The 55,381-nt window shown below is 51.5% G+C and carries 63 protein-coding genes and 2 pseudogenes (1 of these 65 cut by a window edge); 8 read left to right on the top strand and 57 right to left on the bottom strand.

All coding sequences use genetic code 11. The features are described from left to right. The 28 genes from traD to traM all read right to left on the bottom strand — a co-directional run. Positions 1-2,030, bottom strand: partial view of a type IV conjugative transfer system coupling protein TraD gene (gene traD / locus P349_RS01220; protein ID WP_032648786.1) — the 5' portion only. It extends 229 nt beyond the left edge of the window; 2,030 of the gene's 2,259 nt are visible here — the first part of the coding sequence; the start codon lies at positions 2,028-2,030; its stop codon lies beyond the left edge, outside the window. A 118-nt stretch (positions 2,031-2,148) separates the two neighbouring features. Then, on the bottom strand, positions 2,149-2,889 hold the full coding sequence (locus tag P349_RS26495; RefSeq protein ID WP_071995339.1) for a hypothetical protein: 741 nt from the start codon (positions 2,887-2,889) through the stop codon (positions 2,149-2,151). Positions 2,890-2,927: 38 nt separating this feature from the next. Further along, on the bottom strand, positions 2,928-3,401 hold the full coding sequence (locus P349_RS25835) for a surface exclusion protein (RefSeq protein ID WP_071995338.1): 474 nt from the start codon (positions 3,399-3,401) through the stop codon (positions 2,928-2,930). A gap of 21 nt (positions 3,402-3,422) precedes the next feature. Beyond that, positions 3,423-6,245: a conjugal transfer mating-pair stabilization protein TraG gene (gene traG / locus P349_RS01225; RefSeq protein ID WP_032648788.1), complete on the bottom strand. Its 2,823-nt coding sequence runs from the start codon at positions 6,243-6,245 to the stop codon at positions 3,423-3,425. Beyond that, positions 6,245-7,615 carry a conjugal transfer pilus assembly protein TraH gene (traH, locus tag P349_RS01230; RefSeq protein ID WP_032648790.1) on the bottom strand — a complete coding sequence of 457 codons (1,371 nt, stop codon included), beginning with the start codon at positions 7,613-7,615 and terminating at the stop codon, positions 6,245-6,247. Before traH ends, traG begins: the two co-directional genes overlap by 1 nt. Continuing rightward, complete coding sequence (locus P349_RS01235; protein ID WP_032648793.1) at positions 7,602-7,922, bottom strand: hypothetical protein; 321 nt, start codon at positions 7,920-7,922, stop codon at positions 7,602-7,604. Before P349_RS01235 ends, traH begins: the two co-directional genes overlap by 14 nt. Beyond that, complete coding sequence (gene trbB, locus P349_RS01240) at positions 7,922-8,461, bottom strand: type-F conjugative transfer system pilin assembly thiol-disulfide isomerase TrbB (RefSeq protein WP_032648795.1); 540 nt, start codon at positions 8,459-8,461, stop codon at positions 7,922-7,924. The genes P349_RS01235 and trbB overlap by 1 nt, the downstream gene beginning before the upstream one ends. Next, the gene (gene traQ / locus P349_RS0124715) at positions 8,451-8,717 is read right to left on the bottom strand and encodes a type-F conjugative transfer system pilin chaperone TraQ (RefSeq protein ID WP_050597527.1); all 267 of its coding nucleotides are present in this window, start codon (positions 8,715-8,717) and stop codon (positions 8,451-8,453) included. The genes trbB and traQ overlap by 11 nt, the downstream gene beginning before the upstream one ends. Before the next feature lie 17 nt (positions 8,718-8,734). After that, positions 8,735-9,499: a type-F conjugative transfer system pilin assembly protein TraF gene (traF, locus tag P349_RS01245; protein ID WP_032648797.1), complete on the bottom strand. Its 765-nt coding sequence runs from the start codon at positions 9,497-9,499 to the stop codon at positions 8,735-8,737. A gap of 8 nt (positions 9,500-9,507) precedes the next feature. Next, entirely contained in the window at positions 9,508-11,382 is a 1,875-nt protein-coding gene (gene traN, locus P349_RS01250) for a type-F conjugative transfer system mating-pair stabilization protein TraN (protein WP_032648799.1), read from the bottom strand. Continuing rightward, positions 11,379-12,005, bottom strand: a complete 627-nt coding sequence (trbC, locus tag P349_RS01255; RefSeq protein ID WP_032648801.1) for a type-F conjugative transfer system pilin assembly protein TrbC — start codon at positions 12,003-12,005, stop codon at positions 11,379-11,381. The genes traN and trbC overlap by 4 nt, the downstream gene beginning before the upstream one ends. 15 nt (positions 12,006-12,020) lie before the next feature. Next, entirely contained in the window at positions 12,021-13,001 is a 981-nt protein-coding gene (gene traU / locus P349_RS01260) for a conjugal transfer pilus assembly protein TraU (RefSeq protein WP_274518292.1), read from the bottom strand. Positions 13,002-13,012: 11 nt separating this feature from the next. Then, complete coding sequence (gene traW / locus P349_RS01265; protein ID WP_032648805.1) at positions 13,013-13,663, bottom strand: type-F conjugative transfer system protein TraW; 651 nt, start codon at positions 13,661-13,663, stop codon at positions 13,013-13,015. Then, a complete protein-coding gene (gene trbI / locus P349_RS01270) occupies positions 13,660-14,007 on the bottom strand; it encodes a type-F conjugative transfer system protein TrbI (protein ID WP_032648806.1) in 348 nt (115 codons plus the stop codon). The genes traW and trbI overlap by 4 nt, the downstream gene beginning before the upstream one ends. After that, positions 14,004-16,634, bottom strand: a complete 2,631-nt coding sequence (gene traC / locus P349_RS01275) for a type IV secretion system protein TraC (protein ID WP_032648808.1) — start codon at positions 16,632-16,634, stop codon at positions 14,004-14,006. The genes trbI and traC overlap by 4 nt, the downstream gene beginning before the upstream one ends. Beyond that, positions 16,627-17,190: a conjugal transfer protein TraP gene (locus P349_RS01280; RefSeq protein ID WP_032648810.1), complete on the bottom strand. Its 564-nt coding sequence runs from the start codon at positions 17,188-17,190 to the stop codon at positions 16,627-16,629. Before P349_RS01280 ends, traC begins: the two co-directional genes overlap by 8 nt. Beyond that, positions 17,180-17,584, bottom strand: coding sequence for a hypothetical protein (locus P349_RS01285; protein ID WP_032648812.1), 405 nt, complete (start codon positions 17,582-17,584; stop codon positions 17,180-17,182). Before P349_RS01285 ends, P349_RS01280 begins: the two co-directional genes overlap by 11 nt. After that, a complete protein-coding gene (locus P349_RS01290; RefSeq protein WP_032648813.1) occupies positions 17,568-17,750 on the bottom strand; it encodes an FtsK/SpoIIIE domain-containing protein in 183 nt (60 codons plus the stop codon). The genes P349_RS01285 and P349_RS01290 overlap by 17 nt, the downstream gene beginning before the upstream one ends. Positions 17,751-17,753: 3 nt before the next feature. Then, positions 17,754-17,978 (bottom strand): TraR/DksA C4-type zinc finger protein, encoded by a 225-nt coding sequence (locus P349_RS01295; RefSeq protein ID WP_032648815.1) that lies wholly within the window; start codon positions 17,976-17,978, stop codon positions 17,754-17,756. Positions 17,979-18,097: 119 nt separating this feature from the next. Continuing rightward, complete coding sequence (traV, locus tag P349_RS01300; protein ID WP_032648817.1) at positions 18,098-18,646, bottom strand: type IV conjugative transfer system lipoprotein TraV; 549 nt, start codon at positions 18,644-18,646, stop codon at positions 18,098-18,100. Positions 18,647-18,667: 21 nt separating this feature from the next. Beyond that, complete coding sequence (traB, locus tag P349_RS01305) at positions 18,668-20,068, bottom strand: F-type conjugal transfer pilus assembly protein TraB (protein ID WP_032648819.1); 1,401 nt, start codon at positions 20,066-20,068, stop codon at positions 18,668-18,670. Further along, entirely contained in the window at positions 20,055-20,798 is a 744-nt protein-coding gene (traK, locus tag P349_RS01310) for a type-F conjugative transfer system secretin TraK (RefSeq protein ID WP_032648821.1), read from the bottom strand. Before traK ends, traB begins: the two co-directional genes overlap by 14 nt. Beyond that, positions 20,785-21,351 (bottom strand): type IV conjugative transfer system protein TraE, encoded by a 567-nt coding sequence (traE, locus tag P349_RS01315; protein ID WP_032648823.1) that lies wholly within the window; start codon positions 21,349-21,351, stop codon positions 20,785-20,787. Before traE ends, traK begins: the two co-directional genes overlap by 14 nt. Positions 21,352-21,365: 14 nt before the next feature. Beyond that, positions 21,366-21,671: a type IV conjugative transfer system protein TraL gene (gene traL, locus P349_RS01320; RefSeq protein ID WP_032648824.1), complete on the bottom strand. Its 306-nt coding sequence runs from the start codon at positions 21,669-21,671 to the stop codon at positions 21,366-21,368. A gap of 137 nt (positions 21,672-21,808) precedes the next feature. After that, entirely contained in the window at positions 21,809-22,159 is a 351-nt protein-coding gene (traA, locus tag P349_RS01325; protein ID WP_032648826.1) for a type IV conjugative transfer system pilin TraA, read from the bottom strand. A 57-nt stretch (positions 22,160-22,216) separates the two neighbouring features. Further along, positions 22,217-22,441 carry a TraY domain-containing protein gene (locus tag P349_RS25830; RefSeq protein WP_071995337.1) on the bottom strand — a complete coding sequence of 75 codons (225 nt, stop codon included), beginning with the start codon at positions 22,439-22,441 and terminating at the stop codon, positions 22,217-22,219. Positions 22,442-22,518: 77 nt separating this feature from the next. Further along, on the bottom strand, positions 22,519-23,217 hold the full coding sequence (locus tag P349_RS01330) for a hypothetical protein (RefSeq protein ID WP_032648828.1): 699 nt from the start codon (positions 23,215-23,217) through the stop codon (positions 22,519-22,521). Between the two features lie 187 nt (positions 23,218-23,404). Continuing rightward, entirely contained in the window at positions 23,405-23,800 is a 396-nt protein-coding gene (traM, locus tag P349_RS01335) for a conjugal transfer relaxosome DNA-binding protein TraM (RefSeq protein ID WP_032648830.1), read from the bottom strand. Positions 23,801-24,230: 430 nt separating this feature from the next. Here traM and P349_RS01340 point away from each other — a divergent pair, with 430 nt between their 5' ends. Continuing rightward, positions 24,231-24,707, top strand: coding sequence for a transglycosylase SLT domain-containing protein (locus P349_RS01340; RefSeq protein WP_032648832.1), 477 nt, complete (start codon positions 24,231-24,233; stop codon positions 24,705-24,707). A 46-nt stretch (positions 24,708-24,753) separates the two neighbouring features. Here P349_RS01340 and P349_RS01345 read toward each other — a convergent pair whose 3' ends face one another. The 18 genes from P349_RS01345 to P349_RS01425 form a co-directional block, all read right to left on the bottom strand. Beyond that, on the bottom strand, positions 24,754-25,284 hold the full coding sequence (locus P349_RS01345; RefSeq protein WP_032648834.1) for an antirestriction protein: 531 nt from the start codon (positions 25,282-25,284) through the stop codon (positions 24,754-24,756). A gap of 626 nt (positions 25,285-25,910) precedes the next feature. Beyond that, positions 25,911-26,741 (bottom strand): N-6 DNA methylase, encoded by an 831-nt coding sequence (locus tag P349_RS01350; RefSeq protein ID WP_032648837.1) that lies wholly within the window; start codon positions 26,739-26,741, stop codon positions 25,911-25,913. 42 nt (positions 26,742-26,783) lie between these two features. Next, the gene (locus P349_RS0124710; RefSeq protein WP_032648903.1) at positions 26,784-26,996 is read right to left on the bottom strand and encodes a hypothetical protein; all 213 of its coding nucleotides are present in this window, start codon (positions 26,994-26,996) and stop codon (positions 26,784-26,786) included. A 138-nt stretch (positions 26,997-27,134) separates the two neighbouring features. Beyond that, positions 27,135-27,479, bottom strand: a complete 345-nt coding sequence (locus P349_RS01355; protein WP_032648839.1) for a hypothetical protein — start codon at positions 27,477-27,479, stop codon at positions 27,135-27,137. A gap of 46 nt (positions 27,480-27,525) precedes the next feature. Continuing rightward, entirely contained in the window at positions 27,526-27,813 is a 288-nt protein-coding gene (locus tag P349_RS01360; RefSeq protein ID WP_032648841.1) for a hypothetical protein, read from the bottom strand. 50 nt (positions 27,814-27,863) lie between these two features. Further along, positions 27,864-28,271 carry a hypothetical protein gene (locus tag P349_RS01365; protein WP_032648843.1) on the bottom strand — a complete coding sequence of 136 codons (408 nt, stop codon included), beginning with the start codon at positions 28,269-28,271 and terminating at the stop codon, positions 27,864-27,866. Positions 28,272-28,693: 422 nt separating this feature from the next. Continuing rightward, positions 28,694-28,906 carry a hypothetical protein gene (locus P349_RS01370; protein WP_032648844.1) on the bottom strand — a complete coding sequence of 71 codons (213 nt, stop codon included), beginning with the start codon at positions 28,904-28,906 and terminating at the stop codon, positions 28,694-28,696. Next, positions 28,899-29,396, bottom strand: a complete 498-nt coding sequence (locus P349_RS01375) for a MucR family transcriptional regulator (RefSeq protein WP_032648846.1) — start codon at positions 29,394-29,396, stop codon at positions 28,899-28,901. Before P349_RS01375 ends, P349_RS01370 begins: the two co-directional genes overlap by 8 nt. Then, on the bottom strand, positions 29,396-29,635 hold the full coding sequence (locus P349_RS01380; protein WP_032648847.1) for a hypothetical protein: 240 nt from the start codon (positions 29,633-29,635) through the stop codon (positions 29,396-29,398). Before P349_RS01380 ends, P349_RS01375 begins: the two co-directional genes overlap by 1 nt. Further along, positions 29,632-30,360, bottom strand: a complete 729-nt coding sequence (locus tag P349_RS01385; RefSeq protein ID WP_032648849.1) for a plasmid SOS inhibition protein A — start codon at positions 30,358-30,360, stop codon at positions 29,632-29,634. The genes P349_RS01380 and P349_RS01385 overlap by 4 nt, the downstream gene beginning before the upstream one ends. Next, on the bottom strand, positions 30,357-30,788 hold the full coding sequence (gene psiB / locus P349_RS01390) for a conjugation system SOS inhibitor PsiB (RefSeq protein WP_032648851.1): 432 nt from the start codon (positions 30,786-30,788) through the stop codon (positions 30,357-30,359). The genes P349_RS01385 and psiB overlap by 4 nt, the downstream gene beginning before the upstream one ends. 42 nt (positions 30,789-30,830) lie before the next feature. After that, positions 30,831-32,840 (bottom strand): ParB/RepB/Spo0J family partition protein, encoded by a 2,010-nt coding sequence (locus P349_RS01395; protein ID WP_032648853.1) that lies wholly within the window; start codon positions 32,838-32,840, stop codon positions 30,831-30,833. A gap of 62 nt (positions 32,841-32,902) precedes the next feature. Then, on the bottom strand, positions 32,903-33,133 hold the full coding sequence (locus tag P349_RS01400; RefSeq protein ID WP_032648855.1) for a DUF905 domain-containing protein: 231 nt from the start codon (positions 33,131-33,133) through the stop codon (positions 32,903-32,905). An 807-nt stretch (positions 33,134-33,940) separates the two neighbouring features. Further along, the gene (locus tag P349_RS01405; protein WP_032648858.1) at positions 33,941-34,447 is read right to left on the bottom strand and encodes an antirestriction protein ArdA; all 507 of its coding nucleotides are present in this window, start codon (positions 34,445-34,447) and stop codon (positions 33,941-33,943) included. Between the two features lie 404 nt (positions 34,448-34,851). Further along, positions 34,852-35,631: a hypothetical protein gene (locus P349_RS01410; RefSeq protein ID WP_003830760.1), complete on the bottom strand. Its 780-nt coding sequence runs from the start codon at positions 35,629-35,631 to the stop codon at positions 34,852-34,854. A 53-nt stretch (positions 35,632-35,684) separates the two neighbouring features. Continuing rightward, complete coding sequence (locus P349_RS01415; protein WP_032648861.1) at positions 35,685-36,104, bottom strand: DUF1380 family protein; 420 nt, start codon at positions 36,102-36,104, stop codon at positions 35,685-35,687. A 10-nt stretch (positions 36,105-36,114) separates the two neighbouring features. Continuing rightward, entirely contained in the window at positions 36,115-36,336 is a 222-nt protein-coding gene (locus P349_RS01420; protein WP_001525567.1) for a hypothetical protein, read from the bottom strand. After that, positions 36,336-37,013, bottom strand: coding sequence for a DNA methylase (locus P349_RS01425; RefSeq protein WP_020833579.1), 678 nt, complete (start codon positions 37,011-37,013; stop codon positions 36,336-36,338). The genes P349_RS01420 and P349_RS01425 overlap by 1 nt, the downstream gene beginning before the upstream one ends. Positions 37,014-37,364: 351 nt before the next feature. Between P349_RS01425 and P349_RS01430 the strand changes: the two genes are divergently transcribed. From P349_RS01430 to P349_RS01440, 3 genes are all read left to right on the top strand, one after another. Next, positions 37,365-38,036, top strand: a complete 672-nt coding sequence (locus P349_RS01430; RefSeq protein ID WP_032648863.1) for an SOS response-associated peptidase family protein — start codon at positions 37,365-37,367, stop codon at positions 38,034-38,036. 179 nt (positions 38,037-38,215) lie between these two features. Next, positions 38,216-38,638, top strand: coding sequence for a translesion error-prone DNA polymerase V autoproteolytic subunit (umuD, locus tag P349_RS01435; protein WP_000600201.1), 423 nt, complete (start codon positions 38,216-38,218; stop codon positions 38,636-38,638). Next, on the top strand, positions 38,638-39,909 hold the full coding sequence (locus tag P349_RS01440; RefSeq protein ID WP_032648866.1) for a Y-family DNA polymerase: 1,272 nt from the start codon (positions 38,638-38,640) through the stop codon (positions 39,907-39,909). Before umuD ends, P349_RS01440 begins: the two co-directional genes overlap by 1 nt. 146 nt (positions 39,910-40,055) lie before the next feature. On the opposite strand, the gene P349_RS01445 is transcribed toward P349_RS01440, so the two are convergent. Both P349_RS01445 and P349_RS01450 read right to left on the bottom strand, forming a co-directional pair. Continuing rightward, the gene (locus P349_RS01445) at positions 40,056-41,027 is read right to left on the bottom strand and encodes a ParB family protein (RefSeq protein WP_032648869.1); all 972 of its coding nucleotides are present in this window, start codon (positions 41,025-41,027) and stop codon (positions 40,056-40,058) included. Then, positions 41,024-42,229 (bottom strand): AAA family ATPase, encoded by a 1,206-nt coding sequence (locus P349_RS01450; RefSeq protein ID WP_032648871.1) that lies wholly within the window; start codon positions 42,227-42,229, stop codon positions 41,024-41,026. The genes P349_RS01445 and P349_RS01450 overlap by 4 nt, the downstream gene beginning before the upstream one ends. Before the next feature lie 321 nt (positions 42,230-42,550). Between P349_RS01450 and P349_RS01455 the strand changes: the two genes are divergently transcribed. The 3 genes from P349_RS01455 to P349_RS01465 all read left to right on the top strand — a co-directional run bounded on the left by P349_RS01455 (position 42,551) and on the right by P349_RS01465 (position 44,517). Then, the gene (locus P349_RS01455; RefSeq protein WP_032648872.1) at positions 42,551-43,207 is read left to right on the top strand and encodes a recombinase family protein; all 657 of its coding nucleotides are present in this window, start codon (positions 42,551-42,553) and stop codon (positions 43,205-43,207) included. After that, positions 43,197-43,451, top strand: a complete 255-nt coding sequence (locus P349_RS01460) for a hypothetical protein (RefSeq protein ID WP_032648874.1) — start codon at positions 43,197-43,199, stop codon at positions 43,449-43,451. Before P349_RS01455 ends, P349_RS01460 begins: the two co-directional genes overlap by 11 nt. Positions 43,452-43,587: 136 nt before the next feature. Next, positions 43,588-44,517: an Rpn family recombination-promoting nuclease/putative transposase gene (locus tag P349_RS01465; protein WP_032648876.1), complete on the top strand. Its 930-nt coding sequence runs from the start codon at positions 43,588-43,590 to the stop codon at positions 44,515-44,517. A gap of 188 nt (positions 44,518-44,705) precedes the next feature. Here P349_RS01465 and P349_RS25030 read toward each other — a convergent pair whose 3' ends face one another. The 4 genes from P349_RS25030 to P349_RS01480 form a co-directional block, all read right to left on the bottom strand. Beyond that, positions 44,706-45,368, bottom strand: coding sequence for a hypothetical protein (locus P349_RS25030; protein ID WP_050597526.1), 663 nt, complete (start codon positions 45,366-45,368; stop codon positions 44,706-44,708). A gap of 101 nt (positions 45,369-45,469) precedes the next feature. Beyond that, complete coding sequence (locus P349_RS01470; RefSeq protein ID WP_032648878.1) at positions 45,470-46,555, bottom strand: AcrVA2 family anti-CRISPR protein; 1,086 nt, start codon at positions 46,553-46,555, stop codon at positions 45,470-45,472. A 44-nt stretch (positions 46,556-46,599) separates the two neighbouring features. Next, positions 46,600-47,220, bottom strand: coding sequence for a DUF2913 family protein (locus P349_RS01475; RefSeq protein ID WP_032648879.1), 621 nt, complete (start codon positions 47,218-47,220; stop codon positions 46,600-46,602). A gap of 276 nt (positions 47,221-47,496) precedes the next feature. Continuing rightward, the gene (locus tag P349_RS01480; RefSeq protein WP_032648881.1) at positions 47,497-48,459 is read right to left on the bottom strand and encodes a carotenoid biosynthesis protein; all 963 of its coding nucleotides are present in this window, start codon (positions 48,457-48,459) and stop codon (positions 47,497-47,499) included. A gap of 220 nt (positions 48,460-48,679) precedes the next feature. Between P349_RS01480 and P349_RS26895 the strand changes: the two are divergent. Further along, positions 48,680-49,450: pseudogene (locus P349_RS26895) on the top strand (AAA family ATPase); the annotation flags it as partial. A 216-nt stretch (positions 49,451-49,666) separates the two neighbouring features. Here P349_RS26895 and tnpA read toward each other — a convergent pair. The 5 genes and pseudogenes from tnpA to P349_RS01505 form a co-directional block, all read right to left on the bottom strand. Continuing rightward, the gene (gene tnpA / locus P349_RS25825; protein ID WP_238550744.1) at positions 49,667-49,918 is read right to left on the bottom strand and encodes an IS66-like element accessory protein TnpA; all 252 of its coding nucleotides are present in this window, start codon (positions 49,916-49,918) and stop codon (positions 49,667-49,669) included. Between the two features lie 92 nt (positions 49,919-50,010). Further along, positions 50,011-50,325 (bottom strand): annotated as a pseudogene (locus tag P349_RS01490) (Y-family DNA polymerase); the annotation flags it as partial. A gap of 134 nt (positions 50,326-50,459) precedes the next feature. Next, complete coding sequence (locus P349_RS01495; RefSeq protein ID WP_032648885.1) at positions 50,460-51,833, bottom strand: carboxyl transferase domain-containing protein; 1,374 nt, start codon at positions 51,831-51,833, stop codon at positions 50,460-50,462. A gap of 37 nt (positions 51,834-51,870) precedes the next feature. Continuing rightward, the gene (locus tag P349_RS01500; protein ID WP_032648886.1) at positions 51,871-53,223 is read right to left on the bottom strand and encodes an amidase family protein; all 1,353 of its coding nucleotides are present in this window, start codon (positions 53,221-53,223) and stop codon (positions 51,871-51,873) included. A 20-nt stretch (positions 53,224-53,243) separates the two neighbouring features. Then, positions 53,244-54,932 carry an NAD(P)/FAD-dependent oxidoreductase gene (locus P349_RS01505; protein ID WP_032648888.1) on the bottom strand — a complete coding sequence of 563 codons (1,689 nt, stop codon included), beginning with the start codon at positions 54,930-54,932 and terminating at the stop codon, positions 53,244-53,246. Positions 54,933-55,381: the final 449 nt, after the last annotated feature.

Below are 55,381 nucleotides of genomic sequence, written 5' to 3'. Positions count from 1 at the left end.
GCGGTTGCTGAGGTAGATGCGGATGCCGGGGCAGAGACAGCTTTTTTGACGGAGGGAGTAGGCTGCTGTGGCTGCTGCTGCTGTGGCTGCTGTGGCTGCTGTGGCTGCTGTGGCTGCTGTGGCTGCTGTGGCTGCTGTGGCTGCTGTGGCTGCTGTGGCTGCTGTGGCTGTTCAGCCTCAGGCTCAACGTCTGCTGGCACAATCACCTCTGCATCAGGCTCAAACAACATAGCAATGTTGCGGGATTCATTCTCGCGGGCAGCCAGCGAAGCATTCAGACGTTCTTCGGCTTTCCCGTCCATCGTGCGCTGGATGAATTCCAGAGCGACCTTCGGACGTGGCTGATATTTCAGCGCCATCTTCACTGCAGGGTATGGCCCAGGAAGCGTGACGTAGCAGGATAGATCCGGCAGCGTCTGGATGTCAGAGTAACTCACCAGCGTAACGCGCTCCATGTCTTTCCCGACCGACGTACCGTCACGGACTGGGTCCACACCGTAGGAATATTGCTCTGAAGCCTTAAGGATTTCTTTCTCACCGATTTCACCAGCGGCAAACTCGGCGATGTTGCGCGACGGCGAGCGGAAAAAAGCACGGGTGTTCAGCACGTCGAACAGCGTTTCCGCAGGCTTCTGCCCGTAGATATCTTCCAGCTGGGCGTAAGACTGGATGCCAATGACATAGCAGCCGCCGAACTTACGCGCTTCCGGCAGGATCTCAACCAGGTCAGGCAGCTTGTGCAGGGTCGGTAGCTCATCGGCGAAGATCCACACACGCCGGTTACGGTTCTCACCCATCGCCAGCAGGCCACGAATGGCGATGGACAGCCACATGGAGATAACCGGCTTCAGGGACGCATGGGTATCAGCATTAGAAGAGATAAACAGCCAGCCATTCTTCCCGTCCTCACGCACACCACGCATCCAGTCACGGATAGTGAATGATTCGCCGTTGTTCTCGATGCCCTGCAGGTAGCGGATGGCTTTAACATAGTTGGTCAGCACGGCCCGGATGGAGATAGCCGTTTTTTCGATCTTCTCTTCCACCAGGTTCGCCGCCGGTGAGTTTTTCAGGTACGAACGCAGCTTCTCAATTTTAATGGAGAGCAACGTGTCGACCAGTTTGCTGTAACTGCGGTCCTTGTCGTTGCGCATCAGATATGCCGCTTCGGCAAAGATGGTGCGACCGGAGCCCTGCCAGAATGGATCTTCTTTCGTTCCCATCGGGATAAGCGTATTGGAAACGTTATCGAAATCAGGCTGTGTGAGGCACTCACGCCATAAATCCCAGGCGGCACAGCGTGCATCCAGTGGGTTAAGAATTTTATCGACTGACGGATCGTAGTAACTTTTGACAAACTCACAGGAACGGTCATACACGATGACCATGTCGCCTCGCTGACGGGCATAGTTCATCAGGCGACGGATAACCTCGGACTTCCCGGCACCAACTGTGCCATGCAGGCAGAAGTTCTGGATTTCCGAGTCCTTAATAAGCGGCAGTTCACCGATTTTGATATCGGACGCCAGACCGTCACGTTTGAGCATTCTGGCCACTTCCTTCGGGTCATCAGTCAGCTGGCGCCCACCGGTGATTTCATCTTCACTCTGCTGTTTTCCCTGATGCCCAAGAATCCAGGTTGTAACGAAGAAGGCGATGATACACACGACAGCCGCAATCACAGCTGCAAGTATAAATGCCGTCCATACCTGATCTGCACACCAGATGATGTATTTATCCTGTAATACCTGTTGCGCATTATATTTAAGTTCATGACCGTAATAGCGGATGGTATATACGGGTTGAGACTTGAATATGTCCCGCATCGGTGCCAGTGTCCGACACCAGTAGTACACCATGCCATTAACAAACGTCTGCCAGGTCAGTTTAATCGACAGAGTTATAGCAATAATTACGCCGAAGAGAATAACGAGACAGTAAACGATAATATTGGCAATTTGACTGAACATACGGATGCGCATGCTCGCGATCTGACCCCCTTGGGTCATATCCTTAGCATTAAAACTCATATTATCCTCATTGAGGTTTAGAATACTTAGACCAGATATTCAGGATGAATATTCAGAAGAGCAAGCATAAGAAACAGCCCGAACATGCGGGCTTGGTTATTAAAGACGTGTAATTAACTCAATTGCAATGACGCCACCCTTTAGGGCTTGACCAGATTATGTTATTCACATTGGTTATATCGTTAACTACAAACCCATCACCACCGTGCCAAACCAACCGTAACTGTAGTTTATTTTTTTCTTTTTTTTCCACGTATGCTTTGTAGTATGCAACCCCAGGGTATTGATAAGGTTTCGCCTCGTAATCCTCTCTACATATCAAATCACCAACTTTAGTATCAACCTCCATATTTCTTTCTCTCATTACCCGTTCTTTTTCTTCCATGTCGCTACGCTGACGCTCAGCTGACTTTAGTTGTTGATCTCGCTTACTTTCATATCCCCAATGGTGGCTGGATTGAATCCACTTATCTGCAGACTGAGATGGTCCCCTTTCAAGGGTAGTGAATCCATCAACCTTAAAAATAGGGATATTATCTACTGAGCACCAACCATCTAAAAAAACACCTGATTTACTTTGACAATATAGAGACATTGACTCTCGAAATGAGGTTTTAGTGCAATGAAGACCAGCATTGCTGGATGAATAATTTAAACCATAATCATTCACAAATATTTCCCCAGAGCTAAAAAGCAAATCGTCTATTTTCCCTATACATCCTGACCGTTTAACCACATCAGAAGCATAATCTGCAGCACGATGATATTTACTCGGGTCGGTATTTTCTACGTTATGCATGCCGCACCCTGAAAGAACGACTGAAGATGTGACCAGTGCTAATAGCATCCTTTTATCCATAACCCTCACTCCTGTTTACTCAGCAATTAAATAATTATCTAGTTATGCCTTGATGAGCCATAGGGATTACCTGATATATCAACCCCTCCTATCATGGGTAAACCAGTAGCCGGGTTATATCTATCAAACTCAACAGACTTAAATTCCAACTCTACCTCTTCATCATCCTCTGATGAATTTAAGACAATTTGTGACTTAATCCAATCCTTATAACTCTTACACCCACTAACTCTTCGCAATTCATATAAAGACCCAACTACAATTGCCAGCAAGGTAAGTAGTGGCGGGAATAATGTCGCAATAGGTATAATTGCATACCAAACAATTTTATTACACTCATATCCAGAAAGACCATTTCTATCTTGTATTCTGGAGAATAAATATAAAAACAACCCTTGCCATATAAAAACAAAAAAGATAGAAAATAGCATTTCCGGCAACGGCCACCCTGACAGATAACATGCTACGAATTGTATAACCATCACTAAGCACATTTGAAAAACATTCTTCATCGTACTCTCCCATGTGTATCCTTACTGCTTATGTTTATCTTGATACTCTTTCGCCTTCTTCATCAACTCTTCAGGACTATCCGCCCCCGGCACTCGTTCTTGAGATTCTTTTTCCATATTATACGTATTCGCCTGCGAAGATTGCTCTGAATTATGATGTTTTTGCAGATCAGAATACTGTTGATTTATGCCCCCCTCTTCATCTCGTATACCTTCTCGAGTATCAGCTATATTTTCTCTCGATGTTGTGAGCATATTATCAACTTGGCCTTTTACATTATCCTGAATTCCACTATCCTGAGTACGTTGTTCAATAGTAGCCTGATGAGACTGATGATCGGCAATAACATCGCTATTCCCACCCCCCCCAGAAACGGCTCCCATCCCCTGACCTATATTACCTTTAGCTTCTGAGTATGATGCATCAACGCTTGGTTGTACCTGTTCCTGAACAAATCCCCACGCCAGTTCCCGACGTTTTCCTGCAATTTCTGATGAACTGGTATTAGTTAGCAATGTATCCGCATCTTGAGGCGCATGTTTACGGACATACTGGGCAAATTGCTGGTTTAGATCTTCGCTCATTTGACCACTCATACTTTCTGTGCGGGACGCCATTTCAGCATACTCATGGCTACGTGCCTGACTTGTGGTGTACTGGTCATAGCTCTGCTTTGCTGAATTCAACGATGCCGAAAGTTGATCTGCTCGGGAAGCGGCATTATTGTCCGTATGACTCCCAGATTCACTAACCTTACGACTAGTGAAGTAATCACTGGCCTCCTTAAAGTCCCGGGTTGCTTTTGCATCCATATCATGGCGGGCATCGTGGCTACCTCGAGTACTACTGGTTGCCTGGTGAGTATCATCATCACTCCAGTCGACTCCTGCTTTTCCCCCAGCCTGAAAACCTACACCACCACCGTTACCAAGAAGTTTAAATCCAGCACTTCCTTTGGCGTGAACATCACCATAAAGCCCAGCGGATGCTCGAGAACTCCGCGCTGACAGCTCTTGTGTGGCCTGTTCATTACTAATGTTATGCCCCTTCGCATAGCTTTCTACTGCGCTGCGCATTCTGCTGGCCATCATAGAATCCTGGGCACTCATAGTGCTGTCTGCACCACTAGTCATTGAATCACTGCTACCACGGTTTGATCCAAACTGACTGAGCGTATTCCATGCGCTACTTAAACTACTGTTATATCCATGCAATGCACTCTCGGACTGGGTCTGTGCCTCGCGGGCCATTGCCTGCTGTGCGGTTGCAATCTGACGAGTCATGTTGATACTCATAGGAATGCGTGACGTAGCACCGCTGGAGTCCGTAACCACGCTACCATCACGCATCTGCGTCGAACTGGCTCCGTTCGCTAACTGCTGACTCATCTGTCCAAATACTGTTGAGCTATTGGTATTCCAGTTAAAACCACTAACATTTTCTGTCTGCATGTTGGCATAAGAATAGTTGCCATCGACAGCACCAGAGGCGGCCGTTGCTGCCGGGCTGATGGCCGAAGACGCCAGGTGACTATAAAGGTTGGAAAAACCAGCCCCAAGGCCTTTAAGCATCCCCCAAGCCAGCGGAGGAATAAGCATCGACAAATAACCCGCCGTAGTAGCCAGGTCAGAGTATTTAACCTGTACCTGCGATAACTCTGACAGCACTACCGGTGTTCCATTAGCTTTAGCATAAAAGGTCATACAACTATTCAGAATGGCGTAGAGCAGCGGCCAGGTCTGCACCCACATAATGGCCAGAACATACCCTTTGAGCACATTCAGCGTAACGGCGTTAAACATTCCCCCCAGAACCATCAGAGGGAATAATCCAATCGTCAGTCCAACAATCAACGTCTGAGACATCGGTAGTGAACGTAATGCCACCTGCCCGACTGTTGCATGTGCAAGACGTTGTTTTTCCATCGATGAGGTAGTGGCTATATTCAGCAGGCTGGAAGTATCACCGTTACGGGCTGCATAGCTCATAATGCCGTTTCGGAGTGCATTCATAGTAACGTTCTGACGGACGATTTGAGCTGCGCTTTGCCCGGCGCCATAAAAGTAGTTGTAGCTGTCACCAACCATCTGACTGAATAAAATGTCTGGGTTTGGACGCCCTCCAAATACCTGGCGTACATAATAACTCCAGGTTTTTCCTCCTGTCTGAGTATCGAGCGCCAGTTTAGGTTTTATTACCGCAGCAGCCTCTTCGCAGGTCAAAAATTGATTGTTATCGTTAAACAATCCTCTTAAAGGACTTGGTTTAGAAAATATCAGCGTATACGGATCAGTGCTATTCATCAGCTCTTCCATGCTGTATTTCCCGTTAAGAAAAATATCGCCCATCACACAGTTCTGAACATAGTCAGTAAACATGGTGGTAATTTCCGGGTTCTGTGACAAAAAGTCTGTGCTGCGCGAGACCAGGTTGGCGCCAAATATCATACCGGTCTTACTATAGGTCACACTGTCTGGCAAAGAGAACACCATTTCATAGCCCTGTACCAGGGCATAACCTATTTTAGTAGTTAACGACGCGGGTAAGGCCAGTCCCACAGGGACATTATCAACCTGGTAGACCTTAGTCAGGTCGCTGTTATCGATAATTTGCACCGGTGTGCGAATACCAACCAGCAAGGAAATTAGTACAATAACGCCTACCCATCCCAGCAAATCCATAACGTTATGCCGACGTATCCAGGTAATTGCTACGGCCAGAACAGAAAACGCTGTGACAATGCGTTTAATAATAGTCCAGTTATCTGAGCTCATGAATGTTACGATGGCATTCATAGATTCTCTCAGCCAGTCACCACCTGCAATGACATAAATTTCCTGCATCAGCGAGCCCCCCCAAAATGGTAGTTATTTTGATAACGTTGCAGCATGCGGGCTGAGACTTGCTGACGCATATAGCTCATCTGGCGATCAACAACCAGCAACGCATCTTGCTGGACCTGAACCTGCGCCTGAAAAGAAGCGATCTGTCGAGTAGCTTCATTAAGATTGTTATTGATACTATCGATCACAGCCTGGTCGTAATTCCCTGTGGCGACCATCGCTCTGGCCTGCTGAACCAGTTCCTGAATATACTGCAGCAGGATGTCGTAGCCGATATAGTCCGTTAGTTGGTAAACCAGGCTATTAGAAACACCCAACATCTGTGGGTCCATCAGATATTTAAATACAGGTATTGTCGTGCTGGTAATAAAGCCCTTTTCTTTTTCTGTCAGTTTCTGATCTGTAACCGCTTTATTCTGAATACTGGAGAGAATGTCTTTGATCTGATTTTTTAGGGCATTGTTCGCACTAATAGTAACCGTTGCGTCTGCAACCACCTTCAGACATTTATCGCTGTCATTACAGTGATATACCTTTGCAGTTCCACCCTCCATCATGGCCCGGATCAGATCACGATCAGTGGTCCTCGCAGGGAGTGGTGTTATATTGCCTTTCTCATCAAAGACCATCGTCCCGGTCAGAGTCATGATGAACTCCTTGAGCTCTTTATTACCATCAAACATCCGGTTCTTACCCAGCGCATTCCAGATGATGTTGATATTTTTAGTGATACGTTCTTTATCCTTGTCACTGGCTTTATCACGCACGCTGTCCATGCTGCCCCCGACCGTGCAACCCTGTCGGGAAGCAGCCCAGTCCGCAAAAAGATTGCTTTCACCGGCGATATCCTGACAAACCTTTTGCTGCGAAACCTGAGTGCGCGGAAATAGTCCACCTACAATGCCCTGAGCGGCCTGGCAGGAGCTGAGATTTGTGCTGTTTATGTCGCTGGCCATCTTCTGCAGAAAGTCTTTCGCCGTCTTGATCTCCGGTACCGTCGTCTGCAGCGCCAGGTCAAAGAAGTAGCCCGCCGCGTTGGACATGATTTGTTTGGCAAACCGCTGTAGCTGCTCGCTATTGATATAACTGAAAGAACCCAGGTAGGCATCTATGCCCCCGCAGCCGGCGTTAATATCGGGAAGCGTCATTGAAACCAACTGAATAGTTTTCACCTGGGTGCGGGCATAAAGTGAACCACCAGAGGCGTATCCTGCTGCCTGCCCCTGCCAGACCTGTGGCTGACTGGTATTGGAATCAAAACCGAGCTTATTAAAGAAGCTGTTCATATCACTGTTCACATCCGCACAGACCACTCCAGACCAGACAAGCAGAGCGCCGCAAAGCGGGGAGAGAGGTTTACGGTTGAACATCGTGATGACCTCCTGGCCTGCCGCAGTTTCTGGCAGGTTGCCATGTATCAATCACCAGCCCGATACACCCAATGATCCCCACGGCAATAAAGCCCGCAGCCAGACTCCCGAACGACAACGGGATGATGTACATCAGCAGGTTCCAGAGCGTTTTTAGCTGCTGCATCTCCACCGACAGAGAGCCAGTAAATGCGGCAGCGAAAAACGTCATCGTCAACACACGGGACAATATTGCCGCGATAAAAAAGGCCAGACCAGTACCCAGAAACAACCATGTCAGCCGCATATTCCCTGTAGATTTACTCATTATTTTTCTCCCTTGCGCATCTGTAATACGGTATCAACACGGGCCATAAACCCTTGTTCATCGGTCGCCCCCTGCAGCAAGGGCAAGGCTTCCAGCGTGTTAACGTTCACCAGGTATGTTGTAGGAGTAGCCACTGGCAGGTTTGGGAAAAAGGTTCTCATCACATCCGCTGGTGCCGGCAATGCTTCCGGGTAGGCGGCATCCCCCTGCCCGTCAAGGGTATAAGCCATAACGCCAAAACCTACCCGCTCAGACAGCGACTTCAGTACCGGATCGAATTGATGGCAGTATGGGCAGTGGCCCTGCATAAACAGTACAACCTTCCACTCTGCCAGATTGACCTGTTGTCCGTTGCTCAGACGAAACCAGACCGGTTTATGCACAGGTGCCGGAGCTGTGGTTTCAGTCGTACCTCCGGGTTCAGTCACCTGTAGCCCCTGGGGATTCCACAACTGCCGGACCTGATCCATCGTTGATGCCTGAACGGCAATGCTGCTAATGAGCAGGCTAATAATCAGTAAGGAGGGATTAATCTTCATGGTGGCTTACCTCTGCATCCTGGTGGTATTTCTCTTCATCGCGCCTCTCCGCCTCACGGGCTAGCCGGAGCCAGTGATTAACAATCCGGTACCCTCCCCAGAGCGCCATTGATACACCAATGATTTGTGCAAGCAGAATGGCCATTGAAGGGTTAGGTCTGATAAGACGAGAAACAATGTGAAACCAAATCCCAAGGGTCAATACCCATAATCCGGCTGTGTCAAACTCGGGCAGGCGAAAACGATATTTACGCATGCGTCACTCTCCCTGTATTAAAAGTTGGGTGCAAAATCGGTAGAAACATTGAGGAACTGCTTAGCCAGGTCATCGCCGCTGATAAAGCCGTAGGAAACGGGTTTAACGCTCCCGCTTTTCGGATCGGCCAGCATCAGAGCCGGGAAATAGCGAATGCCCAACCGGGCTGCCTGGCCTCCATCAATACGACTGTCAGGCAGCAGCGGATTAATGATGCCGTCGACCGACACGGGGATAACGCTCAGGTGATATGTCTCGCGAAAGTTTTTAATGACCTGTGCCAGCTGACTGTCAATCGGGTCCTGGCCCCGGTAGAAAAACATCACGCCATAGTGCTGTGCGAGTGCTTCAATGGCTTTACGCTGATCGGCAAAGTCCGCCGCCAGCTGATTACGAACGGTTCCGTTGTAGTGGCTGTGCTGCAGGTTGTAATCCAGCTCTGGATGCTCGAGCATCGCTCTTTTGGCACTCATCGAAAACAACCCGGCCTGCTGCGTCCAGTAGTTCTGCAACCGGAAATATCGGGTGAAGTTGTCCACGCCCGGATAAAGGATAGCTTCATACATGGCGCGTTTTGTCGCCTGCTGTAGTGCAGCCAGTTTGTCCATGATGTCCATCTGAGCAGGCGATGATGACGGTGCCGCCTCCATAGTTCGATCATCAGGCAGGCGGTTATGGGTTTCGTTGTACCATTGCCACCCGGCATCTTTGGCCCGCAGCGGCAGGCAGACTGACATCAACAACAACCCCAGGGTGACAATAAACATGAGGCGCTTATCCATTGGCCCTCCTATTTTTTCTGCAGCTGAGACGCAATCTGCTCGCGGATACGTTCAGTCAGCGCATTGTTGTCAGGGATATTTTTGTTGTTTTGCAGATCTTCGTAGAAGTTGCTGAAGTCGAGCTTGTCGAACTGTATTTGCTGCAGCTCAGTCTGAGTGATACCCCGGCAGTCCGGACTACTGGCTCCGCCAAAGCCGATATGAAGCTGCCCGTTACGTCCCTGCTGCTGAACAATCTGAGCTAGTTTCGAGTCAAACTGGCAGTAGCCCCGCTTTTTCTCAAGGCACACACCCAGTACCTTTTTTGAGCAAAATTCACCAACACTGACGGTGAGTTTCTTCTCTTTGGCTTTACCTAACGCTTTCTCTTCAGTACTGCAATTAGCCAGGCCGATATCCTGTCCCCAACCTGAGTCTTTGCAGCAGTTACTGAATCCGGCAGCAAATTTTTTGCAGAATTTCGCACTACCGGTAAATGCCCGAACGTCCACGCCATTAAGCTCTGACACATCTTTCCCGGCCGCTGCCAGTGCGGCCAGCGCGGAAACAACAGGGCCGAAATCGTTGTTTTTCCCTTGCTGAGCAAGCTCACACTCGCCATCAAGGCAAAAAGTGTCACCACCGCAGATCATTACCTGGCCAGAGGTTCGGGTTTCACAGGAGTAAGTGGCATATTCGTGAAGACATCCACTGCCATCTTCAGCGCTGAAGGCACACTGACGAGAAGCAAGCGTACAGGCGGGATTATCCATATACGTCTTACAGGAACCGGCATCCTCTGCCTGCGTCATATAAGTATCTTTATATGCCCAGCACGCCTGAGTGACCGGATAAGACTGGCCATCGACCACGACAGTCTTTGTGCTGCCCGCTTCGATACATTCTGTTTTCTTCAGCGTGCCTTCACTTTTACTGAACGGGCAGCTTTCATTCCAGACAACGTCCGGTACCCATTTTTTATCGGTGACCTGCATGGTCAAAGTGACCGACATCCAGGCCCCAGACCCACTGTTAAGCCAGTCCAGTGTCTTACGGGCGTATTCCCGACAGCGATCCTGTTTTCCACTAAGGCAGTTTTTGTTCAGTATCACCCCCTGCGGTGACGCCCCCCCCTCCGTCAGAGTCGCACCTGCCGCGCCCGGTATTACCCATGATTTATCAGGTTGAACCGATACGGATTCATTAATCCCCCACCAGGTCATCTGGTAGTACATATTTCGATCATTGAAATGAATCGTGGCTGAAGCACTAATAACCGTTCCTGTTGCTGGCGCCCGGAACGAAAAATAAACACTTTTGTCGCCATCATAGCTATAGGTGAACGCACTATTCGGTACGGTATAATTTTTGGTGACCGTTGTGTTTTCGTAATGCCCGGTAATTGAGGCAGTTCGGGTACAGTATTGTTCCACCAACAGATCACGTTCACAGGTGTAATTGGTAAATTCACTGTGCGTAATATTCTGAGCCTCACACTGTGTCTGCCCGGTATTACCAATTATCGTGTCCGCTCTTGACTGAACATCCTGGCTTGACTGGATGAACGGCGCATCCGGGGAGATGGGTTCTTTGGGATTATTAATGAAAGAATCGGTGACTGCCTGAGTGGCTTCATTCGTGGTCCATTGCTGCGTCCCGTCAGCTTTCATAGATCCATCACCGGTAGCGGTAACGCCCCCATAGTATTTTTTCTCCCCAGGGGAGTCGGTATAATTGGGAATATTGTCTGATGGGTTAAAGTTTTTCAGACTGTTTTCGCCCTGTCCTTTTATCTGGTGTGCAAAGTCTGAGCCGGCTTTATATTCAGAATCAGCATCAGCCATCACGTTCAGGCTGGTCAAACAGGCAGAGAAAACCAGCACTATTAATCCTGCTTTACTCATTTTGAGCCTCCCTGATTCAGCAGTTCCCGGGCTTCTTCTTTGCATTCCCCTTTATCCACGACCTTCTCCAGCGCCTGTTTCAGGTGCAGGTTGCCGCGAATGACGTCATGACCCGACTCACAGAAAACCACCAGAGACGGCACGCTGGTGATACTGAACTTACGGTACTGTGTTGGATCTATCTGCACGCCAGAAGTGGCGCCATCCTTTACCAGCGCCTGCACAGCTTCTGCCGTGGTTTTCATATCATTTTTCACCATCCCTCTCAGAGTGGCTGGAATGCTGTATTGGCGCGCTTCTGCCAGCATCCGCTTCAGGCCTGTTGGTGGGACAGAAAATGAAACAAAGTACAACGCACCACGGGCGGGTTGTTCCTGTTGAGACTCCCGCTGACTTTGTTTCAGCTCGCCGATAAAACGTGAATCGTTTTCGGATAGCGGGTTCTGGCGAATCTGCTGTTCCAGCATTTCACGTAAGGGGGCGTTATCCTGCTTTCTCAACGTCTGGCTGAAAGACTCCTGCTGCCGGATAAATTCACGGTTCTCATCGGTTGCAGAAGTCTGCGCGGCACAACAGTGTACTGACAGCAGCAACACTGCAGTCAGCGCGGTCACAGTTTTCATTGAAGATTCCTTTTTTCAGAGGTAGACGCAGTTACGTTTACGCCACAGCAAATAGCCGAAGTTCTTCCGCGTGCTGGGAGGATTCCGACCGGTCTCCCAGCGCATGACCGTTCGGCCTAGTGGGTGACACTGCGCCGCATCCGGGAACATGTTCACCATCTGATAACGCCAGCGCTCTTTGGGGATAATGGGGGACGGGTACTCATAGCACACAGCCACATCAGCACCCACGCTCTCCAGAATTTGCCCCTGCCGGTGCAGTTTGAATGCCATACGTTCACTGACCAGCAGTGAGGACTGAAGTGGGCTGGATTCATTACTGACCCAGCCATTAAAGGGATACATTGAGCCCTGAGAACCCGCGCACCAGAACAAAGGATCAAGCGGTTTGCCTACAGCACTGGCTATCGCATCGGCAGCGCATGCTCCCTGAGCTATAGGATTGGCAAAAATAACGGCTTCGGGATTCAGGATGGAGGTCAGCGCACTGTCCCCCCAGGTGGGGTCAATCTCGGACAGATAACCGATATCCATATCACCGCCCTGCAGACACCCGAGCGAGGTGATGATGTTCAGCCAGTATGTCAGCGGATATTTGTACCAGTGCACGTGGTAGAACGCGCCATTGACCTGCTTATCGTCTTTCTTCGCCGTCCCCATCCCCATTTTGCCCAGATTGATGGAAAAGCCGCCCAGATTGACCATACAGCCTGGCGAGCGAGTCACATCCGTCATGGCCATGGGTTCCCAGTACCCGATAGCCAGACCGATACGCTGAAATATCGGTGGCGGCATCGGGCATATCTGGATTGGGCTTCCCGGATTGGATGTATCGGGTAGATCGCCACCGGTGACCTGTGCGCTCCCCAACGATAACGGAAACATACAACGCCAGCAGATGTCGGTAATGGGATTGACAAAGCGTCCCTCACAGGCCACATCGGCAGCCATTGTGGATTGAGATATCCCCCATAAAAACAGAGCGCTACAGGCCAGAAATAGCTTCCTCACCTTGCACCTCCGCTATCATATTGCGTCATTAATGGCGGAATAACTTCCACCTGCAGACGTAACCCGCTGGGTGCGGCGGTGACCCGGGCAGGAACGTCACTTATCCCGAATCGGGTAGTGAGCGCGCCGTTCTGATCAAAGTAAATCCGGCTGTCCAGCTTCTCTGATGTTTCCGGAATATTGCCGCGCACCAGGATAATGCGCGATATCAGCGTGTCGGGTTTCTGCCGCTTCACCCAGGCAACCTGCTCAGGGTCATCACCGTTGATGAACAGCAGCGTTTCATTAAAGGGAGTCACCTCCAGTGGGTTAAATACCTGCCCGGCCCGGGCAAATATGTTGCCGTGGTGGTCAGAAAGGTCTTTGTCCACCCGTACGCTCGGGTCGAACCAGCGGCGTTCGTAACGAATTGCGCGCTTAATACCTTCAACCGGTGGCGGCCGCTGGCTGTTTCGTACCACTCGCTCCTTAAATTCGGTCATCTTTCTGTCCATTTCGCCAGATTGCTGCAGCGACTGCAGGCGGTTTTCGATAACAGTCAGCATGTCCGGCTCCTCCACTGGCCAGAGATCACCCCAGGTTCCCAGGTCAGTGGCTACTGCGCTGTAACTCAGCAGTATCAGGCTCAGGGTGAGAGGGGCTCTCATGGCTCCGCCTTCATCCGGCGGGAGACGTCTTTCTGAATCTCCCGGGTGATGTCTGGCGCGCCCTGCACCACGGCGGGTGCCACCAGGATGAGGCCGCGATGACGGACCTGCCAGTCCTGCAGGCTGGCTTCCAAAGCCGTGTTAAAGCGCCCGGAAAGCGCCTTCGCCTGTGTCTCATCCAGCGATTTACGGCTGACGCTGTCAAAGAAGGCATCCACCGTTGACTTCATGTCAAAAGCCGCCACCACAGGAACACTTAGACGACAGGTAAGCCAGCTGACACCCGCACTGGCGAGCAGCGTGCCGGCAATCAGCGAGGCGGTGATTAGCGTGTTTTTTTTCATCGTGTCTTTTTCCCTTCATGCTCTTCAAGCCAGCGCTCCAGCGAGGCCATTTCCGGCCCGGACTTTTTCCACGCCAGCTCCCAGACAGCTTCGTGAATACTCAGGCCTTCCCGGCGTCGCTGCTGCAGAAACTCAAAGTCCGGGCCGTCCGAGGAGTACATTGCCCGGCTGAGCGGATCGACGAACAGGCGGTGCCAGGACGTCAGGTGCTCAACCGAAAGCATAAAGCTGCTGAACCAGTTATCCTTCGCGCTACCAAAACCCTTAATCATGTCGCGCTGCAGCTGCGAATACTGGTCCGGGTACAGCTGGTTGTACTTGGCGAACTCTTTGGCGGACTGTTTGAGGATAATTTTGTAAGACGAGTTACCCCATGCCGCGCGGGCGGCGCTGGAGGCCGTTTCCGAGTCAAAATCGACGATGTTCTGCGTAATGGTGATGTACGAACCGGTATGGCGACGGGCGGTACGGTAGCCCTTCTCGATAAACGCCCCGACCTTGTTGTTCTTGAAGTCCAGCAGGCGCCAGCCTTCGTCTATCACGTTGAGCTTCTTCAGGCTGCGTGGCGTGCGGTACATGCGATTCTCAATGTAGAGAATGAGCGAGAACATCACCGCCACCAGGAGGGACGGTCTGTCCTCCAGCCCGCCCAGCTCGAGGACCACCATCCGGGCCTCGTCCTTCAGGGACGGTTCGTCGGAGTTGAAGTAGCTGCCGTACACTCCGTTGCGGGTGTACTGTGTCAGCAGCACCACCATCTCATCGAGGCGGCTGCGGATGGTCGGCGATCCGCTGTACTCTTCGCTGTCGCGGGCCATCATCAGGTAGTCAACCACGTCGTCAATGCGCGCCTGATTTTTCTTCGTAAGCCAGGTGGCCTTCACCGCCTTGAGCAGCAGACCTTCGTGCACCTCGTCCAGGTTGCCGTTGGGGCTGGCCATCACGGACAGCTGGTCCCGCAGGCGTTCGGCCATCTCATCGATGGTATCGTCGGTGACGTTGGCGAACGGGTTAAACTTAAGCGTCTCTCCGTCGAGGTATACCCCGCCCATGTTCTCGCACAGGGACTTGTAGCCGTCGCCCATGTCGAACACCACGGCGAACCCGCCGGAGTCGATAACGCTGCGTATCAGGGGCTGGATAAGCCCGGTTTTCCCCGCGCCGGAGGTGCCGCACACTGCCATATTGAAGTTGGTGTTCCCCATGCCGCGGCTGAACAGGTCGATAAACGCCAGCTGGTTGCGGTAGGTCGGCGCCAGCAGGCCGGAAGTAGCAAGCGGACTGTCCGCCACCACCGGCAGCAGATTGGCGACATTAAAACTTTCAGCGCGCTGCACCACGCCGGACTCGCGCAGTTGTTTAAAGAGACCACCGCACGCCATAAACGGCAGGTTCACGAGAAAATTGCGCATATGGTTAAAGCGCGGGGAAATTAGCTCGAAGCCATTTTTACGGAAGCTGTTCAGCACGTCCTGCTCAACCTTCAGCGCGGTTTCCTGGTCATCGCGGCAGAAGAGGGTCACGTTCAGGAAATAGCTCACCAGCGAGGACTGCCCGGACGACAGGCGCTGGCGCAGATCGCCCCACTCTTTTGCCTCCTGCTCCACGCCCGGAAAGAACTTGGCGTAGCTGGTCTTGGACTTCTTCTCAAGATCCATGAACTTCAGGTTGGCCTCATTCTGCGCCTTCACCTGGTCTTCCACGCTGAGGACGAGCGTCAGGATAAACGGACACGAAACGGACAGTTCCGGATTGAGAAGGTTGCTGTAGTTGTCGGCCATATTCCAGAGGAAGGCCAGCTCCGGATTTTTGGTCAACTGAAAATTCATGATGCGCGCAGTGCTGTTGCGACCGTTCCCGCGCAGCCCCAGCGTCATGTAGTCGGCCTTCACCTTCAGGTCGAAGGAGTCATCCACGCACTGGTAATTCAGATCCTTGAGCGGGTCCAGCTCGCGAACGGTGGGATACAGCGCATCCGGGTTGTGGTTTATCATTTCGCCCGCAATGCGGATAAAGGCATCCGCGTCCACGCTGCGGGTGGCTATCTGCGCCCCCTGCAGCGAGGCGCGGATGATTTTGACCTGGTTTTCCATCTCCATCACACTGGCCTTGCTCCCGCGTTTGCGGGGGACGCAGCAGGAGATGTACACCCGATAGTTACGCAGGGTCAGCGGCAGGTTGAGGTGATCGGGCAGCGGGAACCCTTCTTCTGCGGCCCTGAGATAGTAGGCGCGGGTGATGGCGTTGAACGTATCAGCCTTTTCTCCCGTCCAGGAGAGCTCACGCAGGCCATACTCGATATCCTGCCCCACCAGGTGGCTGGACACCAGGTGAATGGCCACTGGCACCTCGCGGGTGAGCTTGGTACGCATCAGGTTTTCCAGCGACGAAACGATAGTTTCGTTGGCGCCGTTGATGGGCTGCGCCTCCAGCATAAAGCCCATCGTCTTTTCGTTCATGAAGAGGCCGGTTTCCGCATCGTAGTCGCGGTACGGCAGCACGCGGCTGAACTGAGGGAAACTCATCTGACCAAGAACATCATTCGCTTTGGCGGACTCATCCGGCATTTTCAGTGCCGTGACCAGAGCATTAACGGTGCGGGTAACGGTATCCAGCGGATTACTCATGCCCCCCCTCCTTTTTATTGTCGGCGGTTTTTACCACTTCCGTAGCAGGTACCGGGGGGCTGGCGGGGATACCGTAGTGAAAACGCGCTGAGCGTATCTGACCGTACAGGCAGAAATACGGACGACATCCCATAAGCAGCGCAGCCCCTGAAAACACAATAGCCATCACAATCCACAGCAACTTAAGCGGACTCAGCTCACTGTCAACATGAGCGGCATATCCTTTAGCATCGGTGATGTCGCTGCCTCTGTCCTGGCAAACGGCAGAAGGGCCACCTGCAAAAATCTGCACAGGCTTGTCCGGCGGGGTAGCCGGTATAACGGGTTGTAAAGGTTCATCAAGGCAGGCGGCAATACGGAACTCGCCACTGCTGACGCTGTGCGTGACGGACATAATCTCCTGCGCCATCGCCTCTCCGGGCGTGGTGTTCTCCATCCACAAAAGCATGGCAACCAGCAGCATCAGCGTGGCGGCAGGCCAGACAATCAGATAGTGAAAAGCCCAGGCAAGCCATCGAAGGCAATACAGCAGAACGGACAGAAGCTTAAGCATCATTCCCGTTACCTCCGGGATTCAGCGGAAACCAGACGCTGCAGTTGTCTCTGATAGCCGCCGCCAGCCTTTCCCCGTCCTCACCGCTATACAGTGCTTTAATCTGGCTGACGTCAGACTTCGCCAGGAAAATCTGGGTCATCTGCTGTTTTGTTACGCTCATACCTGAGCCTGCTTTACCCAGGAACAGACAGTGCCCACGCTGCCGTTGCATTATGTGTTGAGAAATCCCAGCCTTCCCGTCGAGGGCGGGAGCGCTCTGCTGAGACGCTGAAAGCCAGAAGTCGCGCTCTGCGGCATTAACACAGATGACACGCATCCCCAGTGCCTCGCAGCTGGCCGCGATATCGTTAAGGTGACGAGTTTTCCCCGGACCACCGTTATCCCTGGTTGTCATGGTTTTCTCCTGAATCATTGTCATTTTTCTGAATGCCTTCGCGCCCGCTGTCAGAACGCCGTCCTGACAGAAGCGCCTGCACCATCTGAGCGCAGAAAACCGTCTTACCGCTTCCCGTGCTGCCACAAACCATAAAATTGCCCTGCTCAGTGATTGTTTTGCTCATCGGTCACCTCAGATACTGTTTTTGTCGGATTTCCATAACCCGCTGGCATTCCGTACAGGTGCGCACGCCCGGGATGGCCTGTTGCCGCCTGAGGGGTATGCGATTGCCACAGCATTCGCACCGGTTACGACTTTTGCCCTGCAGGCAGGACTGCTGCCTCGCGGCCTGTATATGAAGCTGGTTCAGCAATTCATCCTGCTCCTGCAGGAGATCAAGTTCGTCTGCCATCAACGCTCTCTGCTCATACTGTCAGGACACGCTACCGCCCATCCCTTTTCACGTTTCAGGGCACGCGTGATAACGACAGATTGTTAAAATAGGTGCCACACGCGGTGGCGGTTCAGGATTCAGTTAACGCGTGGGGTTCCCCACGCTGACGGTTTCACGACAAAAAACACCCGCGTTGGCTGGTGATATACATCCAGGGTATCGATGTACGGCGCTATCCACAGACCAGCCGTCTTCTCCCCTACCCTCAGCGGACGTGGATCAACAACCATCTCGCGGGTGGAAACAGGCACGGGCAGAGGCTGATAGCTGACGGCTCGGGTTACTGGTACAGAAACCTTCGCAGGCGAATTTTGAGTAAATGGTGACTTCACCTGCTGTGTGTTGCGCAACGCAGGAGCCGTCGTCGTTGCGGGAACAAGTGGTGCCGTCAAAGGCTGAGCTGAGACGGTGCGAAAATTACCCTCAGCCAGTCGTGGCAGTGCGGCCACATCCGGCTTTACCGTATTGCTTTCCTCCAGACGTTTGGCTTTGTCATTGGCCTGTTCAATGGTCATGCAGGTATCTGACGTGGTGGCGTTACATTCAAAGTCACTCGCTGTGCCGGCACATCCTGACAGGAGAAGAAGGCTTCCCAGAGTCATGACGAGTGGTGCTAACTTATTCATAAGCTGTTCCTTTCCGTGGTGTTAGGGTGTATTTGCCGCTGGCATAAACTGACGCTGGTCGAGTTTTCCGAGTTTTTGCAGCATTTGATCGGTGTTAAACCCATTCATGCCACCCTCGGGAACTGAAGGCGCGGGAACCGGGCTTTTCCCTTCTCCTTCTGCAGACTGGCGGGAAGAGGCCTGAGCCAGCTCTTCAATGGTTTTCAGCTGGAAACCATCCTGGAAAACCACCGTCACTTCATTACCGGCCCCAATCGGGATCACCGGGTGATATTGCTCAGCGCGCTTGATGTAGTAATCGCTGAGTGTCTGAGCGGCTTTGGAAGCACCGCCACCAATCCCCATTTTCATGACATCACCGGCGCCCAGACTCGCAGTCGCCCCCAGGCCTACTGTCGGTTGAGAAGCGCTCTGCACTCCCTGACCAATACCGTCAACAAATCCAGCCCCCCACGCCCAGCCAAGGATCTTGCCGTTACGCATCACAACCTCACCTTTAATGCCGTTCTTGCCCATAAAGCTCACGTGTCCGGCAATAGGTTGATCGATGGTGACGCCGTGTTTCAGGCAGCTGATATTGCGGGTGCGTACAATGGCGCGTTCGCTGGAAACATCCCCCCAGGCTTCAAGCCCCACAAAACATCCGGTCAGGTCGTACGTCTTGCTGTTAGGCATTTCCACTTTCCCGGTCAGTCGCAGCTGCATTGGCACAGTGGACTCATTACCGGTGACAGACGCATTGGCGTCAGCCCCCTCAATCAGCATCGATTTGGCAAAACTTCCGGAAGGGATATACGGCAGAGAGGGGCCGTTCTTCTCCGTGCCATAGTTGAAGGTCTGCCGCCGAATTTGATTGGGTACAGGAATAGACTGGTAGTGCACCTGTGCTGGAGGTGTGACGCCGTTGCCCGGATAAAAGGATGTAGGCGGTGGTACTGAGCTGCCCGGAGTCTGTGGCGGGAATCCCGTTGGTTGCGGTTCACCCTCCGGACCGGGTGGTGGTGATGGCGGCTGCGGTGCAGGTTCTCCCGATGTGGTGGCAGGTTTCAGACCCAGAGCACTGACCTGTGCAGACAGGGCAGCATTATCCTTGTTAAGCTGGTCTATCTGGTGCTGGTACCCCGCCTGCCCTTTACTGAGCAACTCAAGCTCACGACGCATCTCGTCGTATTGCTTTTGCATTCCTGCAGCCGTAGCCTGCATTTCAGTCGTCGCATGCTGCTGCACCTTCTGGTCAAAGGTACTGTCCACCACGCCCGTCATATCTGGTGCAGGTTCGTTTGCGGTTGACGCGTTGCTACTTCCTTCATAACGCGCATCGGCCAGATACCAGCCGCCGCCGCCAACGACGCCGATGGTGGTCAGCACAATTCCCAGCCAGATAAACTGTTTACGCTTCACAACGGAATTAATACTGGCCATCTGATGCCCCCCCGCTGCTGATGATGAACACCTGCAGCGATCCACCGGCAAGTAACTGACGGGCTGGCTCAGCGAACAACACGCCACGGATACCGCTCTGCCAGAAGTCGCTTTCTGTCAGATTGCGAACAAACCCGGAAGCATTAGTCACACGGTAGCGAACCACCTTCAGATGATTGCCTGTCCATACCCGCTCGGCGCTTGCAGATAATCCAGCTGGAGCGGTAAGCGTTTCGGTTGTTACCGGTATAGCCTGCCAGCCTGCTGGCAGCTTACCGCCCAGCAGATGTTGGCTGAGGGAAACGAGCGTAGTCTCATACGGAGAGGATTCTTCCCAGGTTCGGGCCTCCTCTCCGGTACCAGAGAGTTCGCTAACCAGACGAACGGTACGGCCCACACCCGCGCGGGGGACTGCCTGTACAGAGAAGTTCAGCCCACGCTCGGTCTCGAGAATAAAGGTGAAAGGCTTTTTGTTCAGGGTGCTGACAATGACACCGCCACTGGCCGTTTGCTCCTGCCGGGTCAGCTCACCATCCAGACTGGTCAGGGCCGTCACGCGATCTCCGGCTACCGTGAACAGGTTCGGGTCAGTGTTACTGATTGCGATACTGGCCTGTCCACCATTCGTCAACGGCACGATAGTTGCTGAAAGTGCCGCTGGGGCAGCAAGACATCGTCCCGAAGCCAGCATCAGCAGCGCGAATACCGTCAGGCGGCTATTTTTTCTCATCGCTAATTTCTCCGAAGTGGCTGAGCCAGCTGATCCCGTCCTGGCGTTCAAACTTCAGGACGTACTGTTTCAGCTCCGGGTAGGGTTTTGAATCGCCAATCCAGGTTTTCAGCTGACCACGTACATCCACGCGATTACTGGCCGGATACACCTTCACGCTGGTCATGTAAAAAGCAGAATTAACGTTATTGTCTTTAATACGTTTGGCATCTTCGGCGAGTTTGATTTTCAGCGCGTTCTGGGAAGCCGGGCGGACGTACGTCAACAATTGTTCATGGGAGGCGTCTACGGTTTCTGGTGTCACATTGACGCGTAGTGCAATAAGAGAGAGGGCCTGCTGCTGCAGATAAGAAGCATCAGCCTGGTTTTGTGACACCGCAAACGGTGCATTAAAAAGCATCGGTGTCACAATGGTTTTTTGTTCGTTCTGAAGGCGATAGTTATTTATGCCCTGAATAACGTTGGTGCTCAGACTCAGCAGCAATAACGTGCCCATCGAGATAAACCCGATGCCAATAACCCGCTGGGTACTGAGGCGTGCTCCATGTTCCATCTGAATATCCCGGTTTATTTAATCCATTGCCGATAGCAGGAATCGGGTACATGGTGAAAAATGCCTCTCAGGAGTGAGGTCGGCATATACCAGTACACCAGGTCCCGCAACCACGAGCTGCCCCGCCCTTTCTTCAGTTTTTTTATTCCCAGGTACGCCAGTACGGCAGCGATAATTCCCGGGATATAATGTTGGGTCCAGAATCCCCACCCGAGGCAAACGAGCGCAGGAATTAGCTCGTCAACAGGCAGGCCAAACCAGCGGCTCTGATTGGTGAGGGTTTCGGGGAAGCGATATTTTTTAAGAGACTCATCTGCCATTTTGTTTTGTCTCGAAGTACAGCTGGCAGCACAGAAATATCTGCCAGCTGGATTACAGGTAAAGCACTCCCCTGAACGCCCAAAGGGCATTCATAAAACACGAAATATGTCGTATGTCGGGAGTGGCTTAGAGGGTATTAATACCCCGCAACGGACATCCCAACGGTAACGAATACTGAAAGAATGGCGAAGCCGGCAAGGAACTTCAGGTTTTTGGTGGTCATATACATCACCGCCCCCACAAGTACCTCGGCCAGAATTACCCATTTAACGACACTGGAATCCTTGCCGAACGTCCCTTTAACGGTGTCATCACCGCTGGACATCAGGTCCTTGCCCGCACCAGCTGCCAGTACGGTTTCCGGGAAAAAGGCGGCCAGAGTGGCAACCGGCAGCGCGTACTTCAGCGCTTTCAGGAATGCAACCTTACCGAATTTCTTCTTGGATTTAGCAGATGGTACTGTTTCGATAATTGATACATCAGTCATTTCATTAATCCTTTAATTACACCAGATAGATTTGTTGAAAGTAAAAATCCTAAAAAACTAGTTTTGTGACTTGGGTTCAATATTGTTTGGAATCACCTCCGCCATTTCAGAGTTGTAGAAATCAGGATACTTTTCTAAGTGATCACGCAGCCGCAAAAGTGCCTCAGCTGATTTTGAACGACCACTTCTGTCTTTCGCCTTCAATATAAGAAGATCTGTTTGTGGATCTAAGTAAATTGACATGGTGACAGTTGGACCACGAAGCCTGTGACGTCGAATCATGTTTTCCCTCTCAAAATTCTCCTGCGCACGAATAGTGACACGTAAAATCCAATTTATTCAATACGCGATAAAATCCACTACTTTTTTAACATAAAATTAACATTCATTATTTTAAGAACAACTAATCTCGCCTTTTCGTAAGCGTCCATTTTCAAGCAATAAAGTCTGAAATCATCATAGTCAGCAAAATGCTTAGCAATCTCATTCTTAACACTAGAAAGCCTGCTTGAAATAGCTTTCTCAGAAACACCAAGATATTGTGAAGTTGTATGAAGATGAAAGCCAAGAATAGAAAAACACAAAGTAATCATTTTTTTAGTTGTCAAACCAGAGAGAAACAAATCAAAATCAAACCCATCCGTTTTGTTCTTATTTGATGTATGAAATAACGCCTGATAATCAGGAAAGAAATTTATAAACCAGAGAGCAAATATTTCATTTTCAACGGAACGAATCTCAACACGCAACTGATAATACTCACCATTGAAACTAAACGTCCGACAAATAGCAGTACCAGCCCCCATGACAAATGCCTCTAACTCTATTGTCGATAAATCCAGTTCGACTTCATCAGCGTCAAAACTAACACTAGAGAAGGATTTAGATAAGGGGTGGAAAAAATCCGAGCATGCGTCATTTTTATAAATTGTATTTCTGAATTGATCACGAATGCAGAAAGGCAAAGGAGAGTCTTTATAAAGTACATTGAAATGCTTTATGACATCATCTAGTGATTGACTTGATTGGGAGAGATCTTTAGGATCGCGCGGGTGCATTGAAGCCTCCTAGAAAGGTTTCTGTGTATAGTCGGTACATCGGGTCTCTACCCCGGTGTACCGGCGAATCGACAAACAGGTTGTCGACAATCAAATTTTAGTTAAGGCTGTATAAAATATAACAACTTCAGCTTACATTGTCACCCAAAAATGGTAGATCGATAATCTATTTATCTTACTTTTTCAGTTAATTATCTTGAGAATCATCATCCTCTTTAGGGAAGAACTGAGACACAATCTCTTCAACATCTTCCCGAATAGATGTCACCATTTCCTTAAATGCAAATTTCTCGTTACCTTCCAGGTGTGGACTAAGAGAAGTCATACCTAACAGCTTACTGGTAGTGAGTTGTGTTTTAAGAATGTTCTCCAGAATGGTTTTATTAAAAAGCGCCTGGTTAAACCCTGACGTTTTTCTTTCCATTTGTGCCTCATAGACGCGCAACCCAAGCTCAAGCAGCATAGATGCAATACTGGAATAGCTAATATCTTTCTCTTTAGCACCTTCGGCACGCCGCTGAACGGCAATCGCATTGATTTTTTCTGCGACATTGTCATTAACATAAACCTGGATCTTAGCCATAAGCCCTCTTATTTAAATATCCATACAAGCCAAATATTACCGACTCTAAAAACACGTATTTTTGTGCGATTCACCATTAGAATCACCACGATAAAATGACGACTCCAGTCACGAATCATCACCCATTTAATGATGAATCTAATATAGATTCACGACACTGGCAAATAAATGTTTTTAAATAAAATAGTCGCCACTGAATCGCGTGCAATTCAATAACGACTCGCTTTAGATTTGCATGCGAATCGCTTTCACACATTAAAATAATTTATTTCACATTACTTTTTCTCTAACTGCATGTTTTTGAATGCCAATCAGCAAAATTTTAATTTTGCGTGGGGTGTGGTGCTTTTGGTGGTGAGGAGTGCATATTAGTTGAGTCTGGGCATGGGATGGGTTAACGTATTTCCGGCATGGTGCCCGGAGGGAAAAAATGAAACGGATCGCTCTTACGTTTTTAACGTTGGCTTTTTCTGGAATGTTGAACGCTGCTGATTGTTTTGATCTGGCAGGAAGGGATTATCATATAGATCCAGATTTGCTTCGGGCAATCTCCTGGAATGAATCGAACTTCCGCACAAACGTTAAAGGCTACAACCCTGTTTCGGGCTTTGGCTCCGGACTTATGCAGGTGGACTCCCAGCACTTTAACGAACTGGCTCGTTATGGAATAAAACCGGAGCATCTTATTTCCGATCCGTGTATGAATATCTACACCGGGGCTTACTATCTTGCAATTGCATTCAAAAAGTGGGGAGTCAGCTGGCAGGCCGTGGGCGCTTATAATGCAGGTTTCAGGAAAACAGAAGAACAGGCGCAGAGAAGATATGTCTATGCCAGAAAAATTGAGGTAACATATCGGGCGATAAAGAACAATAAAAATGCAGCGCAGACTTTTGCAAAACATTAAAAAGACCTCAACAGGAGGTCTTTTTATTCATCCAGTATTTATGCCGTCAATCAATAGCCCGGTAAATTAAATGTGCTTCAGGGTGTTTTATGATACTGATATAGTCTTTCAGTGCATCCTGACGAGCGACGAGGTGCTTACAGACTTTCGAATATTCAGGCCCCATATCTGCAACCTGCCAGGACAACCAGTTCATTATCATCAGCGTGGCAATAATTCCTGCTGCATCAGCACTGACCTCTGCTTCAAAATAATTACCAGGAATAACCATGTTATAGCGCTGTTCACCTTCCGGTGCGATATATCCTGTTTGCGCGGTGGTGAATCTGACACAGTTCGGAGCCACGTTTCCGCCAGTGCCCTGCGGAATAATCCAGTAACTCCAGAATCCGCCATCATAATCTGAATGCTGACGTAACCAGCTGGCAATCATGTTATCAGCAGAAGGCGTAAAAAAGAGCGCAGGAATAAAATCAAGACGTTCATCGCCATCTGTAACAGAGTACCGCTGGCGTTCATCGATTTTAAATTGTTCGGCTGATTCACGAGTGGCGGTTTTGACGTTTAATGTGTGCATTCTGGTTTTCTCCTCATTGGGTTATTACATCGTTCGACTTCATCACTGAGCGGCGAAGGGCAATGAGCAGCTGACAGAAAAGAAATAAAGGGGCGCGCAGCGTTTATATACCCCTTTATTTCTTTTCTGGCTGATGCTAAAAGCAGCCCTCCGCGAACTGATGAAATCGGGCGATAGTCACACCAGGAGAATGCACACATCCCGTAACGGAAAATCGGCGTAAGACGAATTACCGTTACGGGCTTCAGAGTGGAGGTAATTTATTACCGCCACGGTGAAAGCGGTGCATCCATTCTGGATGCAGCAAGCGTGAATTTGAATTTGCGTCAGGATGGACGCCCGAAGGGCGGAGACGGTTTACCGGCTCCGTTCACGACAGCCGTGTCCCTTCTGGGACGACGCCCGGAAAAGAAACGCTTATATCCATATCAGCGGCAGAATAATAAAGACCATCGCCAGCAGGAGAATGAAGAATAGTAATCAGCTAACCAAAAGACAGGAACTTCAGACAACCTCGCGCCGGAATAACGCAGGCAGCGCGTCAGCGCAGCCTGCTTATTCTGCGCCGCAGGCGCGCGGCCTTAGATGCCACGAAAGGCAGGATACTCCCCTGCCCTTCTGGATGGTTATGCAGCTTCATTCATACCGCGCAAAAATTCGCGCATGGCACTGATACGGCGCTGATCGTCCAGCCGCTTTCCAAAGTTGTTGATGTAGTACACCGGCGTATACCGCACCCTGTTTAACTGCATCGTCAGCGTATTGCCCGTGACCACCTCGGCAGGAATACCCAACAGGGAAAGCTGTATAAACGCCATATCGGCTGCAATCGGATCGATATCAATGCAGCTTCCGAACATATGTTCAGACGGATTGTAGCCCGCCTCAAGTAGCACCTCGGCATACGCGACAATCATTCCCGCTGCGCCGCTTGCCGGATCGCTGACGGTCACAAACCCTTCGCGGCGTATCGTCTCGTCGACGTCCGGCATCAGCAGCCTCGCCAGCAGTGACTGGACGTGATACGGCGTGAAATACTGCCCGTTCCGGTCGTCGCCCAGCTCAAGCTCCATGAAGATCGCGCCCAGAAAGTCGTGGAATTTGGCCTCCAGTGCGCAGACCATCAGGCAGAAAAGCGTATGCAGGTTGCTGATATCGCTCTCGCTGTACTTCGCGCAGATTTTGCGGCTTTGCTCAATATTCTCCGGCGTTCTTATCCGCGCCATATCCAGCTCGCTGGCGGCCAGCGTGATAAAGTCGCTGAACACCTCCCAGCGGCGCAGGCTGCGGGCGGTATCCCTGAACACGCTGATAAACTGGCGGCGTGCCTGGTCGATTGTCATCATCCGGTGCGGTATCGGCTGCGCATTCACGGTGGGCAATACGGGTTTAGCGGGTGTTAAGGGTGCGGCTTCTCTAGCCTGGTCAAAGAAGCTGGCAAAACTGAGTTGAGACATCGTTCCTCCTTAAATGCCGCCCCGTAAGGAGCGGCTCAGTTATCAGTTAAATGCCCGCTTCAGTTCGAGCGTGCGTAACACCTGCCCCCACTCGCTCACTCGCATGGCAGGAATACGAACGGAGCGCCCCTTCTTCCGGCAGTGCGCAATGTGACGGCCCAGCGCCCGCATTTCGGCGCTGATTTCGTCACGGTCGATATCACTGCGTTTAATACGCACCTGTTTTTTTACGGGTGCGTTTTCCGCCTCAAGCATCTGGACATACAGGGCGGTCGGTGTAACAATCGACGCTCTACTGAAATGATTCATACATGTTTCCTTTTAGTTGAGGCCGGATTCGTAGTTTCGACGCTGAGAATCCGGCGGGATATGGCAGACGAAAGTCTGCCTTTTTCATTTCTGGCGCTGCTCAACCTCCTTAACGCGTGCCAGAATCTCCGCGTGGTCAAGGTTGCTGTAGTCACGCATCCGGTAATAACGGATACCGACTCGCGCGTAGATTTCGGTCACATTGCCGCAGACCATTTCCGCCAGCATGAAGGTTTCACACTCGCCGTCCTGACTGCTGCGCCAGTTCTTCGGGTACATCAGGCCCAGCGCATCATGGAAGGCGTGAACGTCGATTTCGACGGGCGCGGTCAGATATGACTTTTCGCGGCTCAGCCAGTACGCGCGTTCGGCCTCACTGGTCGCATAAATACCCGCTTCGGCGCAGGATTCGGTCAGATTTAAGTGCATGGTTTATCTCCTTCTGGTTAATGGCGTTGATATTTCGCCGTGGTGGTTATTCGTCGAACGTGATGCCGGAAAAATGCGCCATCAGATGCAGCATGTCGGCAATGTCATCGACTTTCTGCTGAATGGCTGGCGTGGCTTTCAGGATGCGCGTTACAGCGGTTCTGAGTTCGCCCATATAGCGGTTTGCAGACTCGCCCAGCGCCGTTTTGTCTGTATTGCTCTGGTACTTCATCAGGGCTTTACTGACGTGGTTTTGCAGGGTATCAAGCTCGCTGAGCGCGCTTTTCTCCCATGCGTCGAAGCTGAATGTGCTGTTCGTGTTGCTGATGCTCATGATGTTTCCCCGTTGTCGCTGGCGGCATCCCCTGCCGCCGTGGGTTATGCTTATGGACGGGCTTCCAGGCGCAACATGGCCTGAGCAAAATTTATGTTGTTACAAAGGTCTTTACGCGCGATGTCCCACGCCTCACGCCCGATAACGCCGTATAGGCGGATGGCATGATCTTTAGCCTGCAACCACGGCTGCACGACATGAAACGACACAAGCGGGTATGAACGTTCCCAGCACAGCACGCCTTCCCTGTGAACGTTGTCGCTCATCAGGCTGAGAAGACGCAGGATTTCCTCAGCCTCATCTTTCTGGCTCAGCTGGAGATTCCACACGCCGCAAAGCTCGATCAGGTATGACTTTTGCTCTGCGATAACACAGGCCAGACGCGCTTTTGGGTCTGAACCCCATCTTTCGGAAGATTCTTTGGTGGCGGTTTTGACGTTGACGTTCTGTGTGTTCATCCTGCTTTTCCTCCTGTCTGGTGGTTAATCCATCTCTCGGTGAGTTCCCTGGCGGCAAAGGGCAAAGGAGCGACGGCGGGGCGGCAGGAGAAGGGCGGAGACAAAAGTTTTTGCGGTCCTTCGCAAAAAGTTTTGGCGGAGTTCATTTCACCCTTCGGATGACGACACGACGGTGCTACGACAAGCCCTCCGCCCGGGGACTTAACGGGAGAGGGCTCGCCAGAGGTAAGGAAAGAGGATGAACACACCCGACACGGCGGAACGGCGTGGCGTCAGCGGACTGTCGGCAGTTTTACCGCCGACAGGGTGAAGCGGCGCGTCCGTTTACGGACGCAGCAAGCGCAGGGGTTGACGTTGCGTCAGGATGGACGCCCGGAGGGCAGAGACAGCTTGCTGGCTCTGTTCACGACAGCCGTGTCCCGTCAGGGGCGACGCCCGCGTGTTGCCGTTTCGGTGAAAACAGCCAGTTCATTAGCCAGACCCGCCAGCGTAGACCGTTTTTTATCCGGCACATTAGCCCGCAGCAGCAGGCTGTTAACCAGAAAAGTGTCCAGCACCGGCATTCTGCGCAGACATTTAATGATGTTATCCGAAAAGCATGTGTGCAAAAAAAATCCCGACAGGCCGTCAGCCATCTTCAGCCTGCCAGCGATACAGACAGCTCAGGGACAGGTTCAGTTCATCGGCAATACTCCGCACCTTTTCACCCGTTTCGTTGCGGGTCTTCATTCTGCGCACGGCCTCCCGCCGGATCTCTGCGCTGACCCTTTTCACGGCAGGAGAGGTTTCCCATATCCGGTTTATGGTCGCCGTTCTGGAGGACGACTTTTGCTGTAGTGCTGAGGGGCTGCTTCGGTCTTTTATCCTGGCGTACCCTTCCGCCATCATCCTGACCTGCAGGTCAGGGTCCAGCTCACCGCTCCGGATACGTCTGATAACGTTGTCCCGGCATCTGGCTGAGTGTTCGGCACTGGCAAGCGGGACATGTTTCGCTATACCCCAGCGCTCGCGATATTCGCTTACCGACATCTCATGCGTCATACGCAGATGCGGAGCCAGGAAGGAAAACGCCCTGCCGCACTCCCTGCAGACGATGTTCCCCCGTGTATTCCGTTCTGTTGCCATCACTCCACCTCCCTGCCGTCGCCGTATCCCTCAGCCCAGTCGGTAATCTGCGTATCAAGTACGTCCAGCTGCTTCTCCACTTCTTCGGCCAGCATGTTGAAGTCGCACTCCAGACCACCACTCAGGCCATCCCACTCAACCGACATATCGGTGAGCTTGTTTATCATCGTCTTCAGGCGTTTACATTGACTGCGGGCAATTTTCAGTTCCTGCCCGTACGGATTTGCTCTCCTGCTCATGTCCCCTCCCGGAATGTCAGCTTGTTCGGTACCATCCAGTGCTCCAGCTGTCTTACGGGAACGGAAGCCTCTTCTGTCAGCAACCCGGCCTCGAACACCATGCTCCAGAGCGGTTCGCGGGCAAATTCATCCCTATCCAGAGCTGACAGGGAAGGAAAGCGCTCACTCCAGCGCCAGAACATCTCCTCCAGGTCGTACTGGCGCAGTTCAGTACCCGACCAGCGCGCACTCCAGCTGCTGACCGTTTCCGGGGTATGAAAGGCCAGCTCAATCTCCGCCTGCCCCGCCAGCGCCTGGTACGCCCGCTCACGCTGACACTGTTCTTTTCGGCGCTGGCGGGTGTATTTTTCATCCCGCAGCGCGTCCTGACAGCGAACCCGCTCGGTCTGCTGAAAGGCCACCTCCGGAAAGAGGCGCTGACCCGCACCGACAGGAAGCGGCAGCCAGCAACACGTCCCGCGACTTTCAATCAGGGCATCGATGGCACTGAGCCAGCTGTCCCTGCTGCCCCGCAGCTCCCGCGCCGTCAGCACCGGCGCAAAATGATGGATTTCTCTGAGTGAGATGCGCGTGCTGCCCGTGAGCCGGCGAAAAAAGGCGCTGGCATACGGATACACTGTGGACACCGCGCCGCGCGACCGCCGGCGTTCAACCTCAGCGATGGCCTCCATCGCGGCGCGTCGCTCGGGGCTGAAGGGAACCAGTGACAGGTTCGCAGGTATCATGCCGCGCCCTCCGCTGCCAGAATACTGATGATGCTGGCCTGACTGTATCCGTCCGCATCGAGACGCGCCGTCAGGCTGACGGTGTGGCTGACAAGCTCCGGCTGGTAGCCGCTCAGGGTACGAATGACGGAGAACGGGCGGCCGCTGGCGGGAACGAACACTACCATCCACGCCGGACTGATGGCACCTGGACTGCACAGCGCAATATGGTAATTGCCGTGCGAGGGGGTAAAGCGTATCTGTACGGGGAAGAAGCCGCCGAACTCGCTGCGGTACTCGCCGTTCACATCCCAGTTTTCAGGGCAGGACAGGTCACGCATGACGGCGTGGGTCAGTTCGCGGCGGAAGTCTTCGCCGCTGTCCCGCCAGTCCTCAAACTCATCACAGGACATCGTTTTCAGTACATCGGGGGTCAGAATAGTGCGCATGGGTATCTCCTTATTGCCGCCCCGCAGGGCGGCTCTCCGTTATCAGGCGGCGTGTGCCGTGTTGGTGGTGTCGTTGTCGGTGCTGTCGGTATCTGAAGCCGCGTCGTCAGCACCGGATTCAGCCGCTGGCTCCGGCCCTTTCAGCCATGCCGGAACCCAGCGGGTGTGCTGCATAAAGTGCTCCGCATGCGCTGCTGCATCGCCCTTCTTCATCTTCTCCGCGTCACCCGCCGCGCCCGTCAGCCCCGCCTCTTTCAGAGAGGCCACAATCTGAGGATGTTTCAGGCTGCCGAAGTAGTTGTCCTTCGTCGGCTGCCACCAGTCGCGCAGGTGGAAGCCGATTGCCGCCTCGACAGTATCGAGTGTACTGCGGGAGGTGTGCCCCATATCGCGGGTCTGTACCCCGTCCACGGAACAGGCCGTGCAGAAGGCCATCAGCGACATCAACACCCCGCCGTCAAGGGCAAAGAAGGTGGTGAAGTCCTTCTCCCACCCTTCCGGCAGCAGGGTTTTCAGCCTTGCCCGTTCGGTCATCAGGATGTTAAACGCTGCGCCATCCTTACCGGACGGGGCGTTCTCCGTCAGGCTGCCGTGGGACACGGTCAGGCTGATACGGAACGGGTGCGTCGTTGTCAGACAGCCTGAAAATATGCAGGTACACATGCGCCAGACCATCAGCGCCACCGCCTTTTCGGGCTGCTGCATCAGCGCCGCCTGTACTGCCAGCGTACGCTCGGAGGTCATTTTCGTGAGCAGCGGGACGCTGATCCCCTCTGCGGCGTCGGGCTGGCGTGAGGTGAACGATACCGTTACGCTGCTGGTTTCGGTTTCTTCCGGCATATCCGCTTTCAGGCGCACACCGCGCTGCACGTACACCTGCCCTTCGTACAGGCTGACCATCACCCCCGCGCCTGACTTCATGTCGTCAGTCCATGCGCTGACTTCTGCCGCCGCCTGAATGGCGAGGATGTCCGCCTCGATCGCATCCGACTCGTCGCAGACGCTGTCAAAGGTGTCGTACTGCTCCCGCAGCGCATCAAGACGCTGCTGTTGTTCAGGGGTGTACACCGGATCGGGTTCAGCAGGCTGAACGAACTCTTTACCATCTTCGCCGTGGTACCAGATACGGGCTGCGCGTCCGCGACTCCATGCCCAGCCCTCACGCTGCTGAATGTCCAGTGCGATACGCTCCAGCTTCTCCTGTACCAGACGCTCAACCAGCACGCTGTCTGCCGTGCCGTCGCCCTCGTCCTGGCTGAACAGATCTTCACGGACGTAACCACCCGCCGCCTCGTAAGCTTCGCGCCCGATAAACCGGAATTTTGCGTTGTCGGTGCGCATCTCGGTTTCAGTAATGGCGCGTTTAATCAGGTGCGCCGGGGCATTCGACCAGCTGGCTTTTACGGTATCGAGGATTTCGGCCTGACGGGCGTGATCGTCCTCGAGACAGAGCGCCTGACACTGTTCAACGGTCAGTTCGTCCTGCGCGAGCTTCTCCATCAGGGACGGGGCGAGATTTGCCAGCTTCAGCATCCGCTGGACGTGGCGGGAGCCGAAACCAAGCGCGTCACCAATCTGCGCGGGGGTTTTGCCCTGCTCCGCTAATGTGCGGAACCCTGAGATTTGCTCGGCGGGATGCATGGCAGCGCGTTGTTCGTTCTCAGCGATGGAGGCCAGAGCAGCAATGTCGTCCGGGACGCGCTTGACCATGACGGTATGATCGGCCGCAAGACGGTCTTCCTGCGCCAGCAGATTAAAGGCAGTCAGTCGGCGGCCACCTGCGGCCACGCCGGATTGTCCGTCCGCGAGCGTGTGAACAATCAGGTTCTGCAGCAGTCCGAGCGACTCAATGGAGTCGGCCAGACCGCGAACGCTGTCCACGGAATACGGAATGGTGCGCACGTTAAGCGGGGATTTAACGAGAGCGGACAGCGGAACATACTCGATAACAGCGGCCTCAAGGGCGGCCTTCAGGGCATCTTCCTGCGCCTTCGTGATTTTTTTGCTGCTCGCTTTTTTGGGTGCTTTTGCTTTAACATCGGTAACTGACATCGTTGATACCTCACTGATTGATGAATGTCTGCCGGACAGTCCACCTGTCCGGCACCTCTTTTTTACTGTGGCTTGCGGATGCCGTAGTCCGCGATATAACGGTTGAGCCAGTACGTGCCGCCCGGCTCAAAGTTCCACGTGCGCCAGACCATCTCGCCGTCCTTACGGACAACCAGGCGAAAATGCGCCCCCTGATCGTCCTCAATTGCCACGTTGGTGTACTGCGCCGCAACGGCCTCGGCCTGTTCGCGGGTAAAGGTGTCGTCGGGTAAAACCGCCAGCGCCTCGTTCATGTTGCTCCTCCTTCTGAACCTGTTTTGCTTTTAAAAAACCATCACCCGTTGAGTTGCCGGGGCCGCGGTTTTGACGTTTTGCGGGGACCTGCTGAACGCCCCCGATGGTTGTTACCTTCACCCGTTTGAGAGCCGTTCGCCGCAAGGGCGTAAACCAGCGCGGGCGATGGCGGATGTCCGGGGCGCGGTTTACCGCGTGCCATTTACCCTGGACAGCTGACAGCGACTGTGCTTGTCTCAGCCCCGGCGAAAGGACTCAAAAGGGTGAAATGACCAGGAGAAAATGAGCAGGAACCCGCCGCAACGGCGGAACGCGCGGGCGCGAAACGGCGTTGCCCCGAAGAGGCCCGGCAGCATTACCGCCGGGCTGGTGAGAGCGGCGCATCCGTAGACGGATGCCGCAAGCGTGATGTTAAACCTGCGACAGTGCGATGGAAGCCCGACAGGGCGGAGACGGTTTACCGGCTCCGTTTACGACAGCGCCGGTTCCCGTCAGGGAAGTCGCCCACAGGCAGACACAACAGGAAGAAAAACCGACAGAACAGCGATATCAGCCAGTACGCCATCGGTATGGCCACTATTGGCAACGACAACGACAACGACAACGACAACGCAGAGATTATCAACAGAACAGGAATATCGCCGACCGGCTACAACACATTGATACTCATACTCTGACACCACCGGGACATCAGGCACTGGCGGAGATACGCGGCGCCGCAGGCGCGGCGTACTTCGCAGGCAGGCAGAGCCTGCCAGGGTTTAGCGCGCGGGCTGACAGGCGGCTGAACCGCCTGCCGGGGAAAATCAGTTACTGAAGACATAACCGTCATGGAACACATAGCCGCTGCTGAACAAATCCCGGGCATACGCCTCAAAATCGAAGTAGCTGCGCAGCGGCTCCGGCACCTCATTCAGCAGGCCGTTATCGTCTACCATCTCCTGCGCATAGTCTTCCTCACTTTCCGCCTCGCCGCGGTATGCATCATCAAACGCGTCATAGTCACACTCGCCGGTATACTCCGCCCAGGCGATAAAAGCGGCTTCCCTGCCCTCTTCTTCGGCGCGTTTGTAAGCGGCGATAAAATCCCAGTCAATGGAGCTTTCAGAGACGAACTGCGACGGGATACCTTCCTGGTCCTGAAACATAAACTCGGCATCCCATTCATCGGCATGCAGCGCCTGACAGGCCTCGTAAAAATCCTCCCTGCCGTCAAACTCCGTCAGATCAAACCATTTGCCGAAAATGCTGCCGCAGTTGTATTTATGGTAGGTACCCACGTAAACAGCCGGTGTGGTGGTCGTAGTGCTCATAAAAAATCCTCCATAGTCGATGTCGTCTGAGTTCCGGCTTACGCCGTGCCGACACGACAGCCGGGCGAAAAGCGGAGGATGCAAGGGCGTCACCGAAGCCGCAGCGCAGTAAAAAAGCAGGAGCAGGCTGGACGGTTTGACGGCGAAAAATGAGCCGGAAAACGACGGGAAGACGGCGGATAACGTATGAATTAAACTGCGACCGGGTGAAGGTGACGGCGTTTACGCTTCCCTTGCATCAGCCGCGGCCCGGCTACAGTAGAGGCACGGCGTTTGCCGCAGGCCGCATCGGACACTACTCACCGCGAAGCCGGAACAACGTGGAGGAAGAGCCGTATAAGCGGAGCCGGCGACATCATTATCCTTCGATGTTGATTCAGGGGGCCGCCGCCCCCTGCTGTTCGCTACACTGGCCGGATTGCTGACAGGGCATTGCGGACAAGACTTATTTCTGCACGCGCTTCTGCCATGACCTCATGTAACAGGGTTAAATCCATCCACCGGCGCGGAGGCTCGCCCGGAATACGCAGCACATCGCACATCTGGCCACATGCCAGGATTTGATCAACTTTGTCGCTGATAACAAAGAACTCGACGCTGCTGTAGCGTGCCCCTTTGTTCAGGATGGCATCGAGCACCACCGGCAAATTGTCATCATCGTCCAGCCAGCAAGGCATATCATTTTCCTTCACAACCAGACGGAAATTTCGGGTCTGGCGATAAAACAGCGTTTCCCCGCGCGTGGTCAGCGCCGCCTTTATCCGGCGCGCATCCTCCCATACCTGCCGGGAGACATCCCGCACGGCGCGGGACAGGCAATCCGTTACAGCCTGAATCTCCGGCTCCGTCAGCCATTCCCCGGCCCAGGGGAACGCTATCTGTGTTCCGTCCTCCGGAAGCTGCGGCGCGTCGGCATAGCGGCTGCCGGATAAAATAATCTGCGCTGGCGTCCCGGCTATTTTTGTCATGGCACTTTGCAGCTCTGCGGGTACGTCACCGGTACAAAGCAAAGGCAGCAGATGAACAATATTTGCCGCATCCAGACGGACATAAATGCTTATCCATCCCGGTTTATTGACCGGATCACGCTGATCAACATCGGTATGGTCAGGCCATCCATAATCAGCAATCAAATCGCGCGCACGGCGCATCACAAGGGCGTTTAACGTGGTGGTTTCCTGCATAATGGGTTCCTCTGAACGGGGTCAGTACACGCCGCCCGGGCGGCGTGCAGATTTCAGTTTTTCAGTAAGGCGCGAACTTTCGCCGCATCAGCCAGCCGACGGGTAACACTTTCCGGCAACGGATGGTTCTCATCCCGGGCGGACCATTCCCTGTGCCACAACGCCTGTTCAGCGGTTATCAGCAGGGTTTCAAGCAGGTCCGCCGGCACCATCACCGCCGGAACTGTCTCTTTCACCTGTTCAATCAGATCCATCACTGCACCGGCAGACACGCCCGACTCAAGCCGTTGTTCCTCCGGAATGGCGTCCATACGCGCCAGTACCGCCCTTGTGTCCTGCTCCGAAACGGCATATTCCATTCCGTCGGCCAGCGCTTCGATATCCGCCGGGGACCAGACAATGAGGTTCAAAGGGGTTTCTGCGGGATACTGCTCGCGCAACAACCGGCAGAGGGTTTCACAGGTTCCGTACATGTTTTTCTCCTTAGTCCTTAAAGCAGGCATCCAGCTCAAGAATTTCGTTGTATGCCGCCATAAACAGGGCGTTGATGCGAAAAAGGGTCTGACGGGTCAGGCGTTCGGCCAGCACATCGGAGTCAAAGCGATAGCGGTGCTCCATCCCGTTCAGCGTCGCCCGCAGGTCACACATGTTGTTGGCGACTTCCGCCACTTCTGCGCGGAGTTTTTCGTGTCCTGCATAGTTCATTACGCAGCCTCCGGGAACTCGTCGTTAGCGGCCGGGTACTGCATGGCGCGCCGGACGGCGGCCAGACGTTGCTGTCCGGCCCGGTGATACTGCTCCAGCAGTTCAATACCGATGTAGCGACGGCCAGCCTGGAGCGCGGCCACGCAGGTAGAACCACTGCCGGCAAAAGGGTCGAGCACAATCGCGCCGGGATGTGTGAAGGACTCGATCAGCGGTTGCAGGCTGGTTACGGGTTTTTCGGTAGGGTGGTGCCGGTTGCCGCTGTATTTCCAGCCCAGCACGTCCGGCAGCGGGTTTTGTGGCAGACGTGGACGGCCTTTTGCAAGGATGTAGGCGCATTCGTGGCGATAGCCCACGTATGCGGCCTTCGATGTGTAGGTTTTGGTAAACACCAGGTGGCCGACAACGCTGAATCCCGCATTTTTCCAGGCAGCCATAAAGCGATCGACGCGGTTCCAGCCGTAGAAGCTCACCATCAGCGTGTCTTTTTTCAGCACGCGATACATCTCATGGCAGGCGGGTTGCAGCCATTCATCGGTTTTATCGCCGGCGATGGTACGCCCCTGACGGTCACGAAAACCGACGAGATATGGCGGGTCGGTGAGAATGAAATCGACAGCATTATCCGGAAAGCCGGACATGATATGGACGCAATTACCCTGGATAAATCGGGACATGGTAGTTCTCCTTTCTCAAATGCGGCGCCAGTTACGCCGTGCCGATACGACAGCCGGGCGAAAAGCGGAGAATGCAGGGGCGGTGCCGCAAGCCGCAGCGCAGTGAAAAAGCCCACGCTGGCTGGACGGTTTGACGGCGAAAATTGAGACGGAAAACGACGGGAAGACAGCGGGTAATGCCTTTGAAATTAACTGCGACCGGGTGAGGACACCGGCAGAGCGAACCCTTGCATTCGCAGCGGCCCGGCTACAGTAGCGGCACGGCGGCTACACGATGGCAGGAACCTGAAATACAGCCTATGTTCAGAACTGAGGTGAACCCTGATTAGAGCTTCACAGCGGAGAAACACAATGTGCGGTCGGTTTGCGCAGTACCACTCCTGCGAGGAGTACCTTTCCTTTCTCGGAGAAGAAGCAGAACGGGACATTCCGTATGATCCGGAACCCATCGGCCGCTACAACGTTGCCCCCGGGACACGGGTATTGCTGCTGAGTGAACGCCGCTCGCAACTGCATCTCGATCCCGTTCACTGGGGTTATGCCCCGGAGTGGTGGAACAAGCCCGCGCTCATCAACGCCAGAAGTGAAACTGCGGCCAACAGCCGGATGTTCAGGCCACTCCAGGAGCACGGACGGGCCATCGTCTTTGCCGATGGCTGGTTCGAGTGGAAACAGCAAAACGGCGTGAAACAGCCGTTTTTCATTTACCGTAAGGACGGAAATCCACTCCTGCTCGCAGCCATCGGGAAACCACCTTTTGAGAACGGCAATGACCAGGAAGGGTTCCTGATCGTCACGGCAGCTGCGGATGAGGGACTGCTGGACATTCACGATCGGCGACCGCTCGTGTACTCACCGGCTGCCGCACGTAAATGGCTCAGCGAAAACACAACCGGTAAAGAGGCGGAAGACATTGCCCGTGAGGGCAGTCTTTCGGCCGAAGATTTCACATGGCACCCCGTCAGTCGGGCTGTTGGCAATCCCCGGAACCAGGGCCGGGAACTTATAGAGCCGCTGGCTTAGCAGACGATGAGATACCCGGTATCCACTCACAGGGTTATGCACCGTTTCTGTGGATAACCCTGAGCCTGTTTTATCCGCCAGAACAATGACCTGGCAGGAGCTGGTAAAATTCTCCTTGCAGGACGGGAAATATTCTAAATAATACTGTATATAAAAACAGGTATTTTAAGAGGTATGCCATGATCCTTTTCGTCACTCCCGCATCTGAGCCAGCACTGTCCACCGCACCACTTTTCACAGAGCGCTGTCCGGCAGGTTTTCCGTCACCGGCCGCGGACTATACCGAAGACGAACTGGATCTGAATGCCTACTGTATCCGCCGCCCCAGCGCGACCTACTTTGTCCGGGCCATTGGTGATTCGATGAAAGATATGGGCCTGCACTCCGGGGATTTAATGGTTGTCGATAAAGCAGAAAAACCCATGCAGGGGGACATTGTCATCGCGGAAACAGATGGCGAGTTCACCGTTAAACGCCTGCAGCTTAAGCCCCGTATTGCCCTGCTGCCGATGAATCCCGCCTACCCTACCCTCTATCCGGAAGAACTGCAGATATTCGGCGTGGTGATGGCATTCATACATAAGACGCGGGGTAGCAACTGATGTTCGCCCTGGCTGACGTCAACAGCTTCTACGCGAGCTGTGAGAAGGTGTTTCGTCCAGACCTGCGTAACAGGCCTGTTGTGGTGCTCAGTAACAATGATGGTTGTGTCATCGCGCGCAGTGCCGAAGCGAAACGGCTGGGAATTAAAATGGGCGTCCCCTGGTTCCAGCTGAAGACGGCACAATTCCCGGAGCCGGTCATCACCTTCTCGAGCAATTACGAGCTCTATGCGTCTATGTCGAACAGAGTTATGTCTCATCTCGAGGAGCTGGCGCCACGCGTGGAGCAGTACAGCATCGACGAGATGTTTCTGGACATTCGCGGTATAGACCGCTGCATTAATTTTGAGGACTTCGGCCGGCAACTGCGCGAGCACGTGCGCTCCGGTACCGAGCTGACAATCGGCGTCGGGATGGGGCCGACCAAAACACTGGCTAAAAGCGCGCAATGGGCGTCGAAAGAGTGGCCACAGTTCGGTGGGGTGCTTGCCCTGACGTCACATAATCCGAAGCGAACGGAGAAACTGCTCTCACTGCAGCCAGTAGACGAAATCTGGGGAGTAGGTCGCAGGATCTCAAAGACGCTTAATTCGATGGGCATCACTACGGCACTGCAGCTGGCGCGTGCGAACCCTGTATTTATCAGGAAAAATTTCAACGTTGTGCTGGAGAGAACCGTCCGGGAACTCAACGGAGAAAGCTGTATTTCGCTGGAAGAAGCACCTCCGCCGAAACAGCAGATTGTCTGCAGCCGCTCCTTTGGGGAGCGTGTCACGACATATGAAGCCATGCGGCAGGCAGTCTGTCAGTATGCTGAGCGTGCAGCTGAAAAGCTGCGTGGCGAGCGTCAGTTCTGCAGGCATATTGCCGTTTTTGTGAAGACGTCACCGTTCGCTGTAAACGAACCGTATTACGGGAATGTGGCCAGTGAAAAGCTGATGACTCCCACGCAGGATACCCGGGACATCATAGCCGCAGCGGTGAAAGCGCTGGATCGGATCTGGGTGAATGGCCATCGATATGCAAAAGCAGGTTGCATGCTCAATGATTTCACTCCTACCGGTGTTTCACAGCTGGATCTGTTCGATGATACTCAGCCCCGAAGCAACAGTAATCAGCTGATGAAAGTCGTGGACGGTATTAACCATTCTGGTATGGGGAAAGTGTGGTTTGCGGGGCGAGGCATTGCTCCTGAGTGGCAAATGAAACGAGAAATGCTTTCACCAGCCTATACGACTCGCTGGTCTGAATTGCCAGTAGCCAAACTATGACGAAGCAAAAACACAAGAAAATTCGTGGTGATTTCACTATGAAAGAATTTTAAAAAAATATTTATAATCAATACAATAAGCATCAAAAAAGCATGGTGAAAAAAGTAAAAAAAAGATGCCATTTGGCATCCTTTTTTTTAAAATTCTTATCGCTCCGATGAAGGCATTTTTTCAAGAATACGCTTAATAGCTTCATCAATCTCTGACTGCACTTCATTAGATATACGTGAGAATTCATAAACAACAAGCCGCTTCTTCGAGTCAGTTTTCTTCCTTGCAAACTGGTTGCGATCAGAAAACTCTTTCAACTTCTCAGTTTCAACAGTTTTTGCAGGCCGGTCCATAAGAGCTTTGCTCTCTGCCCGAAAGACTGACAGGATTTTGCTTTTATCAATTGCTGGATAATCAGGCAGAGCCATCAGCTTTTGCCGCACTTTATCCATCAACTCCTTCACTGACGTTTTTTTGTGGTTTGCTTCTTCAGACAGTTTCAACAAAAATTGATAATCCGACAGCGAAATATCATTTATTACAGGAAATACAGAGATCATTTCGTCCGGTACTGATGCCGCCTGAAATGCCCGTGTAACTTTTGCAGAAGAGATATTTTCAGCCAGAGCGATCTCTTCTTTAGTCATACTGGTCCCATAGGTAACTTCCAGTCGTTTTCCCAGTTCGCGAAGACTATGCTCTCTTGCAGTCTGTATGTCTTTTGCAAGCTGCCTTGCGTCTGCAAGATCAATATCGTCTTTTGTTACCAAAATTTCGAATTTTACGTTGTTATAGATGCAGGCAGCCCGACGACGAGTACCGTCTAATATTTCAATTCGTCCGTTTACTTCCCGACCAATAGCCGGAAAGAATTGTTGAAGTTTAATCGTGCGGGAAATGTCAGTAACTGACTCGCGCGAAAGCATAGCCTGATCGCGTCCATTAACCGAAGCATCAACGAACGTCTTTGATTCAATCTCTCCGCTTAACACTACCGTTTTGACAAATTTGGCCTGCTTACCTGATTTAAGTGTAAAGGTTTTGACATCTCCGTCACCTTCAAGCATACGGGCGAACTCTGAATTGCTATTACCCAGAACGCGCCCTCGAGCTAAAACCTTTTTCATTTGGACGCTCCCCGGATGTATTCAATGCGGTCAAAAACGGCTTTAGTAAAACGCTCCGCTTCGGTACGTGCTTTTTTCAATGCCTCTGCGCTTCCTGGATACGAAACAGGGTTAGCACTGATGATAGTGTCAAAAGATTCACCACATCGTTCGAACCCGTCCAATCGAGGAAGTGATGAGTCAAGAATATTACTTGCATACACCTCACGAGCCAGACTATGGGAAGTTTCGTGATCGCGCTTACTGGTCATTTTAGACATAAACCCTATGCTCGCACTCAGGCGAGGCTCAACCCCTTCTTCTTCTAGACGTTCGAGCATTTCAGGTAAACGAGTCAGATATTTTAGGGTTGAATGGAAATCAACTTGCGCCGGGGGAGTAGGGGTGAGAAGCAAATCACTCGCAGCCAGGCCATTAAGAAGGAACGGATCAAGATGAGGACCAGTATCAATGAAGACAAAATCATAATCGCCGGCGATACGGTCAATGATGGTTTTCCTTAGTACTTCAGAAGGCTTAAAACCTGGTAAGTGTTCGGCAACCAAAGCCTCCCATTGACTTGCCACAAAGCCGTCATCAATAGAAGCAGGGATGACATCAACGCCAGGAATAATAGTGGGCCGAATAACTGCTTCTCGCAGTGTTTCAGCATCGAGATTATTTAGCATTGCCTGGGCGGCGGTTTCAAGAACAGTACCAATGCTATGGGTATGGTCCAAAAACATAGTGCTGGACGCCTGTGGGTCAAGGTCGATCACAAGGATACGAAGGTCATGACGTAGCAAATCCTGATGTACTCGTAGTGCATGCGCCAGCGTGACTGTGCTGACAGTTTTTGATACTCCACCTTTCAAGTTGACGACAAAGATTACGTAAGGTTCTTTATGAACATCGCGATATTTTGGTATCTGTCGGTGAGCGTATATATCAATCACGTTCTGAATTGTTAGTGCATATTGCTCGACGTTGCCAACCTGCTTTTTATTAAAATCATAGCCGCTTTCTTCCATTTCTTTCATGGCCAGTTCTACGATGCGTCGGCTTAGCTTCGGCAATTTTGCAACCGCATTACGAGTATATGTTTGATGATACTCTGTCAGATTGAATTCCTTTCTTTGCTCCTCAATATCCCGGCTCATGGCCTGAAGTAGAGCGCTTGCTCTGAGCGCTATGGTACCGACACTACCGTAATCTCGTTTCATAGTTTTCCCCTGAGATAGATTCCCTGCCCATGAATTGCGTATAAAGTTCAATCACATTGTACACAACAACACAAAACGTACAAGACATTTTGCATTGTCAGTAATTTGATGTACGTAAACAACTATCCTTCACATTGGAACGAGTCGTTAGACATGAAGGAGTAGGCAAAGCGTTGGAATAACCCAGCGGGAGCGTCAAACTGTCACATTGGGGTATGCTTTAACTGTACCACAACAAAAGATACTAACTAATTTCATTGTGACCACATAAATGATACCATAATCAACAACACCACTTAAATGTTACCAGGAGGGCAAAAAATGTTCGTTTTTGGTTACCTCCGGGCATCCACTTCAGAGCAGGATGCCAGCCGGGCAAAAAATGCACTAAAGGCATTCGCAAACCAACATGACCACCGTATTGCTGGCTGGTATATCGACAATGTCTCCGGTACGACAATGAACCGTCCTGAACTGATCAGGCTTCTTGGTGATGCGGAACCTGGTGATGTGATTCTCATTGAACAGGTCGACAGGCTTACTCGCCTTGATGATGCAGGCTGGGAGACACTAAGAAAGCAAATTACCGACAAGCAACTGGCCATCGTCAGTCTTGATCTACCGACCAGCCATCTGGCGCTATCCAGCACAGTAAGTGATGACTTTACCCGAAGCATGCTGAAGGCCGTAAATGGCATGATGCTGGATATGCTGGCCGCTATTGCTCGAAAAGATTACGAAGACCGTCGACGTCGTCAGTCAGAGGGAATCAGTAAGGCGAAAGCTGAAGGAAAATACCGGGGCAGGGTGGCCGATGTGCAGAAACATGAACTGATACGCACTCTGCGCCTGGTCAACAGAAAATCACTGCGAGAAACAGCTCGCCTGGCTGGCGTTTCTAAAATGACAGTCATCAGGGTCTGCAATGCTCAGAAGGTGAATCTGGATAACTATAGAGGACATAGTGATGACAAATAAATCAGGGACCAACGGACATTACGGTTATCTTTTTGAAGAGCCAGTAGATGAAATATCTGGTGATATCCTTATCGATTTTGAAAATCTACCGCCAGAGATGAAGCAGACTATTCTCTTGCTCATGAAAAAAGCAGCTGACCGTGACGAGGCGCAGAAGGCGCTGTCCGACATAATGAAGAAAATTGAGTTTGATGTAACTGCTGCTGAATTGGCAGCATATCTTTTTAAACCAGGTCACGCTTAAAGATCAGCGTGGTAAATAAAGGGACCGAACCACCCCGGTACAGTCCCCTGAAGGAATGGCAATTCCGTTCGCCGTCAATATTAGCTTTTTCCGGGCTGTGATAACATATCCTGGTCATCTTTCAGAGCCAGGGCTGATGAAGAAGAAGAAAAGTACACCCACACCCCACGATGCCACGTTCAGGCAGTTCCTGACGCAACCGGATGTTGCGCGGGATTTTATGGAGTTGCATTTGCCCGCAGAGCTGCGTGCAGTCTGTGATCTCAGCACGCTGAAACTGGAATCCGGCTCGTTCGTTGAGGATGATCTCCGCCAGTATTTCAGCGACGTTCTCTACAGCCTGAAAACCACAGCAGGTGACGGGTACATACATGTCCTCGTGGAACACCAGTCAACGCCGGACAAACATATGGCTTTCCGCCTGATACGCTATGCGGTGGCCGCCATGCAGCGCCACCTGGAGGCAGGGCATAAAAAGTTGCCACTGGTGATACCGGTGCTGTTCTATACGGGTAAGCGCAGCCCGTATCCGTACTCTACCCGCTGGCTGGATGAATTTGACGATCCGGCGCTGGCAGGCAAACTCTACAGCAGCGCTTTCCCGCTGGTAGACGTTACGGTCATTCCGGATGATGAAATCGCCGGGCATCGCAGTATGGCTGCCCTGACCTTACTGCAGAAACATATTCATCAGCGGGACCTGGCAGAACTGGTTGATCGGCTGGCACCCATTTTGCTGGCCGGATATCTGTCTTCATCGCAGGTAATATCGCTGGTACACTATATAGTGCAGGCAGGCGAAACGTCCGACGCCGAAGCCTTTGTACGCGAACTGGCACAGCGTGTGCCGCAACACGGAGACGCACTCATGACCATCGCACAACAGCTCGAACAGAAAGGCATCCAGAAGGGTATCCAGCTAGGCAGGCAGGAAGGTCGCAATGAAGGCAAGCTGGAAGGCAAGCTGGAAGTTGCCCGTACCATGCTGCAGAACGGCATTGACCGCAATACCGTCATGAAAATGACCGGTCTGACGGAAGACGACCTGGCGCAGATCCGCCACTAATCATCCTTTCCTGACACTCCCTGTCCGGCCATCAGCGTAAACTGGTAGGGCAGGGAGGTATTCCTTTCAGGCTCTGCTTGCCATATCTGACTTAAGCGGCTGGGGATAAATTTACCAGTCCAGATTTTTATGACGTCGTTCCCGCCTTTTAGGGTAGGGGAAGAAACTTTATGTATATCGCCCCGAAGTCATCGTTTTGAACTGGAGAATAATAATTCAATATTTTCAAAGTGTTCTTTTATTATGCTAATAATAAAATCAAGGGAACCTTTTAGAAAGATGACTTCATCATTCTGGAAATACAATATCCCATTACTGAGTGATGTAAGACTGTTTAACTTATCTTTATCATTTGTAATGATAGCATTATTATGTATACATGCATTCCTTAACCTGGCAAGTTGGTTTAATAATTTCATGTTTTCGGAATGAACCATTCCGAAGATTTTTTTTAGAATAGTGTTGCACCTTTCAATCCCAGTGCCGTTTATATCTTTATAGCTCAATGGAAATCTCATTGCATCCATTTTTTTATTACAAAAATTAGTAAGATGAAATTCCAGCATACTGTAAATTGTCAGGAAAGAGGAACGTCTGAAACAGGATGGTAATGAAACCGTATAAGTATCAACGACATCCTCAAAAGAAAAACTGGCGTATTGTTTATATGAAAAATATTCAGTGTCCGGGCCTTCGTCTACTTCTGGTACATGCATTGAAGGTTCCTTTTCTTCAAATGATTTTAGCGAATGCAATATAACATCTTCTGTTTCAGATACAAGACACTCCATCAGGACCGTTGTATTTTTTAGCTGAAAAACGAGAGCATCAAAAGGAACTAATAACTTCATCGAAACACTCCAGTAAATATTACAAAGTCAAAAAATCCTTGCCAGCAACAGCGCCCACTACATGACTAATCAAACCAGCCATCTGCAGCGGCATATCCGGCTCACTTCTCAACTGGCGTGATAACAACAGGTAAGTTGTCCACGTCCTCGGCGTTCACTGGTACCGGGGGCAACCACTTTAATTTGGGTTTCCGCTCATGGGCAAGTTCCGGCTTTTTGCTTCCCGTCCAGTATGTATGCCAGTGCCCCCGGCGTATATGAGGACGTTTGCCACCCGTTGCTGTCGGTCGGCCTTCACCGGCGGGTTCTGACTGGCGATATTGACGTATGGCCTGCCCCATCCTAATCCCCACATCCCATTCCCTGATGGCTGTTGCCGGCGATTCATGGTCCAGGTGAACCTGCCTTTTATTCTTCTCTGGACGTTTGAGTTGACTGATTTCTCTGATGTCATTCATCTGTGAACAGATATAAAGCACCATTGATAGCTGCGCGTTAAGAAGATTAAATTCTCTTTCCCTGAAATCCTTGATTCCCTGATCAACTGTTACAACTACCTCGCCGTCGATGCATTCCATCTGCCGCGAATCGATAAGTCCTTCACGTGACTCCTTTATCCGGATAACATTGTTGACGACATCAACGTCTTTTTCTTTAAGGCCAGAAACTCCCTGGCCTTGTTTCAGATCATCAATAATGAAAAGCCGGATAATATTCCCGTCATTATTATAAAGCGGATAAAAGAAGAAGCCATTTATTGGGTAGGAAGTGGGAAGTTCAGTGTGCAATTCTTCGGCTGAAACATAAATACTCCATGCGGGAAGCTCTTTCAGAACCTGAGCCGGAATGTTATCAACATAGGTGCCGGCCACATCGCTGATAATATCAGCGCTCAGTCGGTAAATTTTCTTTGTATAGCGCCAGTATATAAAACTCAGAACACTGTATGGTGATAATTTGTTTTTCTGAAAAAGATATTCTATTTTTGCGGCCTGTTTTTCATCTTTATGCTGACGCTGAAGAAGATTCATCAGGATTCGTTCTTCATCCTTTCTGTCGATGAATACTAATGGATTATCACTACGTTTTTTCTTTCTGAATGAAAAAAGTTGGTCTTCAAGGCCAGGGATCGCGCTGATAGCTTTCTCTATTTTTTTCAGAAAACCTGGTTGTTTTAACTGCGACATATCCCTCTCCTCATGGTGTCCTTTAAATACCTGAAATAATCATATCATGCGGTTTTGTTAAGGTGCGCTCCGGAAACCTGACGGGCTACCAACATAAACTGATGGGGCAGGGAGGCATCCTGTGCCGAATCAGCCTGCCAGCCACACCGGTTAAACAGCTTTACCACGCCCCCAACATTACCGGTCAGGCGCGTCAGCAGCGGATTTATCTGTCGCCCATCGTCGTCAAATGCCGCGTCGAGGTTAGTCCGCGAGAGATAAATGCCGTTCACGCCGGCGTTCAGCGAAACGGCATACCGGCCTGACCATTCCCGATCGCTCAACAGGCGGTAATTCCAGCTCATGTCTTTCGCGGTTTCCAGGGCATACGTCAGCCGGAACAGGTCGTTTTGCTCAGACAATTCGCCGGTGCAGGAGCGCCAGAGGTAATTCAGCTTGCTGGCCAGCTTCGCGCTGACGCCCAGCTGGCGCCCCTGTTTCAGAAGCCACTCGATATCGGGCGCCACATCACGCGAAAAACGCCGTTGCTTCAGCGCGGTCGCCAGCCAGCGGGTGAGAAAGAGATTTTCCTGTGCCGGTGACAGCACATCGCCGTTCTGTCTGGCCAGCGCAAGCGCCACCAGGGCGCACCATGCCAGATGGCCCGATTTTTCTGTCAGCGTCACTGAGTGCCCTTCTCCTTCTTTACTCTGTCCACAAAATTCTGGCGGGTTGCAGGTCAGCGCCTCCGGTCATAGTCAGATTCCATAAAACGGTCGTTTTGTGAAACCCAGCAACCACGAAGTTTGGTTGCTGGTATTGTGGGTTGGCGATCAGCTAATCTGGGCCTGCTCTGGGTAAATGCAGGTCGAGCCGATTTCAAATGCAGGTCACTACACCTACTGAACGATCGCTGATCCACCGTCGACCACAAGATGGCAGCGGAATCTGCAGTTAGTCGCTTAAGCCTTCTCATTTTTCGGCCCGTTCAAGATTGCGGATCTGGCTCCGTCTTGCGAGCGAGGCTGGCCAAGGTCGCCGCGCACGATTTTAAAGATCGCCAACGCAGCGAACGTGAAAACGGTAAAAATGTTGACCGTCATCAGGGTCTCAATAGCAGCGTGTGTACTCCAACTGACGCCAGCACCATCCGTCATGGTCGCTGGCCCATTGAAGGAAAAGAAGGTCGGGATCGAAGTAAGACCAAGGCACCCGTAGATGATGATCGGCTGCAGTTGAGAGCTCGGATTGACTCGCTGCCCTGCCTTGGTCTGCCGTGCCGAAAGCCAAAGTGCGAAGATCTGGAAGAATGTATACGTGGCAAGCCACCAACCAAGGTAGTTGGTGTAGGGCACTCCGAAGACCCCTCCGCCGTCATGCCAGACCCATTGTTTCGCGATACCAGCGGCCATAGAATCCGTGCCCAGGTCGTACGCGGTCATCATCGCTGCAGCCAACATCGGAAGGATGATAGTATTCACGCGCCCGGCGCGCGTTCTGCAATCCAGGTGCTCATCCGCCCGGTCAAGAATCGTAGCAGCGGTGACCCAACTGATGTACCCCAGCGCAATGTATATTGGCCCGATCTCAATCGGTACATACAGCAAAAAGAGACCGCTCACGTAGTGATAGTTCCCGAACGGAAAGCCAGTCAAAACACTAATGTTCTCGTAAGCATTGCTAACTAGAAATGTAACGACACTGAAGAACAAAATGCTGCGGACACCGTACCGGCGCACCCCGTGCAAACTGCTAAACAAGACCGACGCTATCAGTGCCGGAAAGAGCGCAGGAAAGCCAGTGAGCGGCACCAATAGCAGCGCCGCACCTATGAGTATCGCGAGTCCCCATTGGACCCGATCAAAAACCTTTGCAAGGTTTGTGCGCTCCTGATGAGCGGGCGCTGATGAGAGAGATAGTTTCATGTCGGGGGCCTCTACAGGGGGCAGTTTGGATATAGAGAATTATTGTATGGTAAGTGGTCGAGTTGCCCAAAGGAATCTCACCTTTAGGTTCTCACGCAACGGTACGTGAATCTTTCAGTTCACACCGCTCCTATCGTTCAGCCATTCCGGCATGGGTGATATTCCAGTGAGTAAAAAAGCCCGGTCGCTGCGCTTGTCCAACCCGCGAGGCCACGCAATAAATAGCGTCACCGTTGCCAAATCGCTGTCGGTGGAAAAAAGCAGCATCAAGCTGGCCACCCTGATTTCGGCTCTGTTTTACGATCTGGTTCAGGACAAAGCCGTCCAGATCCCGAAACAGGGTGAACGTCGTGAGCGCGAATTGCAGGAGCTGGTGAAGAAGGGAAAACGCCCGGTGGCCTTGTTTGTGGATGAAGCACATGACCTTAACGGACACACGCTAATCGGACTGAAGCGCCTGATGGAAGTCGTTGAAGACGGAGGTGGCCGATTATCGGTGATCCTGGCCGGCCACCCGAAACTGCGCAATGACCTTCGAAGACCAACGATGGAGGAAATCGGATACCGTACGGAGATTTTTACCCTTGACGGTATTGCCGGCAGTCAGCGGGAATATATTCAGTGGTTGCTGGCGACCTGTTCAGAGCAACAAAATGATGATGCTCCCATCCTGACGGAGGAGGCCATCGATCTCCTGGCGACGAAATTACGTACGCCATTGCAGGTACAACAGCATATCACCCTTGCCCTGGAAGCGGGCTACCTCACCGGAGAGCGCCCAATTACAGCAGAACTGGTTGACAGCGTACTGTCACGTAAACTCGACGATCTGGAACCCACTCTCACCCGCCATGGTTATCGCCTGAAGGATATGGTCGAACAGTTTGATGCCAAACCGGCAGAAATCAGAGCACTGTTCAATCACCAGTTAGATCCGACGCGTACCGCCGAGCTACGGGATCGCATCCTGGCCGCAGGGCTGCCCATTTAATTCGCCTACTTTAAAACCAGCAGCCCTGAAGACTACTGGTCAGTTATTCATTTTCAGTTATTGTGAGCCAGTGAAAATGGAATGCAGGTCGATACGGATAAATGCAGGTTCATTTGCAGGTATTGTGGGTTTGAGACCATCGCTGGTTGCAGCTAATGTGGGCTGAAAACCGGGGTAAATGCAGGTCGGGCCGATTTCAAATGCAGGTTGCTACAGCTATGGCTGTACGGTGGTGGCATCGAGAGTCACAGGAAGTAGTTGAGGACTCTCAGTGGAAGGTAATAGCAGCTTTCCCTCGCGCCACTGCTGGCGCCATTTAAATAACAAATTGGCATTGATGCCGTTTTCAAGCGCCAGTTTTGATATCGACACGCCGGGCTCGCAGGAAGCCGCAACGAGCTGCTGCTTAAATTCGGGAGGATAATTAGGGCAGCCTTTACGCCTGCCGGAAGTCACATTTTTCTGCATATATGACACTTTGGTTCCCACCACTATTTGGTGTACACCACTTTGTCGAATACATCAGATTATGACCAGACGGCTCTCGCTGTACGCTTACGTGAAAGCAGCTTCCGCGTTCGCTGAGGATTCCCCCGGGTCAGGGCGAGTACGCCACCAAACTGTTTCCACTCCTTTGAGGCCCACTGGGCTGATTTAGCGAGGGTTTTCGTCGGTCCGGCACCCACTCCGATGGTCAGACAGGTACAGTCATACACGTGCTGGCGCAGCTGCCGGCCGAAATCCTCCAGGTCCATGCAGTGCTCAACGCCGGCCAGGTCGAGGAACATCTCGTCAATCGAATACTGTTCCACCCTGGGGGCCAGCTCCTCCAGGCAGCTCATCACGCGCGCCGACATCGAGGCATTTATATGGAATGGAAAATCATAGTGAAGTTAAGTCTCTTCCATAGGTTTTGGGTAGTCTAAAGCATGCAGCTGAGAGGGCGCTATGAAAATAATTATTTTGCCGCTCACTGGCTCCTGCTTTAACGCAAAATCTGATATTACATTCAATCTGCTTTTTTTCTGAAAAGGTATTCATGTATCTTTTCCCTCGTTTCTGTTGGATCTATCACCTCAGTGATTAGGCCTTTTTCTTCCAATAGCTGCGGCGAGGAAATTTCATGGCTCAGTTCTGTCGCAATATCCTTTTGTTGTTGATAGAAAGTCGAGTGGCTCAGTATCTTTTTCATCGTCTCAACACCAAATACGCCTATATGGGCCTGGGGGTAGGCCAGTGTTGCTATCGGCTCAAAGCCGCCGCCACCCATGGCATAAACCCCCCCAGTATACGCCTTGCGTACAACGAGAAGTAATTTCGACACTTTGCATCTGACATGTGCCTGAAACAGTTCAGCCGCCGCTGAAAATATACCGTTTTGCTCGGCCTCTTTACCGATCATAAATCCCGGAATGTCTGCTATAAAAACTATCGGCAGGTTAAATTTAGCCGAAATATTAATCACTTTAACCATTTTAACCACTGTTCTGGGGTGTATCACGCCGCCGCCGTATTTGGGATTATTGGCGACAACTATAGCAGCCTTTCCCTTTATATTTACAAAAGCCGTTAAAACTTCCATTGCGAAATCAGGGCTTAATTCAATCAGACTCCCTTTATCGATAAATGAAGACACTAAATTATGAATATCATAAGGCATGCTATGGATAGCAGGTATGAGACCTTTAATATCAACACGGTCAGGTTCATCATATTTTATTTGACAGGGAAGCTTAATTTGGAAAAGGTTTTCAAAAACACGTCTTACACAGCGGAACAATTCTGCTTCATCTTCAAATATTAGCTGTACTGCACCTGATGCTTTACTGTGGACATCTGCGCCGCCCAAGGAATAAAGATCTGACGTCTGGCCTAGCATTGCTTTTACCATATCCGGTCGGCCCATACATAAAGCCCCTTTTTTCGTCATTAGCACCAGATCGGCGAGCATCAGCGGCAGTGCCAATGGGCCGGAGGTTGGCCCTAGAATCGCTGAGATTAAAAGATTTTTCTGCGTCAGCTCAGCCAGCAGGGCGCTGACCCGCCCCATCCCTTTTGGAGATAAAAGCAACTTAGACATATCTGATGAAAGAACCTGGCCCGATTCAAAACGGCTGTCAGCTTTTCCCAGACGGTCCTGAATATATACCAGTGGGGCGCTATTATCATAGGCATGGGTGATGGTATTAATGATTTGTCCGGCGGTTTGCCATTGTCCACATTCATGGAACTCTGCATCCTGTCCACGATTCATGACCAAAAATGTTTTAACCGAATTTATCGTACCTTCGCCACAGATAAAGTGGCTTTTATTAGTGGAGTAATGATCTATAAAGCTTTCATCATCAAAAAGTAGGTGTATTCTTTTAGTGGAAATGTCCATTTATCTTTCCCCTCAATTATGCCAGCCTATTTTGCAGTTAAATTAAAACCTGCGTTCTCAGAGTTTTTTCTATCAATGCCGCAAAACTCAATAATAAATGGTCTTTACCGTGTGGCGCGTCCAGATTCAGGCCTACCGGTAATTCACCTTTGGCAGCCACCGGCAAACTGATTGAAGGCAGGGCCGCATTGCTGGATATATCGGTATTGCGAATTACGGTGCTAAATAAATCCGGGTTAGCCGCATCGTAAAGGGGGGGGGGGGCACATGGCACCGTAGGGTATGCTAATAGATCAATCCTCTCTCTTTTAAATAGCTCTTCCACTTTTAAACGTAATCTTCCAATATTAGCTATTGCCGAAGCATATTCAGCCGGCGAAATTAAACTGCCCTGAAGTTGCTCATCGATAATATTACGTACATTGACATCACCGATTTGATTTAATACAGAGCTAATCATATCCCCCCATCCTAACGAGAATAACGTCCGAGGGAAGTCCGTGAAAAATTCATAAAGCGGGACCGTAAAAGTTATAGTTTTATTTAGCGCCATCAACTCGGTGTCATCTATTTCAGCACACTCAAACCCGGCCAGCGTCAGCCGTTTAATCGCAGCCATGCAGTGCCGCATGACTTTTTTATCCAGGCCTGCCCACAGGGAGGCAGGAAGGCCGACTCTGCACGACAGTCCTCCCGGCTGCAGTGAAGGACCTATCTGACCAGCCAATTTATCATATAAAAAAAGCGCGTCTGCTGCAGTACGTGTGAACAGTCCAGGAGAATCCTTTGTGTGGGATACGGGAATAATTCCGGCGGATGACCAGCGACCGCTTGTGGGCCGGAAGCCAACTATACCGCAGAAAGCTGCCGGTATTCTTACTGAGCCCCCGGTATCCGTTCCCACAGCCACGGGCACTATACCTGCGGCTACCGCTGCAGCGCATCCGCCGCTGCTACCACCTGCACAATAGCCAGGTGCCGAAGGATTCCCAACAGTGCCCCAATGCGTGTTCACCGATGTGATGCCAAAGCTCAGCTCATGCATATTGTTCTTGCCAGCAACAACGGCACCCAATGACTTTAGCTTTCTTACGATAAAAGCATCGTGCGATGCGACACACCCCCTCATCCCTAGCGTGCCGGCCGTCACCGGTAGCCCTCTGACGCAGATATTATCCTTGAAAGAAATCGGGATAGCCCATAACGGCGCGCCTTTGCGTTCCATATTTGCCCTGCCAAACTGCTTCTCGGCATCACTCTCACGAATAAAACAATTGAGGCTATTCATGGTTTCCTCTGAGTACAAACAGCGTTCTCTGATTTCATCAGGGGAAATCACGCCATTAAGGAGATCATGGCAAAGCCATTCCAGATTGCGTTCTGTACTCATACGGTTTTCCTGAAAAACTGTCAATAATGGTAAACGCTGTGAATGCTATCCATTGGATTAGTAGATAACAGAGTTCCGCCAGCACTGCGGATAACGGCACATGCGCTGTTTATCGCAGTTTGGACGGCACCTTCCGCCCATCCCCCGGTAAAGGAACACCCACACCCTGCAAGATATAGACCAGTATCCTGTTCCGGATTATTTGCCGTCTTATACTGGAAAAAAAGCCTTTGTGAGTACACATCTTCGCCGGGATAGTTAAGCTTGAAAGCTCCCGCAGAATGACAATCTGTCAACCAGTCATGCTGCAGGACGTGCCGTTCATAGTTACCGTCAACCGGAACGAGGTGATGTGCAAATTCCGGGTTGATCACGGCCAGATCGTCGATAAGCAGCCTGCAGCGCAATCTTTTATTCGTGATTGATAATAACTTATGCGCGTCATCTTCCCAAGTATAGCTGAGCAGTACTACGCCTCGCCCTTGAGGATTATCAGGTTCGTAATCAAGGCAATATACTCCACGCACGAAGCCATCAGACTGAATGGTATGCGGCAGGTTGTGTTTGAGCCAGAATTTATCGGGAGTGAGCATGAAAAGTTTAGACGAGCCGGTCAGATGCGTTTCCCGCACGGCGCGGGAAATATCCTGACTCAGAAAGGTATCGTCCGCGGCAATGCCATGGACCATCTGCATGGCACGGTTATTGGTCGTAACGATGACGCGATCAAATGCAGCAATCGTTTCGCCATCGGTAACCAGTTTTATTTTTCCATTGTCTTTGTAGATACGGTTTACACTGCGAAAGCAAATATAATCGTACAGCCTTTTGCCACAAAGACTCTGGCTGGCCAGCCGTTCAACGAGTAAAGATATGCCGCCAGTGATTAGGCGTTGATCGTCTTCATAGCCGTTGATCACCAGGCGCAAAATTTCAGTGAACCCGGTCTGGAAAACAGGTAGAAAGCCACCTGAGCCGATACCCAGCGAACCAAAGAGTTCAAAGTCCTCAGGCCTTTTCCAGATATATCCGCCAGGTGGCTGAGGAGAAGTGAAAATTTTCACAATGGCAGAGTAAAAAGATTCATCACGGAAAGCGTTGAGCCATGCCTGCCACGCAATGTGCGCTTCATTAAACAGCTGAGCTTTCAGCATTGCCGAAATTTTCGCCGGAGCAACCAGCGTTATGCCGCCAAGCTGGCATCCTTCAGCTGTTAAGGCCCGCCAGCCTTTATGAACATTCCTGAACAATGGCGGGGGCGTGTTGCCCGCGGGCCAGATATAACTCTTGCCACGATAATGTAATTCAGTATTTGCTACCCCAGGATCGGGAAATACAACTGATGTTGAAATACCAAACCGTTTTAAGTAATGGAAAAGACCAGTAGCGCTAGGTGGAAAACGCATAGCACCCATTTCAGCGATTAAATGTGGTTGCTCAGGGTCAAATGGCTGTGACCAGGCTCTTCCACCAATGCGATCGCGTGATTCAAACACAGTAATATCCGTTACGCCAGCCCGCAAGAGTTCAGTGGCGGCAATCAGGCCGCATATACCCGCACCAACAATCGCCACGCGTGGTGGTGCAATTCCGTCAGGGAAAGTGCCTATGCCTCCTTCAGATTCGCTTTGATCCAGAAAAGGAGCGTAATCATACAATAAATCAATACTGGGCGATAAGATAACTGAAGATTTTCCAAAGTTTAACATTTCTCTCTCTCATCATAGGAAAAAACAGTCAGAAATATTATTTAATATGTTTCTGTGGCGTTGGCAGATAATAAGCACCAGTAAAACTTAGGCTGCTATTTATTATGGCAGTAAATTATTAATGTTATTCCTTAGATATAAAACCATTTCCACTGTTGAGGTAGGATTTTCTTAGCGAAGAATATGAATATATTTGAGCTTTGACAATATTTTTAGATCTGCCGGAAAAATTTAATAATGGATTCAAAACGTTTGATATTGTAGTTTTCCTACCTGACCAAGTTATTGGAGTATTTGCTTGGAAATTGTGGGCCAACCGAGCGAACGAAGCAGCCTGGCGGCTGCAAATCGATGTGTGGCAGAATAGCGTTATTCTGAAACCCGACAGCTGAAGGTTATCCCGTGCCACACTCCCCTGAGCATCAGCTCATACACACGAAAATGGTTAA

Origin of the sequence: Enterobacter sp. DC4, from assembly GCF_000568095.1 — a bacterium.
Taxonomy (GTDB): Bacteria; Pseudomonadota; Gammaproteobacteria; order Enterobacterales; family Enterobacteriaceae; genus Enterobacter; species Enterobacter pseudoroggenkampii.
Note: the sequence above shows the minus strand (reverse complement) of the source record. Positions and strands in the feature narration are given on the sequence as shown.

What these genes read in the sequence shown, in the direction of transcription:
- P349_RS26495 (WP_071995339.1), bottom strand. Translation starts at nt 2,889, where the DNA reads ATGGATAAAAGGATGCTATTAGCACTGGTCACATCTTCAGTCGTTCTT.
- P349_RS25835 (WP_071995338.1), bottom strand. Translation starts at nt 3,401, where the DNA reads ATGAAGAATGTTTTTCAAATGTGCTTAGTGATGGTTATACAATTCGTA.
- traG (WP_032648788.1), bottom strand. Translation starts at nt 6,245, where the DNA reads ATGCAGGAAATTTATGTCATTGCAGGTGGTGACTGGCTGAGAGAATCT.
- traH (WP_032648790.1), bottom strand. Translation starts at nt 7,615, where the DNA reads ATGTTCAACCGTAAACCTCTCTCCCCGCTTTGCGGCGCTCTGCTTGTC.
- P349_RS01235 (WP_032648793.1), bottom strand. Translation starts at nt 7,922, where the DNA reads ATGAGTAAATCTACAGGGAATATGCGGCTGACATGGTTGTTTCTGGGT.
- trbB (WP_032648795.1), bottom strand. Translation starts at nt 8,461, where the DNA reads ATGAAGATTAATCCCTCCTTACTGATTATTAGCCTGCTCATTAGCAGC.
- traQ (WP_050597527.1), bottom strand. Translation starts at nt 8,717, where the DNA reads ATGCGTAAATATCGTTTTCGCCTGCCCGAGTTTGACACAGCCGGATTA.
- traF (WP_032648797.1), bottom strand. Translation starts at nt 9,499, where the DNA reads ATGGATAAGCGCCTCATGTTTATTGTCACCCTGGGGTTGTTGTTGATG.
- traN (WP_032648799.1), bottom strand. Translation starts at nt 11,382, where the DNA reads ATGAGTAAAGCAGGATTAATAGTGCTGGTTTTCTCTGCCTGTTTGACC.
- trbC (WP_032648801.1), bottom strand. Translation starts at nt 12,005, where the DNA reads ATGAAAACTGTGACCGCGCTGACTGCAGTGTTGCTGCTGTCAGTACAC.
- traW (WP_032648805.1), bottom strand. Translation starts at nt 13,663, where the DNA reads ATGAGAGCCCCTCTCACCCTGAGCCTGATACTGCTGAGTTACAGCGCA.
- trbI (WP_032648806.1), bottom strand. Translation starts at nt 14,007, where the DNA reads ATGAAAAAAAACACGCTAATCACCGCCTCGCTGATTGCCGGCACGCTG.
- traC (WP_032648808.1), bottom strand. Translation starts at nt 16,634, where the DNA reads ATGAGTAATCCGCTGGATACCGTTACCCGCACCGTTAATGCTCTGGTC.
- P349_RS01280 (WP_032648810.1), bottom strand. Translation starts at nt 17,190, where the DNA reads ATGATGCTTAAGCTTCTGTCCGTTCTGCTGTATTGCCTTCGATGGCTT.
- P349_RS01285 (WP_032648812.1), bottom strand. Translation starts at nt 17,584, where the DNA reads ATGACAACCAGGGATAACGGTGGTCCGGGGAAAACTCGTCACCTTAAC.
- P349_RS01290 (WP_032648813.1), bottom strand. Translation starts at nt 17,750, where the DNA reads ATGAGCAAAACAATCACTGAGCAGGGCAATTTTATGGTTTGTGGCAGC.
- P349_RS01295 (WP_032648815.1), bottom strand. Translation starts at nt 17,978, where the DNA reads ATGGCAGACGAACTTGATCTCCTGCAGGAGCAGGATGAATTGCTGAAC.
- traV (WP_032648817.1), bottom strand. Translation starts at nt 18,646, where the DNA reads ATGAATAAGTTAGCACCACTCGTCATGACTCTGGGAAGCCTTCTTCTC.
- traB (WP_032648819.1), bottom strand. Translation starts at nt 20,068, where the DNA reads ATGGCCAGTATTAATTCCGTTGTGAAGCGTAAACAGTTTATCTGGCTG.
- traK (WP_032648821.1), bottom strand. Translation starts at nt 20,798, where the DNA reads ATGAGAAAAAATAGCCGCCTGACGGTATTCGCGCTGCTGATGCTGGCT.
- traE (WP_032648823.1), bottom strand. Translation starts at nt 21,351, where the DNA reads ATGGAACATGGAGCACGCCTCAGTACCCAGCGGGTTATTGGCATCGGG.
- traL (WP_032648824.1), bottom strand. Translation starts at nt 21,671, where the DNA reads ATGGCAGATGAGTCTCTTAAAAAATATCGCTTCCCCGAAACCCTCACC.
- traA (WP_032648826.1), bottom strand. Translation starts at nt 22,159, where the DNA reads ATGACTGATGTATCAATTATCGAAACAGTACCATCTGCTAAATCCAAG.
- P349_RS25830 (WP_071995337.1), bottom strand. Translation starts at nt 22,441, where the DNA reads ATGATTCGACGTCACAGGCTTCGTGGTCCAACTGTCACCATGTCAATT.
- P349_RS01330 (WP_032648828.1), bottom strand. Translation starts at nt 23,217, where the DNA reads ATGCACCCGCGCGATCCTAAAGATCTCTCCCAATCAAGTCAATCACTA.
- traM (WP_032648830.1), bottom strand. Translation starts at nt 23,800, where the DNA reads ATGGCTAAGATCCAGGTTTATGTTAATGACAATGTCGCAGAAAAAATC.
- P349_RS01340 (WP_032648832.1), top strand. Translation starts at nt 24,231, where the DNA reads ATGAAACGGATCGCTCTTACGTTTTTAACGTTGGCTTTTTCTGGAATG.
- P349_RS01345 (WP_032648834.1), bottom strand. Translation starts at nt 25,284, where the DNA reads ATGCACACATTAAACGTCAAAACCGCCACTCGTGAATCAGCCGAACAA.
- P349_RS01350 (WP_032648837.1), bottom strand. Translation starts at nt 26,741, where the DNA reads ATGTCTCAACTCAGTTTTGCCAGCTTCTTTGACCAGGCTAGAGAAGCC.
- P349_RS0124710 (WP_032648903.1), bottom strand. Translation starts at nt 26,996, where the DNA reads ATGCTTGAGGCGGAAAACGCACCCGTAAAAAAACAGGTGCGTATTAAA.
- P349_RS01355 (WP_032648839.1), bottom strand. Translation starts at nt 27,479, where the DNA reads ATGCACTTAAATCTGACCGAATCCTGCGCCGAAGCGGGTATTTATGCG.
- P349_RS01360 (WP_032648841.1), bottom strand. Translation starts at nt 27,813, where the DNA reads ATGAGCATCAGCAACACGAACAGCACATTCAGCTTCGACGCATGGGAG.
- P349_RS01365 (WP_032648843.1), bottom strand. Translation starts at nt 28,271, where the DNA reads ATGAACACACAGAACGTCAACGTCAAAACCGCCACCAAAGAATCTTCC.
- P349_RS01370 (WP_032648844.1), bottom strand. Translation starts at nt 28,906, where the DNA reads ATGGCTGACGGCCTGTCGGGATTTTTTTTGCACACATGCTTTTCGGAT.
- P349_RS01375 (WP_032648846.1), bottom strand. Translation starts at nt 29,396, where the DNA reads ATGGCAACAGAACGGAATACACGGGGGAACATCGTCTGCAGGGAGTGC.
- P349_RS01380 (WP_032648847.1), bottom strand. Translation starts at nt 29,635, where the DNA reads ATGAGCAGGAGAGCAAATCCGTACGGGCAGGAACTGAAAATTGCCCGC.
- P349_RS01385 (WP_032648849.1), bottom strand. Translation starts at nt 30,360, where the DNA reads ATGATACCTGCGAACCTGTCACTGGTTCCCTTCAGCCCCGAGCGACGC.
- psiB (WP_032648851.1), bottom strand. Translation starts at nt 30,788, where the DNA reads ATGCGCACTATTCTGACCCCCGATGTACTGAAAACGATGTCCTGTGAT.
- P349_RS01395 (WP_032648853.1), bottom strand. Translation starts at nt 32,840, where the DNA reads ATGTCAGTTACCGATGTTAAAGCAAAAGCACCCAAAAAAGCGAGCAGC.
- P349_RS01400 (WP_032648855.1), bottom strand. Translation starts at nt 33,133, where the DNA reads ATGAACGAGGCGCTGGCGGTTTTACCCGACGACACCTTTACCCGCGAA.
- P349_RS01405 (WP_032648858.1), bottom strand. Translation starts at nt 34,447, where the DNA reads ATGAGCACTACGACCACCACACCGGCTGTTTACGTGGGTACCTACCAT.
- P349_RS01410 (WP_003830760.1), bottom strand. Translation starts at nt 35,631, where the DNA reads ATGCAGGAAACCACCACGTTAAACGCCCTTGTGATGCGCCGTGCGCGC.
- P349_RS01415 (WP_032648861.1), bottom strand. Translation starts at nt 36,104, where the DNA reads ATGTACGGAACCTGTGAAACCCTCTGCCGGTTGTTGCGCGAGCAGTAT.
- P349_RS01420 (WP_001525567.1), bottom strand. Translation starts at nt 36,336, where the DNA reads ATGAACTATGCAGGACACGAAAAACTCCGCGCAGAAGTGGCGGAAGTC.
- P349_RS01425 (WP_020833579.1), bottom strand. Translation starts at nt 37,013, where the DNA reads ATGTCCCGATTTATCCAGGGTAATTGCGTCCATATCATGTCCGGCTTT.
- P349_RS01430 (WP_032648863.1), top strand. Translation starts at nt 37,365, where the DNA reads ATGTGCGGTCGGTTTGCGCAGTACCACTCCTGCGAGGAGTACCTTTCC.
- umuD (WP_000600201.1), top strand. Translation starts at nt 38,216, where the DNA reads ATGATCCTTTTCGTCACTCCCGCATCTGAGCCAGCACTGTCCACCGCA.
- P349_RS01440 (WP_032648866.1), top strand. Translation starts at nt 38,638, where the DNA reads ATGTTCGCCCTGGCTGACGTCAACAGCTTCTACGCGAGCTGTGAGAAG.
- P349_RS01445 (WP_032648869.1), bottom strand. Translation starts at nt 41,027, where the DNA reads ATGAAAAAGGTTTTAGCTCGAGGGCGCGTTCTGGGTAATAGCAATTCA.
- P349_RS01450 (WP_032648871.1), bottom strand. Translation starts at nt 42,229, where the DNA reads ATGAAACGAGATTACGGTAGTGTCGGTACCATAGCGCTCAGAGCAAGC.
- P349_RS01455 (WP_032648872.1), top strand. Translation starts at nt 42,551, where the DNA reads ATGTTCGTTTTTGGTTACCTCCGGGCATCCACTTCAGAGCAGGATGCC.
- P349_RS01460 (WP_032648874.1), top strand. Translation starts at nt 43,197, where the DNA reads ATGACAAATAAATCAGGGACCAACGGACATTACGGTTATCTTTTTGAA.
- P349_RS01465 (WP_032648876.1), top strand. Translation starts at nt 43,588, where the DNA reads ATGAAGAAGAAGAAAAGTACACCCACACCCCACGATGCCACGTTCAGG.
- P349_RS25030 (WP_050597526.1), bottom strand. Translation starts at nt 45,368, where the DNA reads ATGAAGTTATTAGTTCCTTTTGATGCTCTCGTTTTTCAGCTAAAAAAT.
- P349_RS01470 (WP_032648878.1), bottom strand. Translation starts at nt 46,555, where the DNA reads ATGTCGCAGTTAAAACAACCAGGTTTTCTGAAAAAAATAGAGAAAGCT.
- P349_RS01480 (WP_032648881.1), bottom strand. Translation starts at nt 48,459, where the DNA reads ATGAAACTATCTCTCTCATCAGCGCCCGCTCATCAGGAGCGCACAAAC.
- tnpA (WP_238550744.1), bottom strand. Translation starts at nt 49,918, where the DNA reads ATGCAGAAAAATGTGACTTCCGGCAGGCGTAAAGGCTGCCCTAATTAT.
- P349_RS01495 (WP_032648885.1), bottom strand. Translation starts at nt 51,833, where the DNA reads ATGGACATTTCCACTAAAAGAATACACCTACTTTTTGATGATGAAAGC.
- P349_RS01500 (WP_032648886.1), bottom strand. Translation starts at nt 53,223, where the DNA reads ATGAGTACAGAACGCAATCTGGAATGGCTTTGCCATGATCTCCTTAAT.
- P349_RS01505 (WP_032648888.1), bottom strand. Translation starts at nt 54,932, where the DNA reads ATGTTAAACTTTGGAAAATCTTCAGTTATCTTATCGCCCAGTATTGAT.